Origin of the sequence: Streptomyces griseoaurantiacus, from assembly GCF_036189845.1 — a bacterium.
Taxonomy (GTDB): Bacteria; Actinomycetota; Actinomycetes; order Streptomycetales; family Streptomycetaceae; genus Streptomyces; species Streptomyces griseoaurantiacus.
In genome coordinates, this window is the sequence record NZ_CP108326.1 from 6,385,072 (window position 1) to 6,442,742 (window position 57,671).

Annotated in this window: 44 protein-coding genes and 3 tRNA genes (2 of these 47 only partly in view); 36 read left to right on the forward strand and 11 right to left on the reverse strand. The window is 73.2% G+C overall.

Features of this window, described 5'->3' with window-relative positions; all coding sequences use genetic code 11:
- The 13 genes from OHB09_RS28220 to OHB09_RS28280 form a co-directional block, all read left to right on the forward strand.
- On the forward strand, window positions 1-1,220 hold the 3' portion of the coding sequence (locus tag OHB09_RS28220) for a sensor histidine kinase (protein WP_328922741.1). The gene continues 1,210 nt to the left of window position 1, outside the view; the window shows 1,220 of its 2,430 coding nt (coding positions 1,211-2,430); its start codon lies beyond the left edge, outside the window; it ends in the stop codon at window positions 1,218-1,220.
- 68 nt (window positions 1,221-1,288) lie between these two features.
- Entirely contained in the window at window positions 1,289-1,723 is a 435-nt protein-coding gene (locus OHB09_RS28225) for a roadblock/LC7 domain-containing protein (protein ID WP_006141014.1), read from the forward strand.
- Entirely contained in the window at window positions 1,720-2,097 is a 378-nt protein-coding gene (locus tag OHB09_RS28230; RefSeq protein ID WP_167794206.1) for a DUF742 domain-containing protein, read from the forward strand. The genes OHB09_RS28225 and OHB09_RS28230 overlap by 4 nt, the downstream gene beginning before the upstream one ends.
- The gene (locus tag OHB09_RS28235; RefSeq protein WP_006141016.1) at window positions 2,075-2,677 is read left to right on the forward strand and encodes a GTP-binding protein; all 603 of its coding nucleotides are present in this window, start codon (window positions 2,075-2,077) and stop codon (window positions 2,675-2,677) included. Before OHB09_RS28230 ends, OHB09_RS28235 begins: the two co-directional genes overlap by 23 nt.
- Window positions 2,674-3,267, forward strand: coding sequence for a GAF domain-containing protein (locus tag OHB09_RS28240; RefSeq protein WP_006141018.1), 594 nt, complete (start codon window positions 2,674-2,676; stop codon window positions 3,265-3,267). The genes OHB09_RS28235 and OHB09_RS28240 overlap by 4 nt, the downstream gene beginning before the upstream one ends.
- A 305-nt stretch (window positions 3,268-3,572) precedes the next feature.
- Entirely contained in the window at window positions 3,573-4,601 is a 1,029-nt protein-coding gene (gene tdh / locus OHB09_RS28245) for an L-threonine 3-dehydrogenase (RefSeq protein WP_006141019.1), read from the forward strand.
- 46 nt (window positions 4,602-4,647) lie between these two features.
- On the forward strand, window positions 4,648-5,844 hold the full coding sequence (locus tag OHB09_RS28250) for a glycine C-acetyltransferase (RefSeq protein WP_006141020.1): 1,197 nt from the start codon (window positions 4,648-4,650) through the stop codon (window positions 5,842-5,844).
- A 52-nt stretch (window positions 5,845-5,896) separates the two neighbouring features.
- A complete protein-coding gene (locus tag OHB09_RS28255; RefSeq protein WP_040895705.1) occupies window positions 5,897-6,802 on the forward strand; it encodes a LysR family transcriptional regulator in 906 nt (301 codons plus the stop codon).
- Window positions 6,803-6,871: 69 nt separating this feature from the next.
- Window positions 6,872-7,231, forward strand: coding sequence for an MmcQ/YjbR family DNA-binding protein (locus OHB09_RS28260; protein ID WP_006141022.1), 360 nt, complete (start codon window positions 6,872-6,874; stop codon window positions 7,229-7,231).
- Between the two features lie 117 nt (window positions 7,232-7,348).
- Window positions 7,349-7,422 (forward strand) — tRNA-Pro (locus tag OHB09_RS28265).
- Window positions 7,423-7,831: 409 nt separating this feature from the next.
- Window positions 7,832-9,721, forward strand: coding sequence for an ABC transporter ATP-binding protein (locus OHB09_RS28270; protein WP_328922742.1), 1,890 nt, complete (start codon window positions 7,832-7,834; stop codon window positions 9,719-9,721).
- A 59-nt stretch (window positions 9,722-9,780) separates the two neighbouring features.
- Window positions 9,781-11,310, forward strand: a complete 1,530-nt coding sequence (locus tag OHB09_RS28275) for an FAD-dependent oxidoreductase (protein WP_328922743.1) — start codon at window positions 9,781-9,783, stop codon at window positions 11,308-11,310.
- Between the two features lie 186 nt (window positions 11,311-11,496).
- Window positions 11,497-11,679 carry a hypothetical protein gene (locus tag OHB09_RS28280; RefSeq protein ID WP_006141025.1) on the forward strand — a complete coding sequence of 61 codons (183 nt, stop codon included), beginning with the start codon at window positions 11,497-11,499 and terminating at the stop codon, window positions 11,677-11,679.
- Window positions 11,680-11,980: 301 nt separating this feature from the next.
- Here OHB09_RS28280 and OHB09_RS28285 read toward each other — a convergent pair whose 3' ends face one another.
- Together OHB09_RS28285 and OHB09_RS28290 are read right to left on the reverse strand one after the other, a co-directional pair.
- Window positions 11,981-14,254: a catalase gene (locus OHB09_RS28285; protein ID WP_319119297.1), complete on the reverse strand. Its 2,274-nt coding sequence runs from the start codon at window positions 14,252-14,254 to the stop codon at window positions 11,981-11,983.
- A 274-nt stretch (window positions 14,255-14,528) separates the two neighbouring features.
- Window positions 14,529-15,023 (reverse strand): Dps family protein, encoded by a 495-nt coding sequence (locus OHB09_RS28290; protein WP_006141027.1) that lies wholly within the window; start codon window positions 15,021-15,023, stop codon window positions 14,529-14,531.
- A gap of 219 nt (window positions 15,024-15,242) precedes the next feature.
- On the opposite strand from OHB09_RS28290, the gene OHB09_RS28295 reads away from it, so the two are divergent.
- Both OHB09_RS28295 and OHB09_RS28300 read left to right on the forward strand, forming a co-directional pair.
- Window positions 15,243-16,016 (forward strand): sulfite exporter TauE/SafE family protein, encoded by a 774-nt coding sequence (locus OHB09_RS28295; RefSeq protein WP_006141029.1) that lies wholly within the window; start codon window positions 15,243-15,245, stop codon window positions 16,014-16,016.
- Window positions 16,017-16,044: 28 nt separating this feature from the next.
- Window positions 16,045-16,803 carry a cobalt-precorrin-6A reductase gene (locus OHB09_RS28300; protein ID WP_328922744.1) on the forward strand — a complete coding sequence of 253 codons (759 nt, stop codon included), beginning with the start codon at window positions 16,045-16,047 and terminating at the stop codon, window positions 16,801-16,803.
- A gap of 19 nt (window positions 16,804-16,822) precedes the next feature.
- On the opposite strand, the gene cobF is transcribed toward OHB09_RS28300, so the two are convergent.
- Both cobF and OHB09_RS28310 read right to left on the reverse strand, forming a co-directional pair.
- Window positions 16,823-17,593, reverse strand: a complete 771-nt coding sequence (gene cobF / locus OHB09_RS28305) for a precorrin-6A synthase (deacetylating) (protein WP_006141031.1) — start codon at window positions 17,591-17,593, stop codon at window positions 16,823-16,825.
- 76 nt (window positions 17,594-17,669) lie between these two features.
- Window positions 17,670-18,218, reverse strand: coding sequence for a DUF309 domain-containing protein (locus OHB09_RS28310; protein WP_319119299.1), 549 nt, complete (start codon window positions 18,216-18,218; stop codon window positions 17,670-17,672).
- A gap of 107 nt (window positions 18,219-18,325) precedes the next feature.
- On the opposite strand from OHB09_RS28310, the gene OHB09_RS28315 reads away from it, so the two are divergent.
- Window positions 18,326-18,399, forward strand: a tRNA-Pro gene (locus tag OHB09_RS28315).
- Window positions 18,400-18,812: 413 nt separating this feature from the next.
- Complete coding sequence (locus OHB09_RS28320; protein ID WP_167794693.1) at window positions 18,813-20,036, forward strand: hypothetical protein; 1,224 nt, start codon at window positions 18,813-18,815, stop codon at window positions 20,034-20,036.
- On the opposite strand, the gene OHB09_RS28325 is transcribed toward OHB09_RS28320, so the two are convergent.
- The 3 genes from OHB09_RS28325 to OHB09_RS28335 all read right to left on the reverse strand — a co-directional run bounded on the left by OHB09_RS28325 (window position 20,005) and on the right by OHB09_RS28335 (window position 23,068).
- A complete protein-coding gene (locus tag OHB09_RS28325) occupies window positions 20,005-21,012 on the reverse strand; it encodes a Gfo/Idh/MocA family protein (protein WP_093599676.1) in 1,008 nt (335 codons plus the stop codon). The genes OHB09_RS28320 and OHB09_RS28325 overlap by 32 nt on opposite strands.
- A gap of 61 nt (window positions 21,013-21,073) precedes the next feature.
- A complete protein-coding gene (locus OHB09_RS28330; protein WP_167795265.1) occupies window positions 21,074-21,853 on the reverse strand; it encodes an SDR family oxidoreductase in 780 nt (259 codons plus the stop codon).
- Between the two features lie 42 nt (window positions 21,854-21,895).
- Window positions 21,896-23,068, reverse strand: coding sequence for a phytanoyl-CoA dioxygenase family protein (locus tag OHB09_RS28335; RefSeq protein ID WP_328922745.1), 1,173 nt, complete (start codon window positions 23,066-23,068; stop codon window positions 21,896-21,898).
- Window positions 23,069-23,233: 165 nt separating this feature from the next.
- On the opposite strand from OHB09_RS28335, the gene OHB09_RS28340 reads away from it, so the two are divergent.
- Window positions 23,234-24,295, forward strand: coding sequence for a LacI family DNA-binding transcriptional regulator (locus OHB09_RS28340; protein WP_191851760.1), 1,062 nt, complete (start codon window positions 23,234-23,236; stop codon window positions 24,293-24,295).
- A 93-nt stretch (window positions 24,296-24,388) separates the two neighbouring features.
- Window positions 24,389-24,462, forward strand: a tRNA-Pro gene (locus OHB09_RS28345).
- A 95-nt stretch (window positions 24,463-24,557) separates the two neighbouring features.
- On the opposite strand, the gene OHB09_RS28350 is transcribed toward OHB09_RS28345, so the two are convergent.
- Both OHB09_RS28350 and OHB09_RS28355 read right to left on the reverse strand, forming a co-directional pair.
- Window positions 24,558-25,094, reverse strand: a complete 537-nt coding sequence (locus OHB09_RS28350) for an NUDIX hydrolase family protein (protein ID WP_006141042.1) — start codon at window positions 25,092-25,094, stop codon at window positions 24,558-24,560.
- A gap of 147 nt (window positions 25,095-25,241) precedes the next feature.
- Window positions 25,242-27,461 carry an NADP-dependent isocitrate dehydrogenase gene (locus OHB09_RS28355; protein WP_191891502.1) on the reverse strand — a complete coding sequence of 740 codons (2,220 nt, stop codon included), beginning with the start codon at window positions 27,459-27,461 and terminating at the stop codon, window positions 25,242-25,244.
- Between the two features lie 356 nt (window positions 27,462-27,817).
- On the opposite strand from OHB09_RS28355, the gene OHB09_RS28360 reads away from it, so the two are divergent.
- Entirely contained in the window at window positions 27,818-28,927 is a 1,110-nt protein-coding gene (locus tag OHB09_RS28360; RefSeq protein ID WP_328922746.1) for a mechanosensitive ion channel family protein, read from the forward strand.
- 347 nt (window positions 28,928-29,274) lie between these two features.
- Here the strand turns inward: OHB09_RS28360 and OHB09_RS28365 are convergent, their stop codons facing one another.
- A complete protein-coding gene (locus OHB09_RS28365) occupies window positions 29,275-30,147 on the reverse strand; it encodes a helix-turn-helix transcriptional regulator (protein ID WP_191851759.1) in 873 nt (290 codons plus the stop codon).
- A 77-nt stretch (window positions 30,148-30,224) separates the two neighbouring features.
- On the opposite strand from OHB09_RS28365, the gene OHB09_RS28370 reads away from it, so the two are divergent.
- Genes OHB09_RS28370 through OHB09_RS28380 form a run of 3 tightly spaced genes read left to right on the forward strand, consistent with a single transcriptional unit; the run spans window position 30,225 to window position 32,152 of the window.
- Window positions 30,225-30,983, forward strand: a complete 759-nt coding sequence (locus OHB09_RS28370) for an SDR family oxidoreductase (protein WP_006141048.1) — start codon at window positions 30,225-30,227, stop codon at window positions 30,981-30,983.
- The gene (locus OHB09_RS28375) at window positions 30,980-31,885 is read left to right on the forward strand and encodes an SDR family NAD(P)-dependent oxidoreductase (protein WP_319119303.1); all 906 of its coding nucleotides are present in this window, start codon (window positions 30,980-30,982) and stop codon (window positions 31,883-31,885) included. Before OHB09_RS28370 ends, OHB09_RS28375 begins: the two co-directional genes overlap by 4 nt.
- Before the next feature lie 57 nt (window positions 31,886-31,942).
- On the forward strand, window positions 31,943-32,152 hold the full coding sequence (locus OHB09_RS28380; protein WP_006141051.1) for a 4-oxalocrotonate tautomerase family protein: 210 nt from the start codon (window positions 31,943-31,945) through the stop codon (window positions 32,150-32,152).
- On the opposite strand, the gene OHB09_RS28385 is transcribed toward OHB09_RS28380, so the two are convergent.
- On the reverse strand, window positions 32,136-33,161 hold the full coding sequence (locus OHB09_RS28385) for an amino acid ABC transporter permease (RefSeq protein ID WP_234527346.1): 1,026 nt from the start codon (window positions 33,159-33,161) through the stop codon (window positions 32,136-32,138). The two genes, OHB09_RS28380 and OHB09_RS28385, sit on opposite strands and share 17 nt — an antisense overlap.
- Before the next feature lie 655 nt (window positions 33,162-33,816).
- On the opposite strand from OHB09_RS28385, the gene OHB09_RS28390 reads away from it, so the two are divergent.
- The 13 genes from OHB09_RS28390 to OHB09_RS28450 form a co-directional block, all read left to right on the forward strand.
- Window positions 33,817-34,950 carry an LLM class flavin-dependent oxidoreductase gene (locus OHB09_RS28390; protein WP_328728012.1) on the forward strand — a complete coding sequence of 378 codons (1,134 nt, stop codon included), beginning with the start codon at window positions 33,817-33,819 and terminating at the stop codon, window positions 34,948-34,950.
- Window positions 34,947-35,897 carry an ABC transporter substrate-binding protein gene (locus OHB09_RS28395; protein ID WP_006141054.1) on the forward strand — a complete coding sequence of 317 codons (951 nt, stop codon included), beginning with the start codon at window positions 34,947-34,949 and terminating at the stop codon, window positions 35,895-35,897. Before OHB09_RS28390 ends, OHB09_RS28395 begins: the two co-directional genes overlap by 4 nt.
- The gene (locus OHB09_RS28400) at window positions 35,894-36,658 is read left to right on the forward strand and encodes an amino acid ABC transporter ATP-binding protein (protein ID WP_319119305.1); all 765 of its coding nucleotides are present in this window, start codon (window positions 35,894-35,896) and stop codon (window positions 36,656-36,658) included. Before OHB09_RS28395 ends, OHB09_RS28400 begins: the two co-directional genes overlap by 4 nt.
- A gap of 141 nt (window positions 36,659-36,799) precedes the next feature.
- A complete protein-coding gene (locus tag OHB09_RS28405; RefSeq protein ID WP_328922747.1) occupies window positions 36,800-38,032 on the forward strand; it encodes an LLM class flavin-dependent oxidoreductase in 1,233 nt (410 codons plus the stop codon).
- A gap of 18 nt (window positions 38,033-38,050) precedes the next feature.
- The gene (locus OHB09_RS28410; protein ID WP_328922748.1) at window positions 38,051-39,436 is read left to right on the forward strand and encodes an NtaA/DmoA family FMN-dependent monooxygenase; all 1,386 of its coding nucleotides are present in this window, start codon (window positions 38,051-38,053) and stop codon (window positions 39,434-39,436) included.
- Window positions 39,433-40,524 carry an LLM class flavin-dependent oxidoreductase gene (locus OHB09_RS28415; protein ID WP_328922749.1) on the forward strand — a complete coding sequence of 364 codons (1,092 nt, stop codon included), beginning with the start codon at window positions 39,433-39,435 and terminating at the stop codon, window positions 40,522-40,524. Before OHB09_RS28410 ends, OHB09_RS28415 begins: the two co-directional genes overlap by 4 nt.
- The gene (locus tag OHB09_RS28420; RefSeq protein ID WP_328922750.1) at window positions 40,517-41,662 is read left to right on the forward strand and encodes an LLM class flavin-dependent oxidoreductase; all 1,146 of its coding nucleotides are present in this window, start codon (window positions 40,517-40,519) and stop codon (window positions 41,660-41,662) included. Before OHB09_RS28415 ends, OHB09_RS28420 begins: the two co-directional genes overlap by 8 nt.
- A 97-nt stretch (window positions 41,663-41,759) precedes the next feature.
- Complete coding sequence (gene ssuE / locus OHB09_RS28425) at window positions 41,760-42,317, forward strand: NADPH-dependent FMN reductase (RefSeq protein WP_191851749.1); 558 nt, start codon at window positions 41,760-41,762, stop codon at window positions 42,315-42,317.
- 65 nt (window positions 42,318-42,382) lie between these two features.
- Window positions 42,383-43,483: an LLM class flavin-dependent oxidoreductase gene (locus tag OHB09_RS28430; protein WP_328922751.1), complete on the forward strand. Its 1,101-nt coding sequence runs from the start codon at window positions 42,383-42,385 to the stop codon at window positions 43,481-43,483.
- Window positions 43,484-43,730: 247 nt separating this feature from the next.
- Window positions 43,731-44,609, forward strand: coding sequence for a glutathione S-transferase C-terminal domain-containing protein (locus tag OHB09_RS28435; protein WP_319119311.1), 879 nt, complete (start codon window positions 43,731-43,733; stop codon window positions 44,607-44,609).
- A 112-nt stretch (window positions 44,610-44,721) separates the two neighbouring features.
- The gene (locus tag OHB09_RS28440; RefSeq protein WP_167796188.1) at window positions 44,722-45,300 is read left to right on the forward strand and encodes an NADPH-dependent FMN reductase; all 579 of its coding nucleotides are present in this window, start codon (window positions 44,722-44,724) and stop codon (window positions 45,298-45,300) included.
- The gene (locus tag OHB09_RS28445; RefSeq protein WP_191891489.1) at window positions 45,297-45,671 is read left to right on the forward strand and encodes a winged helix-turn-helix transcriptional regulator; all 375 of its coding nucleotides are present in this window, start codon (window positions 45,297-45,299) and stop codon (window positions 45,669-45,671) included. Before OHB09_RS28440 ends, OHB09_RS28445 begins: the two co-directional genes overlap by 4 nt.
- A gap of 406 nt (window positions 45,672-46,077) precedes the next feature.
- Window positions 46,078-57,671 carry the 5' portion of a non-ribosomal peptide synthetase gene (locus OHB09_RS28450; protein WP_328922752.1) on the forward strand. The gene runs 5,356 nt beyond the window's last position, so the window shows 11,594 of its 16,950 coding nt (coding positions 1-11,594); its start codon is at window positions 46,078-46,080; its stop codon lies off the right edge, out of view.

Consider the following 57,671-nt stretch of genomic DNA (forward strand, 5'->3'; position numbering starts at 1 on the left):
CACCCCCGCCGGAGCTCTCGGCGACACCGGCCCCGGGCGGGGCGCGTCCGGCGGACGCGGCACCCGGCCGGGGCGGGACACCCGCGCCCGGCGGCACCGCCGGGGCCGGGGGCGCGCCCCCGCCCGGCGGGTCCGGCGGATGGACGGCCGCGGCCGCGCCGGCCCGTGCGGAGGGCGCCGGGCGGCCCGGCCCCGAAGCGTGGGCGAACCCCTCGGAGCACACGGGCCGCACGGAGCACGCGAGCGGCCCGGAGCACCCGGGCCCGGCGAAGCCCGCGCCCACGGCGGTGCCGACGGGAGACGGGTCGGCCGCCGGCGGACCGTCCCCCGGGGCGGGCGCGCGCGGGCCGGAGGGCCCGGTTCCCGGAGCCGCCGGCACCGGGGCGCCCGCCGGTACTGGAGTGCCCACCGGCGCGGGGACGTCTGCCCGCACGTCCCCCGTGGACGGACCCGGCACGCCCGCGGCCGGCCCGGGTGTGGACTGGGTCGAGGTCCCCGGGAACGGCACGCATGCCCCCGGCGCTCCCGGCGCTCCCGGGGGCGCCGGCACCCCCGGCGGTCCGCCCGGAGCGGCGCCCCCGCTCCCGGTGCGCGGGCAGCGCGGCGAACGGCCCAACCCGGCCGAGGCGCAGCCCGGCATCGCGGCCGGGCACCGCTCGGTGCTCGCCGAGCACGCCGGGCTGCCGCCCACCCCCCGGATCGGCCCGGTCCGCGGCACGATGGGCAAGCCGCAACTGCCCCGCCGCCGTGCCCAGGAGCACCTCGCGCCCCAACTCCGCGGCGGCCCCGCGCCCGGGCCCCGCGAGGACACCGGGGCGTACGTCGAGCACGACCCCGGCCTGATGGCGGCGTTCCAGCGCGGCATCGGCCTCGCCGAGGCCGCCCAGCAACGCGAGCCGGCCACCACCGAGGCACCGCAGCCGGCCCCGCCCTCGTCCGCCGAGGCACCGCACCCGTCCCGCGCCGACGACCCGGCCGGCGGCCTCAGGCAGCCGCAGCCGCAGCCGCAGCCGTACCCGTACCCGCTTCCGGGCGGGACGGACGGGGCGGCCGAGGCGGCCGGAACCGGTGAGCCGGACAGGACCGGCGGGATCCCGTACCCCGCCCCCGTCGGCCCCGCCCCGTCCGCACCCGCCGGGTCCGAGGCGCCCGCCGTCCGCCCGTCCGTGTCCGCCCCCGAGGGCGCCGCCCGGCGCGGGGGGAGCGCGTCCGCCGGATGAGCGGGAGGACACGCAGGACGACCCGCACCACCCCCACCGCCCCCCGTACACCAAGGAGTCGATCCACCATGGCGAGCGAAGCGCCGACCGGCCACGCATCCGACCTCGACTGGCTGATGAGCGGCCTCGTGCAGCGCGTGCCGCACACCCGGAGCGCGGTACTGCTCTCCTGCGACGGGCTGGTCAAATCCGTGCACGGCCTCGATCAGGACAGCGCCGACCACATGGCCGCGCTCGCCTCCGGCCTGTACTCCCTCGGCCGCAGCGCGGGCATCCGGTTCGGGGGCGGCGGAGACGTCCGCCAGGTCGTCGTCGAACTCGACTCCTCGCTGCTGTTCGTGTCCACCGCGGGATCCGGCACCTGTCTCGCCGTCCTCGCCGACCGGGAGGCCGACGCCGCCGTCCTCGGCTACGAGATGGCGATGCTGGTCAAGAGCGTCCGCCCGTACCTGGTGACCGCGCCCCGGCAGCCCGTCGGCCGGCCCCCGGCGCTGAGGCCTTGAGCGCGGCCACCACGGGCGACGGGCCCTGGCTCGACGACGCGGCCGGCCGGCTGGTCCGCCCGTACCAGGCAAGCAACGGGCGGACCCGGCCGACCGCCGCGCTCGACCTGTTGTCCCAGGTGAGGGCCACCGGGGCGATCCCCCTCGGCTACCTCGGCCCCGAACACACCCAGGTGCTCGACCTCTGCGGAGGACCCGTCTCCGTCGCCGAGGTCGCCGGACAGCTCAAGCTGCCGGTCGCGGTCGCCAAGGTGCTGCTGTCCGACCTCGTCGACAGCGGGGCGCTCACCACCAGGCCCCCGGCCTTCCACCACAACCCCACGGACCGGTCCCTTCTGGAGGCAGTGCTCGATGGACTACGACGACAGCTCTGACCCCTTCCCCACCGCGCTGAAGATCCTCGTGGCGGGCGGGTTCGGAGTAGGCAAGACCACCTTCGTGGGCGCGGTCAGCGAGATCGCGCCGCTCAGCACGGAGGAACTCCTCACCACGGTCAGTGCCGCGACCGACAACCTCGACGGCATCGAGAACAAGGTCGAGACGACCGTGGCGATGGACTTCGGCCGGATCACCCTCGACCCGCGGCACGTGCTCTACCTGTTCGGCACCCCCGGCCAGGAGAGGTTCTGGTTCATGTGGGACGAACTGTCCGAGGGCGCACTCGGCGCGGTGATCCTCGCCGACACCCGCCGGCTGCAGGAGTGCTTCGCCGCCATCGACTTCTTCGAGGAGCGCGGCCTCGGCTTCATCGTCGCGATCAACGAGTTCGACGGTGCCCACCGCTACGACCCCGAGGAGGTGCGCGCCGCCCTCGACCTCGACCGCGGCGTCCCGGTCGTCCGCTGCGACGCCCGCATCTCCAGCTCCGGCGTGCAGACCCTGCTCGCCCTGGTCAAGCACCTCCTCGCCCACATCCCGGCCGCCCAGGCGCCCCACCACGGAGCCCGCACATGAGCCCCCGCCGTCTCCTGCTGACCCCGCAGGACGAGGACGCCCCGGAACGCGTACGAAGGCTGCGCGCCCTCGGCCTCGGGGAGCACCAGCACCCCGACCCCGCCCTCGACGCCTTCGCCGACCGGCTGGCGAACGTGCTGGCGGCCCCCTACGCGATGGTCAACTTCGTCGGTGAGCAACGGCAGTTCCTCGCCGGGCTGCACACCCCGGGGGGCCTCCCGCTGCCCGCCGCCACCGGGGCGGACGGCACCGGACGGGCGCGGCTGCTCACCCGTGACCACGGCTTCTGCCCGCACGTCGTGGTCCGCCGCCGGGCGCTCGCCCTGGAGGACGTGCGGGACTACCCGCGGTTCGCCGGCAATCCGATCGTCGACGAGACCGGCGTCCGGGCCTACCTCGGGGCCCCGCTGCCCGACCCTGACGGCCTCGCGCTCGGCACGGTCTGCGTCGCCGACGTCGTGCCGCGCCGCTGGGGCCGCGAGGGTCTGGACACCATCAAGGGGCTCGCCGCGGAACTCACCGCACGGCTCGTGGAGCGGGGGAGCGAGGGCGTGCCGCAGCCGCGCGGCACGGACGGCACGGTGGTGTGAAGGAAAGCTGCGGGCGCGTTTAAGAAACTCTCGATGGACCGCGGCCCGGCGGTACGGCACATTCCAGGGGGATCTCCCCACCGGGGGACCCAGGGCCTGTCGTTCGGATCAGCTCGCAGACGCGGGGTCTGGCACGCGCATCTGCGGCGTTGTCGTCACTCGCCGACGCTCCGCGTCGACTCCCTCCTCCGCCTTGCAACTGCACGCACCAGACCCCACTCACCGGCGCTGGATCGGCGTCGTCCGCCCCCTGCGACCTGATCCGAACGACAGACCCTAGCCGTCGAAACACAGGAGCCGTACGCGTGAAAGCGCTGGTCAAGCACAAGGCGGAGCCCGGTCTGTGGCTCCGGGACGTACCCGAACCGACCATCGGCCCCGGTGACGTACTGATCAAGGTGCTGCGCACCGGGATCTGCGGCACCGATCTGCACATCCACTCCTGGGACGGCTGGGCCCGAGGGGCCATCACCACCCCGCTGGTGCTCGGGCACGAGTTCGTGGGCGAGGTCGTCGACACCGGCCGGGACGTCACCGGCGTCAAGAGGGGCGACCGGGTCAGCGGCGAGGGCCACCTGGTCTGCGGCACCTGCCGCAACTGCCTGGCCGGCCGCCGCCACCTGTGCCGCGCCACCGTCGGCCTCGGCGTCGGGCGCGACGGCGCGTTCGCCGAGTACGTGGCCCTGCCCGCCTCCAACGTGTGGGTGCACCGGGTCCCCGTCGACCTCGACGTGGCCGCCATCTTCGACCCCTTCGGCAACGCCGTGCACACCGCGCTGTCCTTCCCGCTGGTCGGCGAGGACGTGCTGATCACCGGGGCCGGGCCCATCGGCCTGATGGCCGCCGCCGTGGCCCGGCACGCCGGCGCACGCCACGTCGTCGTCACCGACGTGAGCGAGGAGCGCCTGGAGCTGGCCCGCAAGATCGGCGTGAGCCTCGCCCTGAACGTCTCCGGCGCCACGATCGCCGACGGACAGCGCGAACTGGGACTGCGCGAGGGCTTCGACATCGGCCTGGAGATGTCCGGCCGCCCCGAGGCGCTGCGCGACATGATCGCCAACATGACGCACGGCGGCCGGATCGCCATGCTCGGCCTGCCCGCCGAGGAGTTCCCCGTCGACTTCGCCCGGATCGTCACGTCGATGATCACCCTCAAGGGCATCTACGGCCGCGAGATGTTCGAGACCTGGTACGCGATGTCCGTCCTGCTCGAGGGCGGCCTCGACCTGGCCCCCGTCATCACCGGCCGGTACGGCCACGAGGAGTTCGAGGCCGCCTTCGCCGACGCCGCGAGCGGCCGGGGCGGCAAGGTCATCCTCGACTGGACCGCGTAACCGCCGCCACCCGCACGCCCCTTCAGGCATCCTCAGGAGCCCTCCCATGTTCGACTCCGTACGCGACGACCTCCGCGCCACCCTCGACGAGATCCGCGCCGCCGGGCTGCACAAGCCCGAGCGCGTCCTCGGCACCCCGCAGTCCGCGACCGTCGCGGTCACCGCCGGCGGCCGCCCCGGCGAGGTCCTCAACTTCTGCGCCAACAACTACCTCGGCCTCGCCGACCACCCCGAGGTGATCGCCGCCGCCCACCAGGCCCTGGACCGCTGGGGCTACGGCATGGCCTCCGTGCGCTTCATCTGCGGCACGCAGGAGGTCCACAAGGAACTGGAGGCCCGCCTGTCGGCCTTCCTCGGCCAGGAGGACACGATCCTGTACTCCTCCTGCTTCGACGCCAACGGCGGCGTCTTCGAGACGCTGCTCGGCGCCGAGGACGCGGTGATCTCCGACGCCCTCAACCACGCCTCCATCATCGACGGCATCCGGCTCTCCAAGGCCCGCCGCTTCCGCTACGCCAACCGCGACATGGCCGACCTGGAGACGCAGCTCAAGGCCGCCGGGGACGCCCGGCGCCGGCTGATCGTCACCGACGGCGTCTTCTCGATGGACGGCTACGTCGCCCCGCTGCGCGAGATCTGCGACCTCGCCGACCGGTACGACGCGATGGTCATGGTCGACGACTCCCACGCCGTCGGCTTCGTCGGCCCCGGTGGCCGCGGCACACCCGAGCTGCACGGGGTCATGGACCGGGTCGACATCCTCACCGGCACGCTCGGCAAGGCCCTCGGCGGCGCCTCCGGCGGGTACGTGGCCGCCCGCGCCGAGATCGTCGCGCTGCTGCGCCAGCGCTCGCGGCCGTACCTGTTCTCCAACACGCTGGCCCCGGTGATCGCGGCGGCCTCGCTGAAGGTGCTCGACCTGCTGGAGTCGGCGGGGGAGCTGCGGGAGAAGCTGGCCGCGAACACCGGGCTGTTCCGGCGGCGGATGACGGAGGAGGGCTTCGACCTCCTCCCCGGCGACCACGCCATCGCGCCCGTCATGATCGGCGACGCCGCGAAGGCGGGGCGGATGGCCGAACTGCTGCTGGAGCGCGGGGTGTACGTGATCGGCTTCTCCTACCCGGTGGTGCCGCAGGACGCGGCCCGCATCCGGGTGCAGCTCTCGGCGGCGCACTCCACCGAGGACGTCGAGCGGGCCGTGGAGGCCTTCGTCGCCGCGCGGGCCGAGCTGGAAGCCGCCTGACGGTCCGGGCGGGGAACGTACGAGGTCACGCGGGTTTGCGATAATCGACCGCATGATCGAGGCGCGGCGGTTGCACATTCTCCGGGCGGTGGCGGACCACCGTACGGTGACCGCGGCCGCCGCCGCGCTGTACCTCACCCCCTCCGCCGTCTCGCAGCAGCTCGCCGCCCTGGAACAGGAGACCGGGCACCGGCTGGTGGAGCGCGGGGCCAAGGGGGTGCGGCTGACGCCGGCCGGGGAGATCCTCCTCGGCCACACCCACGCCGTCCTCGCCCAGCTCGAACGTGCGGAGGCCGAGCTGGCGGCGTACGACGCGGGCTCGGCCGGCACGGTGACGCTCGCCGCCTTCGCCACCGGCATCGGCCTGGTCGTCGCCCCCGCACTGGCCACCCTCGCCCGCACCGCCCCCGGCATCCGGGTCCGCGTCCAGGACGCCGAGGGCGACGCGAGCCTGCCGATGGTGCTCGACCGGCAGGTGGACGTGGCGGTCGCCGTCGAGTACCGGGGCGCCCCCGGCGCCGACGACCCCCGGCTCACCCACATCCCGCTGTACGCCGAGCCGTTCGAGGCGGTCGTCCCGGTCGGCCACCGGCTGGCGGGGGCGGAGGTGGTGCCCCTCGCGGAGCTGGCCAAGGACCCCTGGATCGGCCCCTACCCCGGCAACCCCTGCCACGACGTGGTCGTCCTGGCCTGCGAGCACGCCGGCTTCCAGCCCCGCCTCGAACACCATTCCGACGATTTCAGCGCCGTGCTCTCCCTGGCCTCCGCCGGCGCGGGAGTGGCCCTCGTGCCGCGCTCCGCGCTGCGCGGCCTGGACCTCACCGACGTCGTGGTCCGGCCCGTCGACGGGGTGGCGCCCACCCGCCGGGTGTTCGCCGCGGTCCGCCGGGGCGCCGAGGAGCACCCCCTGATCCGCCCGGTCCTGGACGCGCTGAGCGAGGCCGCGAGGGCCCACTGACGGGGCACCGGCGACCGCCCCGCCGAGGGCCGCGCCCCCGCTGTCGGTGCCGTTGGTTACCGTGCGGGCATGCCGGATGCCGAAGACGTACGCCGTATCGCCCTCTCCCTGCCGGACACGGTGGAGAAGACCGCCTGGAGCATGCCCACGTTCCGGGTCGCGGGCAAGATGTTCGCCACCCTCCCCGAGGACGAGACGTCCCTCGCCGTGCGCTGCCCGAAGACGGAGCGCGACGAACTCGTGCTCGCCGAGCCGGACAAGTTCTGGATCGCGGGCCACGAGGCCTCCTTCGCCTGGGTGCGCGCCCGGCTGGCCGCCCTGGAGGACGAGGCGGAACTGCGGGACATCCTCGCCGACTCCTGGCGTCAGGCGGCCCCGCCCCGTCTGATCGAGGCGCACCCCACGCTGGGCCTGCCCGCCTCCGGCTGAGCGCGCACCCGGGCCGGCACCGCCGCGCGGGCGAAAGCCGTGCGCGGCCGGCGCCCGGAGTGCGGTATGGTTTCCGTGCGCGTTCGCCCCGGGGGAAACCCCAGGTCAGGCGGACGACGGGACGTGGCGCAGCTTGGTAGCGCACTTGACTGGGGGTCAAGGGGTCGCAGGTTCAAATCCTGTCGTCCCGACTCGTGAGAGTCGCGGTTCAGGGCCGGTTTCGGAGACATCCGAACCGGCCCTCGGCATGTCCGCCGCCCTGCGGCCCCCGGCGGGGGGCGTTTCCGCCGAAATCGGCACCCGCAGGGCACCCTCGGCCACCGTCCCGCGGCAGCCGCTCCGGTCCGTCCTTCCCGCCGTACGTGACACCGCCCCACCACCCACCGTGACCCTCCCCGCCGCCCGCACCCTCCGGTGCGCGGGCGGCGCGAGTGACGCACGGCGCGCGGAGACCGGTGGCCGAAGCTGTTCGCACACCGTACGGACCGGCGAAAACCCTTGGACCGCACCGGCGTCCTCGCGGGACACTGCCACCTTCCACCGGCCCTCCCGCACACGACCGCCGTGCGGTGCGCCCCGACGCGACTACGGAGAGTCCCCATGCCCTCACCGCACGTACCCGACGCCCCGCCGGGCAGGTCCAAACGCACCGGCCCGGTCCTCCTCGCCCTGCGCCTCTACGGAAGGGAACTGGCCCGGCACAAGTGGCTCACCGCCGGGGCCATGCTGCTGCCCGCCGTCGGCAACACCGGCATCAACTACGTCGCCCCCCTCGTCGTCGCCAAGCTCGTCGGCCGCATCGCGGACGACAACGGCCTCGGCCTGCACAGCGCGCTGCCGTACGTGCTCGGCTTCGCCGGGGCCCTGCTGCTCGCGGAATTCATGTGGCGCCTCGGCCTGCACTGCCTCAACCGCCTCGCGGCCCGCGGCATCGAGCGCCTGTACATCACCGGGATGGACGAACTCTTCGCGAAGGACGCCGCGTTCTTCCACGACAACTTCGCCGGGGCGCTGACCAAGCGGGTCCTCAGCTTCGCCTCCCGCTTCGAGGACTGCGTCGACACGATGACGTTCCAGGTCATCGGCCGGATCGTGCCGCTGCTCTTCGGGGCGGTGGTGCTCTGGCGCTACGAACCGCTGCTGGTCGTGGGCCTGATGGTGATGATCGGCACGACGACGGTCTGCGTGGCGCCCCTCATCCGGCGCCGGCAGGCGCTCGTGCGCCGCCGTGAGGAGGCCATCGCCCGGGTCGCCGGGCACGTGGCCGACAGCCTGATGAACATGGAGACCGTCCGCGCCTTCGCCGCCGAGGAACGCGAGGCCGCCGAGCACCGCTCCCGCGTCGCCCAGTCCCGGCGGCTGACCCTGCGCTCCTGGGACTACGGCAATCTGCGCATCGACACCTTCGTGGCCCCGATGTCGGTGCTGACCAACGCGCTGGGCCTGCTCCTCGCCGTCGTCCTCGGCGGGGGCGCGCACGGCGTGGAGGCGATCGTGGTGGCCTTCACCTACTACGGCAACGCCACCCGCATCATGTTCGAGTTCAACCAGATCTACCGGAGGCTGGAGAGCTCCATGACGGAGGCCGCGCAGTTCACCGAACTGCTGCTCCAGCCGCCGACCGTGCTCGACCCGCCGTCCCCCGAGCCGCTGCGGTCCGGGCCCGCCGACATCCGCTTCGAGAAGGTCACCTTCGCCCACCGCGGCGGCAGGCCGCTCTTCCGGGGCCTGGACCTGACCGTGCCCGACGGGGCGAAGATCGGCCTGGTCGGCCGATCCGGCGGCGGCAAGACCACCCTCACCCGGCTGCTGCTGCGCATGACGGACATCGACGGCGGCCGCATCCTGATCGGCGGCCAGGACATCAGCCGGCTGCGCCAGGCCGACCTGCGCGGCCTGATGGCGTACGTGCCGCAGGACCCGGCGATGTTCCACCGCACCCTGCGGGAGAACATCGCGTTCGCCCGGCCGGGCGCCACCGAGGCCGAGATCCGCCACGCGGCCGAGGCCGCGCACGTCACGGAGTTCGCCGACGGACTGCCGGACGGCTTCGACACCATGGTCGGCGAACGCGGGGTCAAGCTCTCCGGCGGGCAGCGGCAGCGGGTCGCGCTCGCCCGCGCCATCCTGCGGGACGCGCCGATCCTGCTGCTCGACGAGGCGACCAGCGCCCTGGACTCCGAGAGCGAGGTGCTCGTCCAGGAGGCGCTGTGGCGGCTCATGGAGGGGCGTACGGCGCTCGTCGTCGCCCACCGGCTGAGCACGGTGGCCGGCATGGACCGGCTCGTCGTCCTCGACCGCGGCCGCGTCGTCGAACAGGGCACCCACCAGGAACTGCTCGCCTGCGAGGGGGCCTACGCCAAGCTGTGGCAGCACCAGTCGGGCGGCTTCCTCGAGCCCCTCGACGAGGACGAGGCGGAGGTCCCCGACGCCGACGACACCGGCGACCGCGACCCGGGCCGCCCCGTACTGGGCGCCGACCTGGTCTGAGGACGCGGCGCCGAAGGGCGCGCGGTGTGGCCCCGGGAGCGCGGGGAACCTGGGGTCACATGGACGAGCAGGCAGCACTTCACCGGTCGTACTGGCTCGAGACGGCCCCCGCGGGCGAACCCGGACCGCCGCCGGAGGACGGCCTCACGGTGGACGTCGCTGTGGTGGGCGGCGGCATCGCCGGGCTCAGCACCGCCTGGGAACTCGCCCGCGAGGGTCACCGCGTCGCGGTCCTCGAGGCCGGCCGGCTCGCCGGCGGGGTCAGCGGGCACACCACGGCGAAGCTGACCGCCCAGCACGGGCTGGTCTACGAGAAGCTGCGCCGCACCCGCGGCCCCGAGGCCGCCGGGCTGTACGCCCGCTCCCAGTACGAGGCCGTCCGGCACGCCGGGGAGATCGCCTCCGAGCTGGGCGTCGAGTGCGAATGGGAGGAGGCGACCGCCTTCACCTTCACCCAGGAGGAGGGCCGCGTCGAGGAACTGCGGGCGGAGGCCGAGGCCGCCCGCGAGGCCGGGCTGCCCGCCGCGTTCACCACCGAGACCGACCTGCCCTTCCCCGTCGCCGGCGCCGTCCGGGTCACCGGTCAGGCGCAGTTCCACCCGGTGAAGTACCTGAGGGCGCTCGCGGAGGACATCCGCCGCCGGGGTGGCACTCTCCACGAGAACACCCGGGTCACCGGCCTCACCGAGGGCGAGCCCTGCGTCCTGACCACCGAGGCGGGTACCGAGGTCAGGGCCCGTGAGGTGGTCGTCGCCACGCACTACCCGGTCTTCGACCGCGCGCTGCTGTTCACCCGGCTCACCCCGCGCCGCGAACTCGTGATCACCGCGCCCATCGAGGCCGAGGCCGCCCCGCGCGGCATGTACCTCACGCCCGACGGGAACACCCGCTCGGTGCGGACCGCCCCGTACACGGACGGCGAGCGCCTCCTCGTGATCACCGGCGAGCACTTCACCCCGGGCTCCGGGGTGGACGTCGAGGAGCGCTTCGCCCGGCTGACGGAATGGGCCGGACGCACCTTCGGCGACCTCCGTGTCACCCACCGCTGGGCCACCCAGGACAACGACTCCACGGACACCGTGCCGCTCGTCGGCCCCCTGCACCAGGGCAGCCGGCACGCCTACGTGGCCACCGGGTTCGGCGGCTGGGGGCTGAGCGGGGGTGTCATGGCGGGCAGACTGCTCGCCGATCTGATCGACGGACGCACCCCGGCGTGGAGCGGGCTGTACGACCCCCGGCGCCTCGCCTCCGTGGCCCGCGAGGGCGGGGAGTTCCTCAAGAACCAGGCCAAGGTGGCCCGCCACTTCGTCGGCGACCGCCTCACCTCGATGACCGGTCCCGGCGTCGAGGAGATCGCCCCGGGCGACGGGGCGATCGTCCAGGTCGGCGGGAAGCGCACCGCCGTGTACCGGGACGAGACCGGCGTCCTGCACGCCCTCTCCGCGCGCTGCACGCATCTGGGCTGCCTGGTCGCCTTCAACCGCGCCGAACGCGCCTGGGAGTGCCCCTGCCACGGCTCCCGCTTCGGCACCGACGGCGAAGTCGTGCAGGGGCCGGCCGTGCGGCCGCTGGAACGCAGGGAGTTGTGAGAGGGGCACCGGGTGCCCTCGCCGGAGTGTCGGAGTGTTGTCGTCGGGGTTACGTCGCCGGGGTTCCCTCGCCGGGGTTTCGGCCCGCGGGCGAAGGGCACCCGACCTCACAAGCACCGGCGAAAAGGTGCTTACCGTACTTTCCAGCTCTCCGCTCTCCAGGACGAAGAAGGAAGATGACTCGCTGTGACCGCGCACACCAGTGACACCTGCGTCGCCGATCGACTCGAAACCGGCTGGGCCAAGGCCAGGCAGGTGCGGGGCAAGGGCGTACGCACCTGTGTGCCGGCGGTCGAGGAGCGCGGCGAGCGCCACGGGCCGGAATCGGTCCGGGAGACCGAGGGGAACATCATCCGGGGCGAGGACTGAGGGCCGAGGAACAGGGGCCCACGTAGACCATCACGGAAACAGGGGTAGGTAGAGGGGCCGGAGCGGCGGTTGGCGGACCGTCGCTCCGGCCCCTCGGTCTGTGCGGCCTCGTCCGTAGTCCCTCGGCGTGTGCGGCCTCGTCCGTGGTCCCTCGGCGTGTGCGCGGCCTCGTCCGTGGTCCCTCGGCGTGTGCGGCCTCGTCCGTGGTCCCTCGGTGTGTGCGCGGCCTCGTCCGTGCGTGACGAAGGCGGCCCCCCGTCCCCTCGTGAACAGGGGACGGGGGGCTGCCGTGCAGGCGTGCTCAGCCCGCGGCCGTGAAACGCTCCCACACCCGGTGGGTGGCCAGCAGCCGCGTGACCTCGGCCAGCGCCTCCGGGCCGCTGTCGGCGCTCACCACACCGGGGGCGCCCGAGGGGACGCCCGCCGCCTCGAGCACCGTGCCGCCCCCGCCCCAGACACCGATCGCCTTGCCGTGCCGGAACGCCTCGTCCAGCAACAGCAGCACCCGGGGGTCCGTGGCCGTTCCGGAGGCCGGTTCCCCTGCCTTCGCGTCCCTGGCGCCGAGGGCGTCGGCGCCCCTGCCGGGCACCCCCGCGAGCAGCACCGCGTCGAACTCGATCGACCGGGCGGTGGTGAACGTGCGCTGCACGGTGACCGGGTCGGCCCCCTCGGCGTCCAGCTTGCCGCCCGCCGGGGCCACGACCAGCGGCACCATGCCGCCGTCGAGGACGGCCTGCCGTACCGCGCGCACGCCGTCCAGGTCGCCCTGCCCGTCGGTGACGATGGCGATCAGGCGGCCGTCGGCCGGCCAGTCCCCACCCACCTGGGAGAGGGCCGGGCTGGGCTCGACCTCCTCCAGCGCCACCGTCGGCTCCGGCGCGGGCAGCCCGAGCCCCGCGGCGACCGGCGCGCACAGCTCGGGGTCGATATTGGCCAGCACCTGCAGTCCGCGCTCCTTGATGGACTGCTCGTAGCACTTGCCGAGCTCGAAGGTGTACGCGGCCACGATGTGCTCCCGCTCCACCGGGCTCATGCTCCGCCAGAACCTGCGCGGCTGGCTGAAGTGCTCCGAGAACGTCTCCGGGGCCTCACGGACCTTCTTCCCCTGCGGCACGGTCACCGGCGTCTCGACGAACGCCCCCTCGTCGGCGCCCGCCGTGAACGGGCAACCACCGTCGAGGGAGTTGGGCCGGTACGGGGCCACGCCCGTGTGCACGGCCTGCTGGTGGAAGCCGTCCCGCAGCATGTCGTTGACCTCGGCGTGCGGGCGGTTGATCGGGATCTGCCCGAAGTTGGGCCCGGCGAGCCGGGTGATCTGCGTGTCCAGGTAGGAGAACAGGCGCCCGGCCAGCAGCGGGTCGTCGGTGACGTCGATGCCCGGCACCAGATGACCCGGGTGGAAGGCGACCTGCTCGGTCTCCGCGAAGAAGTTCGTCGGGTTCCGGTTCAGCGTCAGCAGCCCGATCGGCTGCACCGGCGCCAGCTCCTCGGGGACGATGTTCGTCGGATCCAGCAGGTCGATGCCCTCGAAGGTCTGCTCGGGGTTGTCGGGGAAGGTCTGGATGCCCAGCTCCCACTGCGGGTACGCGCCCGCCTCGATCGCGTCGTAGAGGTCCCTGCGGTGGAAGTCGGGGTCCACCCCGCCCGCGATCTGCGCCTCCTCCCACACCAGGGAGTGCACGCCCAGCTTCGGCTTCCAGTGGAACTTCACCAGCGTCGTGGCACCCTTCGCGTCGACCAGCCGGAAGGTGTGGACGCCGAAGCCCTCCATCATGCGGTACGAGCGGGGGATGCCCCGGTCGGACATGTTCCACAGGGTGTGGTGGGTCGCCTCGGTGTGCAGGGTGACGAAGTCCCAGAAGGTGTCGTGCGCGCTCTGCGCCTGGGGGATCTCCCGGTCCGGGTGCGGCTTCCCGGCGTGGATGACGTCCGGGAACTTGATCGCGTCCTGGATGAAGAAGACCGGGATGTTGTTGCCGACCAGGTCGAAGGTGCCCTCGGTGGTGTAGAACTTCGTCGCGAAGCCCCGGGTGTCGCGCACGGTGTCCGCCGAACCGCGCGAGCCGAGCACGGTGGAGAACCGTGTGAACACCGGCGTCTCGACGTCCTTGCCGAGGAAGGCCGCCTTCGTGACGCTCGCGGCGGTGCCGTACCCCTTGAAGACGCCGTGCGCGGCGGCACCCCGCGCGTGCACGACCCGCTCCGGGATGCGCTCGTGGTCGAAGTGGGTGATCTTCTCCCGCAGATGGTGGTCCTGCAGCAGGACGGGGCCGCGCGGGCCGGCCTTGAGGGAGTGGTCGGTGTCGTACAGCCGGGCGCCCTGAGCCGTGGTCAGGTGGGCGCCGTGCTGCGCGCGCGTCCTCGGATCGGCGCCGGTGGCCCGCCCGGTGGGGCTGACCGTCTCCGGCGCGCCCTGGTCCGGCTTGGGCGGCAGCGGCTCCCTGGGCTCGGTGGGCTCCGCGAGGGACGGGGTCTCGGGGGCCGGCCGGCCCGGCACCCCCTCGGGAGGCCCGTCGCCGCGGAGCACGTCGGCCGCCTTCTCCGCGAAAGCCCGCACGGGGTTCTTCTCAGTCATCGCACTCCCACGGTGGTTCTGTACGCGCCGTGCCTCACTGCGCGGCGGAGCCGCCTGAGTACCCGGGGGAGCAGGTGTCGAACGCGTGCGTTCGTGTGATTGTCGGCCCCTTGCCGAGGCTTGCCGACCCGGCTGTCCGGGCTTGCCGATCCGGCTGCCGGGCCCGCCGATGCGGCCCCTCGCATCACGACGCGCGGTCCGCCACGGGAGAGCCGTGGCGGACCGCGCGTCGTGACGGTCCCTCGGACCGACACGTCCCGCCCGGCGAGGGGAGTCAGCCCTCGTCGCCCTCCTCGTGCGGGTAGTTCTCCGCGTCGAACATCCACCGCTGCTTCTCCAGATCGGCGGTGATGGCGATCAGCAGGTCCTGGGTGACCGGGTCGGCCTTCTCGGTGGTCTCGATCCGCTCCCGCAGCCGCCGGATCGCCGACTCCAGCGCGTCCACGATCACCTGGACGACTTCGGAGTCGCGCACCCAGCCGACCTTCGGACCGCCCAGGCTGAACGAGGCGGCGATGGTCTCCGGCCGGCCGTCCGGTGCCACGCCGATCGCCGCGGCGCGCTCGGCCACGGTGTCGGAGAAGGCGCGGGCGCTGTCCACGACCTCGTCGAGCTGGAGGTGGATGGAACGGAACCGGGGCCCGACGATGCTCCAGTGGGCCTGCTTGCCCACGAGCGAGAGGCCGAGCAGATCCACCAGCGTCTGCTGGAGGGCGTCCCCTGCCACCCGACGGGCGTCGTCGGGGAGCGTGCTCTTCACTACGGTCATGCCGCGGTTCTCCTTGTCTAGTGTCCTCGGGTCCTTTGTCCTCGGGCCGGCGTCCCCGCGGGCCCTGGCGTCTCGGACGTCCCGCGTGTCCGCCCCACGCTCACGCGGGTGCCCACCACCCCCCGCCGGAAACCCGTCAGGGCCCGCCGGGGAGATAAGGACCGAAAGGCGAGATACTCCTTACGCGCCAGGTGGGAGCGGCATAGCATCGGTTGCCGCATGGACACGATCTCGCTTTCACACCTGAGCCCCTGGGGCTTCGCCGCGCTCGCCGCCGCCGTCGCGCTCGTCGGCTTCTCCAAGACCGCGGTGAGCGGCGCCAACACCGTCAGCCTGGCGGTCTTCGCGGTCGTACTGCCGGCCCGCGCCTCGACCGGCGTACTGCTGCCCCTCCTCATCGCCGGCGACGTCCTCGCCGTCCTCACCTACCGGCGGCACGCCCACTGGCCCACCCTGTGGCGGCTGTTCCCCGCGGTGGCGGTCGGCGTCGTCCTCGGCACCGGGTTCCTGGTGTGGGCCGGCGACGGGATGGTGAGGGTGTCGATCGGCGCGATCCTGCTGCTCATGTCGGCGGTCACGGTGTGGCGCCGGCGCACCGCCGAGCGCGGGAGGGACCCGGAGGAGGTGGTCACCCGGGGCGGCCGCGTCAAGGCGCGCTCGTACGGCGCCCTCGGCGGCTTCACCACCATGGTCGCCAACGCGGGCGGCCCGGTGATGTCGCTGTACCTGCTCTCCGCGGGCTTCCGCAAGCTCGGCTTCCTCGGCACCTCGGCGTTCTTCTACCTGATCGTGAACATCGCCAAGGTGCCCTTCAGCGTCGGCCTCGGCCTGATCGACGGCCCCTCGCTGCTGCTCGACGCGGCACTCGTGGTGTTCGTCGTCCCCGGCGCCCTCCTCGGCAAGTGGGCCGCCCGCCGCATCGACCAGCGCCTCTTCGAACGCCTCGTGATCGCCGCGACCGTGGTGGGCGGTGTGCAACTGCTGGTGCGGTGAGCCCGGGCGGGCACGTACGCTCCCCGGCATGCCCCCGCACGTCCTGATCCTCGGCGGCACCACCGAGGCCCGGCAACTCGCCGCCGCCGTGCTCGCCGCCCGTCCCGGCCTGCGGGTGACCACCTCCCTCGCGGGGCGGGTCGCCCGCCCCGGCGCCCTCCCCGGGCGGGTGCGCCTCGGCGGCTTCGGCGGGGCCGAGGGGCTCGCCGCCTGGCTGCGCGAGCACGCCGTGGACGCACTCGTCGACGCCACCCACCCCTTCGCCGAACGGATCACCGCCCATGCGGCACGGGCCGCCGCGGACACCGGCGTGCCCGCCGTGTTCCTGCGGCGCCCCGGCTTCCCGCCCCCCGCCCCGGAGGACCGCCACCTCCCGGTGCCCTCCCTCGCGGCCGCGGCCCGGACGCTGGCCGGACTCGCCCCGCGCCGGGTCCTGCTGACCACCGGACGCCTCGGTCTCGCCGCCTTCGCGGACCTCGACCACCACCACTTCCTCGTACGGTCGGTGGAGCCGCCCGGGCCTCCGCTGCCCGTCCGCACGGAGGTGCTCCTGGCCCGGGGTCCCTTCACCCACGAGGACGAGCTGACGCTGCTGCGGCGCCACGAGGTCCAGCTCCTGGTCACCAAGGACAGCGGAGGCTCGGCCACGGCCCCCAAACTCACCGCCGCCCGGCGGCTCGGCCTCCCGGTCGTCCTCGTCCGGCGCCCGGCACTCCCGGCGGGCGTGACGGCCGTCGAGGACGTGGCGGGCGCCGTGGCGAGGCTGGGCCTGCTCGGCGTCCTGTAGACGGCGGGGCGGGGGCGCCCTACGCGCCGGGCCGCCTGCGCAGCAGATACGTGTCCATGATCCAGCCCTTGCGCTCCCGCGCCTCCGCCCGCAGCCGGACGATCTCGTCGGCCTTCTCCGCCAGGGGGCCGGAGACCAGGATCTCGTCCGGGGTGCCGATGTACGCGCCCCAGTAGATGTCGATGTCGTCCTGCGCGTGGCGCAGGAACGCCTGGTGCGCGTCGAGCATCACCACCACGTCGTCGACCCCCTCGGGGAAGCCCTCCGCGAGACGCCGGCCCGTGGTGATCTGCACCGGGCGCGCCACCCGGTTCAGCCCCGTGCGGTGGCGGGCCACCAGCGCGGAGACACTGCTGATGCCGGGGACGACGTCGTAGCCGAACGCCACGTTCCCCCGCTCCCGCACCTCCTCCAGGATGCCCAGCGTGCTGTCGTACAGGGCCGGATCGCCCCAGACCAGGAACGCCCCGCGCTCCCGCTCGCCGAGTTCCTCGCGCAGCAGCCGCTCGTAGATGTCGGCACGGGCGCTGCGCCAGTCGCCGACGGCGGGGGAGTAGCCGGCGCCGCCGGCCGACCGGTCGCGCTCCGGGTCCCGGACCTCGACCAGCCGGTACGAGCCCTCGGGCAGATGCGCGTCGAGGATCTCGCGGCGCAGCCCCACGAGATCCGCCTTCACCTCGCCCTTGTCCAGGAGGAAGAACACGTCGGTGCTCCTCAGCGCCTTGACCGCCTGCAGGGTGAGCTGCTCGGGGTCGCCCGCTCCGATGCCGATGACATGAATCTCTCGCACGCCCCGAGTCTGCCGCACGCCGCCGTCCCCGCGTGCGGCGGCTCCGCGCGGGCTCAGGTCCCGGCTCCGTGCGGGCTCAGGTCCCGGCCCCGCCCCGCAGCCGGGGGGCCCGCGCCGCCGCGTCGACCGGCTCGCCGCCGCGCTCCACCCCGGCTGCCAACTCCCGCGCCCAGACGACCAGTCCGGGCAGGTCGAGACCGTGCGGTGCGGCCGGGCCCCCGTCGTGGGTCCGCCATTCCTCCACCGCCCCCGCGCCGCGCCGCAGCAGCCGGGCGCCGCCCCTCGCGTTGCCGCGGGCGGCATGGGTGAGGCCGACCGCGAGCTGCGCGAGCCCTCGCCACAGCCCGCGCTCCTCCTCCGGACCGCTCTTCCACGCGTCCTCGAAGACCTCGTGCGCGTGGAAGGGCCGGCCCGCGTCCAGCAGCGCCTGCGCCTCCGCGACCGACCGCTCCGGTTCCCGTACGATCCCCTCCGGCTGCCGGGGCACGCCCTCGGCGCCGTACGGCAGCGGCCGCCCCAGCCCGTCCCGCGGCCGTGCGTTCCGCGCCCGCCCCTCGGCGTCCCGGTCCCGGGCCTCGTCCCGCTCCCGGCCGTCGTCCGTGCGTCCTCCGGATGTCCCGCTCATGCCCCGATTGTCCCGCACGCCCCACCGCCCACCCCACGCGGGACGGCGTCCGGCGTACGGTAGAGTGCTCCACGCGCGAACGCGCGGTCTCCCCGCACGACGCGCAACGGGACGTGGCGCAGCTTGGTAGCGCACTTGACTGGGGGTCAAGGGGTCGCAGGTTCAAATCCTGTCGTCCCGACTTGTGAGAGTCGCAGAGCGAGGGGCGGTCCCGGAGCGATCCGGGACCGCCCCTCGACGCGTGACCGGCACCTGTCGCCGGGCCACCGCCGCGCGTTCAGCTCCCGTAGTGCACGGCCCGGGAGCGTTTGCCCCCGGTCCCCGGCACGGGGCCGCCGCGAGGGGAGATAGCAAGCAGGGCCCAAGGGCCGTCCCGTGATCCCTGGCGGGCGTGCGACGACAGCTACGGCACCTCGCCGCGTTGTCGGAACGTCCGCATACGTCCAGTATGCGGACGCCCTCCGCCTTGCGATGCACCGCATCTGACGCCGCACGCTGATCCACCAGGGATTACGGGACAGCCCTTAGGCTGCTGGTTCGGATCCTTCGAAGACGAGCGTGCCTGGAGTGTCGTCAGTGCCTGGAGAGTCGACCGTGACAGCAGTGACCGAGGACTCCCTCCTTGGCGGTGGTGTGTGGGTGGAGCCCGCCGCAAAGACGCCCGAGGCGGAGGGGCCGGAGGCGGGGGGTCCCGAGGCGGAGGGACTGGCAGTCGGCGCGGCGGCCGGCGACGACCTCGCGGACGGCGAACCCGGCGAGGTGCCCGCGTCCGTACTGCGGGACGCGCGGGACTTCGGGGAGTACGCCCGTACCGGTGGCTGGGCCTTCGCGCTCAAGGTCGCCCGCAGCGTGCGGCCCGGCGGGCAGGCGGCCGGGGAGAGCGCGAAGGTGTCCGCGAAGCGGTTCGCGGAGCTGGCCGGATGCTCGCCGGAGCGGGTCATGCGCCACTACAGGGCGTGGGACACGGCCGCCGACGACGGGCTCGTGCCGCAGTTCGAGGCGCTCGCCCCCGGCCAGGAGATCGACCTGCCCGAGGCCGACGTCTGGACGTCCTACTACAGCTCCCGCAACAGCGCCGGCTCCGTGCGCGGCACCGCGATCACCGCCGCCGCCGAGGCGGAGGGCATCCGGCCCACCAAGGCCCTGGAGGTCGCGGAGAACCCCACCGCGCTGCGGGCCGCGATCCTCGCCGACCCGGCCACCGCGCACACCGCCCGCGCCGCGCTGCTCGACCGGCTGCGCGAGGACCCGGCCCTGCAGACCGGACTCGCCCGTGACATCGCCCGCACCGACGAGCTGAAGAAGGCCGTCGCCGCCGAGAACCAGGTCGCCGGACGTCTCGGCTACGTCCGCCGGATCGCCGAGGAGGGCCAGGTCAGGACCCCTGCCGGGCAGACCATCGAGGCACCGGTCGAGCTGCGCCAGGAGGCAGAGCGGCACCTGTCGCTGCTCGACGAGCTGGACGAGGACGAGGACGCCGGGCAGTGGACCTCGGAGGCCTACGACACCGTCCGCGAACTCGTCGTGCGGACCGTGGAGGCCGACCCCGAACTGCACCTGACCGAACGCCGCACCAAGTTCTACAGCAGCCTCCAGAAGGCGACGAAGGTCTTCGAGGAACTCACCTTCGACGACGCCGAGGAGCTGAGCACGCTCTATGAGGACGACATGCTGACCCGCCTGGAGGAGCTCCAGCAGGCGATCGGGAGCTGCATCACCGCCCTGCGCGGCGCGGCGGCGGCCGCCCCGGGAACCGCCCCCGAGGACGCCGCCGACGGAGCCTCCGCTACGCCTCCCGCCGCACCTCCGCGAGCGTGACCGGCCGGTGCTCGGCCAGCGACAGTGTGCACGCCTCCGCGATCCAGCCGGCCTCCAGCGCGTCCCGCACCGTGCACGGTGAGGTCCGCCGGCCGGCCACCACCTCGGTGAACGCGGCCAGTTCGCGGCGGTAGGCCTCGGCGAAGCGGTCCATGAAGAAGTCGTACGGCAGCCCCGCCGGGAACGACACCCCCGGCTCCACGGACCGCAGCGGCAGCCGGTCCTCCAGGCCGACCGCGATGCTGTCCTCGAAGCCGTGCAACTCCATGCGGACGTCGTAACCCCGGGCGTTGTGGCGGCTGTTGGACACCACCGCGAGGGTGCCGTCGTCCAGCGTGAGCAGCGCGCCGGTGGTGTCCGCGTCCCCCGCCTCCCTGATGTACGCGGCGCCCCGGTTGCCGCCGGTGGCGTACACCTCGGTGACCTCGCGGCCGGTCACCCAGCGGATGATGTCGAAGTCGTGCACGGCGCAGTCGCGGAAGATGCCGCCGGAGGCGGCGATGTACGCGGCAGGGGGCGGCGCCGGGTCCAGCGTCGTGGACCGCACGGTGTGCAGCGGCCCCAGCTCCCCGCGCAGGACCGCCTCCCGGGCGGCGCCGAAACCGGCGTCGAAGCGGCGGTTGTAGCCGATCTGGATCTCCACCCCGGCCTCCCGCACCGCCGCGAGCACCTCCGTGCCCTCCCGCATGGTGCGCGCGACCGGCTTCTCGCAGAACACGGGCACCCCGGCGCGCACCGCCGCGAGCAGCAGCTCCGGGTGGGCGTCCGTGGCCGCGGCGATCACCACGCCGTCCACGCCGGCCGCCAGGACCGCCTCCGGGGTGTCCGCCACCTCGGCGCCGAAGCGTTCGGCGGCCCGCTTGGCGGCCGCCGCGTACGGGTCGGTGACCACGAGGGAGTCGACCACCGGGAGGGCGGAGAGGGTCTCGGCGTGGAACGCGCCGATCCGTCCGAGCCCCATGATGCCGATGCGCATGTGCTGCCTCTCGTCTCGTTCCCGGCCGCGCCGCGCCCGCGGCCGGCCGTGGTTGCGTGTCTCAGTCCTGTCCGCCGGGGACCTGTTGGTCCCAGTCGAGGACCGACCCGGTGACCACGCCGGAGCGGTCGGACAGCAGCAGGACGACGAACTCGGCGATCTCGGCGGGGTCACCGAGTCTGCCCATGGGCAGCCGCCGGCCGGCCTCCTCGCGCCAGTTCTCGCCCGCCCCGTGGAAGGTCCGCTGGGTGGCGTCCTCGCCCTCCGTCGCCGTCCAGCCGATGTTGAGCGTATTGATCCGGATGCGGTCCCAGCGGTGGGCGTGGGCCGCGTTGCGGGTCAGCCCCGCGAGCCCCGCCTTGGCGGCGGAGTAGGCGGCCAGGTGCGGCGGCCCGCCGTGCGCGCAGTTCGACCCGATGTTGACGATCGTGCCGGGCGCCCCGCGCGCCACCATGTCGGCCACGGCGGCCCGCATCGCGAAGAACGGCCCCCGGAGGTTGACCGCGAGGTGCGCGTCGAACAGCTCGGGCGTGGTGTCGAGGAGCGTGCCGCGCGAGGTGAGCCCGGCGGCGTTGACCAGGCAGTCGACGCGGCCGTGCGCCGCCACCACCCGGGTCACGCTCGCGCCGGCCTGCTCCGCGTCGGCGAGGTCGGCCCGGGCGTACGCGGCCCTCGCCCCGGCGGCGGTCAGCTCGGCGACCAGGGCCTCGCCCGGCTCCGCCCGGCGGCCGGTGACCGTGACGATCGCGCCCTCTCGTGCGGCGGCCCGGGCGACGGCGGCGCCGACGCCCTGGGTGCCGCCGTTGACCAGGACGACCTTGCCGTCCAGCAGCCCGCCCATGCGTCCCTCCTCTCTCCCGGTCCCTTGTCGCTGCGCAAGGAGTCAGCTCCGGCGGCGCCCCGCGGCGGCCGTCAGCGCCTCGCGCAGCGCCTGCGGCGTCCACTCCTCGCGTATCGCGCGCCGGACCAGGTCCGCCTGCGAGGGCGGGGCGAGCCCGTCGACCGGCGGGTCGAGATCCAGGTTGGTGGGGAAGGGGTAGCCCTCGGCCGAGGCGGCGACGACCCGGTCCAGCCAGGCTTCGTCCGCGCCCGCCGCCTTCCGCTCCCGCAGCACCGGATACACCGCGTTCACCACGGCCTCGCGGTCCACGCTCTCCATGGCCCGGCCGAAGGCCGAGGAGATCTGCAGCAGGTTCGCCATGCGCCGGACGTCCGCCGAGCGGTTGGTGCCGGCCGCGTGGAACAGCGCCGGGTTGAAGAAAACGGCATCCCCCTTCGCGAGCGGGAGCTGCACGTGGTGGGCGTCGAAATAGGCGCGGAACTCCGGCAGCCGCCAGGCCAGGTAGCCCGGCTCGTAGCGCTGCGAGTACGGCAGGTAGAGCGTGGGCCCCGACTCCAGGGGCATGTCGCGGTGCGCCACCGCGCCCTGCAGGGTGAGTACGGGGGAGAGGCGATGCACGTGCGCGGGGTACGCGCCGGCGGCCCCGGCCGACAGGAAGCCCAGGTGGTAGTCGCGGTGCGGGGACTGGGCGGCGCCGCCGGGGTTGACCTGGTTGATCTGCGAGGTGATCTGGTAGCCGGGGCCCAGCCACGCCTCGCACACCAGCGCGAGGACCTCGTTGGCGTAGTAGTCCGCGAACGCCTCGGGGTCCTGCCGGGCCAGCTTCTCCAGCGCGTTCCACACCCGGTCGTTGGCGCCCGGCGCGGCGAAATGGTCGCCCGCGACGGTGCCGGCCGCGCGCTGCGCCTCGATCAGCGCCTCGAAGGCCGCGGTGGCCCTGTCCACGACCGGGGCGTCCGGGAAGGCGCCGCGGAAGACGGCGACCCCCGGCCCGTCGGTCAGGGCCCGGACCACCTCCTCCGCCACCGCCCGCCGCTCGGCCTCCCCGGCGGCGCGCAGCCGTTCGCCCTCGTAGAAGGGGACGTCGTCCACCACCTCGGCGGCGTGGGGGTGGTCGGCCGGGTCGGTGGCACGCTCCACCAGGGCACGGAAGGCGTCGAGGTCGCAGTCCTGCTCGGACAGCCACGAGCCGCGCAGGGGAGTGGCGTGGGACATCGGCGTCCTTTCCTTCCTGGCCGAGGGGCGACGGGACGCCCGATCACTGTCATTCTGAGGAGCCCCGACCCCTCGGGCAACCAGCAGAGACCCCTCAAAAACCCCTCAACCGTCCCTGAGCCGACCCCTACCGGATCCCTGGCGAACCCCTGGGAGGACCCCGACATGGCCCACCCTTACCCGCTGCGCGAGATAGCCCGCCAGGCCGGGCTCAGCGAGGCCACCGTCGATCGCGTCCTCAACGAGCGCGGGGGAGTGCGTCCGGGAACCGCCCGCGCGGTGCACCGGGCCGTCACCGAGCTCGACCGGCAGCGGACACAGGTCGGACTGGTCGGCCGCAGCTTCATGATCGACATCGTGATGCAGGCACCGGAACGGTTCTCCTCCGCCGTGCGCGAGGCACTGGAGGCCGAACTGCCGCTGCTGCAGCCCGCCGTGCTGCGCTGCCGCTTCCATCTGCGCGAGACGGGGCCGGTCCGGGAGCTCGTCGCCACCCTGGACCGGATCGCCCGACGCGGTTCCCAGGGTGTGCTGCTGAAGGCACCCGACGTGCCCGAGGTCACCGCCGCCGTCGCGCGGCTCGTGGCGGCCGGCGTCCCGGTCGTCACCCTCGCGACCGACCTGCCCGCCACCGGCAGGCTCGCCTACGTCGGCATCGACAACCGGGCGGCCGGCGCGACGGCCGCCTATCTGACCGCGCAGTGGCTCGGCGATCGCCCCGGCAGCGTGCTGATCAGCCTGAGCAGCGGCTTCATGCGCAACGAGGAGGAGCGCGAGATGGGTTTCCGCGGCATCATGCGCGGGCTGCGGCCCCGGCGGGCGCTGGTGGAGATCGACGAGGGGCAGGGGCTGGACGCTGCCCAGTACCGTCTCGTCCGGGACGCGCTCGCCCGCGATCCGGAGATCCGCGCGGTCTACTCGATCGGCGGCGGCAACGTGGCCACGCTGGAGGCGTTCGAGGCGGCGGGCCGCGAGTGCGCGGTGTTCCTCGCGCACGACCTCGACCAGGACAACACCCGCCTGCTGGCCGCGCACCGGATCTCCGCCGTCCTCCACCACGATCTGCGCCAGGACATGCGCCAGGCCTGCCGGATCGTCCTGCGCGCCCACGGGGCGCTGCCGCCGGCCGGGCCCGTGCGGCCCTCGGCGATCCAGGTGGTGACCCCGTACAACATGCCGCCGGAGACCGGGGACACCGCCGGCGCCCCGGCGGGCGGCCCCGGCTGAGCCGGCGCCCACGGCCGGGAATTGGGGCGTGGCGCACCCGTACGGTAGGGTTGACCTGCGTGATCACGCGGGGTGACCCGCGTCGCACGTGACCGGGACGTGGCGCAGCTTGGTAGCGCACTTGACTGGGGGTCAAGGGGTCGCAGGTTCAAATCCTGTCGTCCCGACGGTCAGGACGAGAACGAGGCCGGGGCGGCTCAGCGGAGCCGCCCCGGCCTCGTCGTATGCCGTGTCGTGCCGTGTCCTGTGTGCCGTGCGGGTCCTAGACCGCGCAGCCCACGTGGGCCAGCGCCTGCTTGAGCAGGATGCCCTGGCCGCCGGGCATCTCGTTCTGCACCACCGCGGAGGCGGCCTCCTGGGGGCTGAACCAGACCAGGTCGAGCGCGTCCTGCCGGGGCCGGCAGTCGCCCGTCACCGGGACGATGTAGGCGAGGGCCACGGCGTGCTGGCGCGGGTCGTGGAACGGGGTGATGCCCTGCGTCGGGAAGTACTCGGCGACGGTGAAGGGCTGCAGCGAGGCGGGGACCCGGGGCAGGGCCACCGGGCCGAGGTCCTTCTCCAGGTGCCGCAGCAGCGCGTCCCGCACGCGCTCGTGGTGCAGGACGCGCCCGGAGACGAGGGTGCGGCTGACCGTTCCGTCGGGGCCGATGCGCAGCAGCAGTCCGATGCTGGTGACTTCACCGCTGTCGTCGACGCGGACCGGTACCGCCTCGACGTAGAGGATCGGCATCTGGGCGCGCGCCTGCTCGAGGTCGTCGGAGGACAGCCAGCCGGGCGTGGTTTCGGTCGTGTCGGACATTGGCCGATCATACTCAGCCGCAGCTCCGAGGGGGAGCGGACCGCCCACCCGGCCGCCCCGGCCCACCACCCCGCGAGAGCGGGTGGCGCGGGGGCGGCGCGGAAAAGCCCCGCACCCCCGACCGGGGGCGCGGGGCTTCCCACACCGTTACACCAGCGAGGCCAGCGCCTCGTTCCACGTGGCCGAGGGGCGCATGACCGCCGCCGCCTTCTTCACGTCCGGCTGGTAGTAGCCGCCGATGTCGACCGGCTTGCCCTGGACCGCGGCCAGCTCCTCCACGATCGTGGACTCGTTCGCGGCGAGCGTCTCGGCCAGCGGGGCGAAGGCCTTCGCGAGGCCGGCGTCCTCGCTCTGCGCGGCCAGCTCCTGCGCCCAGTACAGCGACAGGTAGAAGTGGCTGCCGCGGTTGTCGATCCCGCCGACGCGGCGGCTCGGGGACTTGTCCTCGTTGAGGAAGGTCGCCGTGGCGCGGTCGAGGGCGTCGGCGAGGATCTTGGCCCGCGCGTTGCCCGTGACCTCGGCGTACTTCTCCAGCGAGGGCACCAGGGCGAAGAACTCGCCCAGGCTGTCCCAGCGCAGGTAGTTCTCCTTGACGAGCTGCTGGACGTGCTTGGGGGCGGAGCCGCCCGCGCCCGTCTCGAACAGGCCGCCGCCCGCCATCAGCGGGACGACCGACAGCATCTTGGCGCTGGTGCCCAGCTCCAGGATCGGGAACAGGTCGGTCAGGTAGTCGCGCAGCACGTTGCCGGTGACGGAGATGGTGTCCTCGCCGCGGCGGATGCGCTCCACCGACAGCTTCGTCGCCTCGACGGGGGTGAGGATGCGGATGTCCAGACCCTCGGTGTCGTGCTCCGGCAGGTACTGCTTCACCTTGGCGATGAGCTGCGCGTCGTGGGCGCGGTCCTCGTCCAGCCAGAACACGGCCGGGTCGCCGGTGGCGCGGGCGCGGGTGACGGCGAGCTTGACCCAGTCGCGGATCGGGGCGTCCTTGGTCTGGCAGGCGCGGAAGATGTCACCGGCCGAGACGGCCAGCTCGATCACGGCCTCGCCGGACTGGTCGACCAGGCGGACGGTGCCGGTCGCCGGGATCTCGAAGGTCTTGTCGTGGGAGCCGTACTCCTCGGCCTTCTGCGCCATGAGGCCGACGTTCGGGACGGAGCCCATCGTCGAGGGGTCGTAGGCGCCGTTGGCCCGGCAGTCCTCGATGGCGGCCTGGTAGACGCCCGCGTAGGAGGAGTCGGGGATGACGGCGAGCGTGTCCGCCTCCTGGCCGTCCGGGCCCCACATGTGGCCGGAGGTGCGGATCATGGCCGGCATCGAGGCGTCGATGATCACGTCGGAGGGGACGTGCAGGTTGGTGATGCCCTTGTCGGAGTCGACCATGGCCAGCGCCGGGCCCTCGGTGAGCTCGGCGTCGAAGGAGGCCTTGATCTCGGCGCCCTCGGGCAGGTTCTCGATGCCCTTGAGGATGCCGCCCAGACCGTCGTTCGGGGTGAGACCGGCGCCGGCGAGGGTCTCGCCGTACTTCGCGAACGTCTTGGGGAAGAAGGCGCGCACCACGTGACCGAAGATGATCGGGTCGGAGACCTTCATCATCGTGGCCTTCAGGTGCACGGAGAAGAGGACGCCCTCGGCCTTGGCGCGGGCGATCTGCGCGGTGAGGAACTCGCGCAGCGCGGCGACCCGCAGCACGGAGGCGTCGACGACCTCGCCGGCCAGGACCGGCACGGACTCGCGGAGCACCGTCGTCGAGCCGTCGTCGCCCTTGAGCTCGATGCGCAGGCTGCCGTCCTCGGCGATGACGGTGGACTTCTCGGTCGAGCGGAAGTCGTCGGCGCCCATCGTGACGACGTTGGTCTTCGAGTCCGAGGACCAGGCGCCCATGCGGTGCGGGTGGGTCTTGGCGTAGTTCTTCACCGAGGCGGGGGCGCGGCGGTCGGAGTTGCCCTCGCGCAGCACCGGGTTCACGGCGGAGCCCTTGACCTTGTCGTAGCGGGTGCGGATCTCCCGCTCCTCGTCGCTCTTCGGGTCGTCCGGGTAGTCCGGCAGCGCGTAGCCCTGGGCCTGCAGCTCGGCGATCGCGGCCTTGAGCTGCGGGATGGACGCCGAGATGTTCGGCAGCTTGATGATGTTGGCGGCCGGGGTCCTGGCCAGCTCGCCCAGCTCCGTCAGCGCGTCGGGGATGCGCTGGTCCTCGTTCAGGTACTCCGGGAAGACGGCGATGATGCGCCCGGCCAGCGAGATGTCGCGGGTCTCCACGGCGACACCCGCCTGCGAGGCGTACGCCCGGATCACCGGCAGGAACGAATGCGTTGCCAGGGCAGGGGCCTCGTCAGTGTGTGTGTAGATGATGGTCGAGTCAGTCACCGGGTTTGCTCCGCTCCACGTCCACGTCTTCGTCTGCGACATTGCTTGACATCAAGATATCTCGTGACGGGGCGGGACGGCACGGGGGGCCGGGGGCCGGGGAGGCCGTCCCCCGCCCCGGGAGGAGTGTGAGCGGCGTCTCATTCTCCTCCGTGGCCGGTCAACGCCCCACGCGTCACTCCCGGCTGACGGACCGGCAGCCGGATGCGGCAGGATGAGCGCTCGCGCCCGGCGTGCCTCCCGCCCGCCGGTGGCGTATCGCGCATCCGAGATCCGAGCAGGTGGCACGTGACGCAATCCCTCATCCGGCCGTCGGCGGAACCCGCCGCCGCACCCCTCACCCCCGGAGGCGAGCGGTGACCCGGGCGCTCACTCTGGACGATCTCGTCGTCGCCGGGATCGCCCTGGCCGCGGGGCTGCTCGCGGGCTTCCTGCTGCGGCTGCTGCTGCGCTGGCTGGGCAAGCACGCCGGACGCACCCGCTGGCGCGGCGACGACGTGGTCGTGGACGCCCTGCGCACCATCGTGCCGTGGACCGCGGTCGCCGGCGGGGTGGCGGCCGCCGCCGCGGTGCTGCCGCTCACCAGCCGTGTGGGCCACCACGTGGACCAGGCGCTGACCGTGCTGCTCATCGCCGTCGCCACGGCCACGGCGGCGCGGGTGATCAGCGGTCTGGTGCAGGCGGTCACCCAGTCCCGGTCCGGTGTGGCCGGCTCGGCCACGATCTTCGTCAACATCACCCGGGTGGTGGTGCTGGCGATCGGCTTCCTGGTGATGCTCCAGACACTGGGCGTCTCGATAGCGCCCCTGCTGACCGCGCTGGGCGTCGGCGGCCTGGCCGTCGCGCTCGCCCTCCAGGACACCCTCGCCAACCTGTTCGCGGGCATCCACATCCTCGCCTCCAAGACCGTCCAGCCCGGCGACTACATCAAGCTGAGCAGCGGCGAGGAGGGGTATGTCGTCGACATCAACTGGCGGCAGACGACCGTCCGCCAGCTCTCCAACAACCTGGTCGTGATCCCCAACGGGCAGCTCGCCAAGGCGAACATGACCAACTTCACCCGGCCCGAGCTGGACCTCACCGTCCTGGTGCAGGTCGGTGTCGGGTACGAGAGCGACCTGGAGCACGTGGAGCGGGTCACCCTGGAGGTGGTCGCCGAGGTGATGACCGGCATCACGGGCGCGCTGCCCGAGCACGAACCCGCGGTGCGGTTCCACACCTTCGGGGACTCGCGGATCGGGTTCACGGTGATCCTCGGGGTGGCCGAGTTCAGTGACCAGTACCGGATCAAGCACGAGTTCATCAAGCGGCTGCACGCGCGCTACCAGCGGGAGGGCATCCGGATCCCGGCGCCGACCCGGACGGTGGCGCTGCAGGGCCCGGCGCCCGAGCCGGGTCTGGTCGGGCTCCCGCAGCAGCGGGCGGGGCGGCCGGCGGCGGAGGGGACGACGGGCAGGGGCCACTGAACGGGAGTGGCCGACGGCTGGAAGTGGCCGACGGCTGGAAGTGGCCGACGGCCGGTGGGGGCCGTTGACCGGACGGGGGCGATGGCCGGGGAGGGGCCGAGCGTCCCCTTCGGCGTCCGGCGTCCGGCGTCCGGCGTCCGGCGTCCGGCGTCCGGCGTCCGACGTCCGACGTCCGACGTCCGACGTCCGGCGTCCGGCGTCCGACGTCCGACGTCCGACGTCCGGCGTCCGGCGTCCGACGTCCGGTGCGTCCGGCGTCCGATGTCGGCGTCCCGCCACCCGGTGCCCGGGCCCCGCGTCGGCGGCACCCGGCGCCCGGGCCCGCGTCGGCGCCCCGCCCGCTCTCCTCAGCCCGCCCCGCCCCCGGTCAGCTCCTGCGTCCCCACCACTCCCAGCAGCTCCAGCAGGTTCGCGCTCTCCGTGCCGACCGCCGGGGTGAACCACAGCAGGCGCTGCCGCCCGTCCTCGCTGAACAGGTTGAGGCAGTTGACCTCCAGCAGGCCGAGCACCGGGTGGACCAGGCGCTTGCGGTCCTTGCGCCGGAAGGCCACGTCGTGCTCCTCCCACAGCCGGGCGAACTCGGGGGAGAGGTCGAGGAGCGCGCGGATCATGTCCCGGGCCTCACCGTCCCTCGCGTCCCGCCGGGCGGCGGCCGCCCGCAGGTCGGCCACGAAGGACCGGGACTGGACCGCGTGGTCCTCCTCGGGGTACATCCCCCGCGCCCCGGGTTCGGTGAACCACCGGTGCACGAAGCTCGCCCGGGCGCCCCGGAAGCCGCTCTGGTCCCCGAGCAGGGCCACCGCGAGCGGGTTCTGGACGAGGGTGACGTGCAGGTCGGTGATGACCTGCGCCGGGGTCGAGGGCATCCGCTGGATCAGGTCCAGCATGCCGGGATGCACGTGCGAGACGGCACCCGCGTCCGGCGGCACCGGCCGGTCGGCCAGGTGGTACAGGTGGTCGCGCTCGTCGGCGCTCAGCCGCAGCGCCCTGGCCAGGGCCGCGATCATCTGCTCGGAGGGCTGCGAGCCCGCCCCCCGCTCCAGCTCGTTGTAGTAGTCCACGGACGCCCCGGCGAGCTGGGCGACCTCGTCCCGCCGCAGGCCGGGCACCCGACGCCGCGGCCCCGCCGGGAGGCCCACGTCGCCGGGTTTGATGCGCGCCCGCCGCGACCGGAGGAACGCTCCCAGCTCGGTGTACTTCACAGAACCCATGTCGTCCATTGTGGGCGCGGAGGGGGCCGGGACACAGGGGATGGCATCCCCTGGTTCCGCCGGCCGGGGGCGCGCACGCTGGAGGCATGGACACGAACACCACACCCCAGCAGCAGACCACCAGGGTCGCGGTCGTCACCGGCGGCTCCCGCGGCATCGGCCGTGCGGTCGCCCGGGAACTCGCCCGGAACGGACTGGCCGTGGTGGTGAACTACGCCGGTGACGAGGGCGCGGCCAAGGAGGCGGTGACCGGGATCACCGCCGAGGGCGGACGGGCGATCGCGGTGCGGGCCGACGTCGCGGACGAGCACGAGGTCGCCGCGCTGTTCGACCGGGCCGAGCGCGAGTACGGCGGGGTCGACGTCGTCGTCAACTGCGCCGGCCGGATGGCCCTGGCCCCCGTCGCCGAACTCGACCTGGCCGTCCTGGACGCCCTGCACCGCACCAACATCCGCGGCACCTTCGTCGTCGCCCAGCAGGCCGCGCGCCGGCTGCGGGCGGGCGGTGCCTTCGTCGGCTTCTCCACCTCCGTGGTGGGGACGCAGTTCCCCTCCTACGGCGCGTACGCGGCCAGCAAGGGGGCCGTCGAGGCGATGACCCTCATCCTCGCCCGCGAGCTGCGCGGCCGGGACATCACCGTGAACACGGTCGCCCCCGGCCCCACGGCCACGGACCTCTTCCTGGAGGGCAAGACGGAGGAGGACGTCGAGCGGCTCGCCAAGGTCCCGCCGCTTGAGCGGCTCGGCACCCCGGAGGACATCGCCGGGGTGGTCGCCTTCCTGGCCGGACCCCAGGGCCGCTGGGTGAACGGGCAGATCCTGCGCGCCAACGGAGGAATGGTATGAGCGGCCCCGCCCAGGTCGTGGTCGTCACCGGCGCGTCCAGCGGCTTCGGCAACCTCACGGCACGGGCCCTGGCCGAGGCGGGGCACCACGTCTACGCCGGCATGCGCGCCACCACCGGGCGCAACGCCCCCGCCGTCGCCGACCTCGACGCCTTCTCCGCGGAGCGCGGGCTGCACGTCACGGCGGTCGAGATGGACGTACAGGACCAGGAGTCCGTCGATGCCGCCGTGGCCCGGATCGAGGCCGAACGGGGACGCCTCGACACCGTGGTCCACAACGCCGGCCACATGGTCCTCGGGCCGGTCGAGGCGTTCACCCCCGAGCAGCTCGCCGACGTCTACGACATCAACGTCCTCTCCACCCAGCGGGTCAACCGCACGGTGCTCCCGATGATGCGCCGGCAGGGCCGCGGACTGCTCCTGTGGGTGGGCTCCTCCTCCACCCGCGGCGGCCACCCGCCCTTCCTAGCCCCCTACTTCGCCGCCAAGGCCGCGATGGACGCGCTCGCCGAGAGCTACGCCGCCGAGGTGATCAAGTACGGCATCGAGACCACCCTCGTCATCCCCGGGGCCTACCCGAGCGGCACCAATCACTTCGCGCACGCGGGCACCCCCGCGGACACGGCACGGGCGGCGGAGTACGAGGAGGCCTACGGCCGGCTCCGCGAGGCCATGCCCGGCGCACTGAGCGGCATCTTCCCGCCCGGGCGCGAGGCGGACGAGGTCGCCGGGGAGATCGTCCGCGTCCTCGGCCTGCCGCACGGCACGCGCCCCCTGCGCACCCACGTGGACCCCAGCCGGGACGGCAGCGAGGTGGTCTCCGCCGTCTACGACCGCGTCCGCGCCGAGTTCTTCCACCGCATCGGCATCGAGGAACTCCTCACGCCGGGCGCGAGCCTCTGACCAGCACACACACCAGCACACACCAGCAACACACCACCTGTACCAAGGAGCACAGCCATGCCTTTCGCCAACTTCAAGGTTCCCGCCGGCACCCTCAGCCAGGAGGACAAGAAGAAGATCGTCGACCGCACCACCGACCTCTACGCCGAGATCTACGGCGAGCGCGCCCGCCAGGGCACCCTCGTCCTGGTGGAGGAGGTCACCGACGGCGGCTGGGGCATCGGCGGCACCGTCCTGACCGCCGCGATGCTCAACGGCGAGTCCTGACCCACCGCCCGAGGGGCCCGGCACCGGCGTGCCGGGCCCCCGGCATGTCCGCCGGGAGGGCCCGCAGCCGTTGCAGCGGGGTGGGCGGCAGCGCCCGGGCGTCGCCGCGCGCGTAGTACCGCTCGACGTAGAACTGTCCGGCACCGAGCACCGTCGTGACCGCGATGTACCAGAGGGTGGCGACCATCAGCAGCGGGATGACCTGGTAGGTCTGGTTGTAGACGAGCTGGACCGAGTACAGCAGGTCGTGCACGGCCAGCACGCTGACGATGCTCGTGCCCTTGAGCGTGCCGATCAGCATGTTCCCGGCGGTCGGCACGATGGACCGCATGGCCTGCGGCACGACGATCCGGCGCAGCGTGCGGCGCCGGCTCAGACCGAGCGCCTGCGCGGCCTCGGTCTGCCCGGGGTCCACGGACAGGATGCCGCCGCGCACCACCTCGGCGGCGTAGGCGGTCTCGTGCAGGGTCAGGCCGATCACGGCGGTCAGGGTGGGGCCGAGGAGGTTCACCGTCTTGACGGTGACGAACTGCGGGCCGAACGGCACGCCCAGGCCGAGCGTCGGGTACAGCGCGCCGATGTTGAACCAGAACAGCAGCTGCACCAGCAGCGGAGTGGACCGGAAGATCCACACGTAGCCCCAGCTCAGCGTGCGCAGCACCGGGTTGGCGGACAGCCGCATCACCGCGAGGACCGTGCCGAGCAGGAAGCCGAGCACCATCACCGCCCCCGTCAGCCACAGCGTCAGCAGCAGCCCGTCGAGCACGGCGGTGGTGGTGAAGTAGCGCCCCACGACGTCCCATTGGAACGCCTTGTTGCGGACGACGGAGTTGACCAGCATCACGCACGCGAGCAGTGCGAGGACGGCGGCGAGCAGGCGGCCGGGATGCCGGCGCGGCACGATCCGCGGGGAACCGGAGCCGTCGGCCCCGGACCGGGGCGGTCGTCGTGCGGTGTCCGGGCCGGGAGAGCCGGCGGCGGGAACGGAGACGTCGGAAGGCGTGAGCATCGGAAGGCCTCTCCGGGGAGGGATCGCTGGCGTGGACGACCACCCGGGGCACGCGCGGAGAAGCACGGCGGGCGCCGCGCGGTCCGGTGCGTCCGGGGTCCGACGTCGTCACGGTCGCCGCGTCCCTCAACGCGGCCGGCGAGGCCCGCACACGGCGGAGCCCATCCGCCGTCGATCGTAAGTGCCCCGGGCACGCGGGTGTCAACAGGGCGTCCGCCGTGGCCGGGTGGCCGGTCCGCCATCCGAACGGCGCTTGACGTACGGCGAAACGCACTGCTCAATTAATCGCATGGATGCCCAGCAGCGTTTGGTCTCGCGCGACCACATCGACTTCGGTCGAGTGTGGTCGGCCGCGTGTTGCGCCTGACTCGGCAGCGGGCCCTCTGAGCGGCCCTTCCCTCCCTCGGTGAGATCCCGGACCCCGTCCGCCGGCTCTCCCGACGCGGGCCGTCTCCCTCCCCTCAGCGTGCGCTGCCGCCGCACCCCTCGCCACCCCGACGCCCGTCGTCGTCACACCCGCACCGAACCGCCCGCGCCCACGCGCCGGCGGTGAACGGCTCACCCTCCCACCTCGTCCGACGCACCGTCACCTGACACGTGTGCGCGGCTCCCTCCGTCGTGTCCCGCACACGGTCACCCGTGAAAGGCCACCGTCATGCCCGTGCAGTTCCTCGGCATCGCCGCCACCAACGACGGCTCCGAGACCACCCCGCGCTCCGGCCCCGCCTTCGACAAGGAGTACACGCTCCGCCTCGCCGCCGCCCACGAGGAGCACGGCTGGGACCGGGTGCTGTTCGCCTACGGTTCCGGCTCCCCCGACCCCGCGCCCGCCGCCGCGTACATCGCGAGCCGGCTCGACCGCCTCGGCATCCTGCTCGCCCACCGGCCCAACGTGTCGTACCCCACCTTCGCCGCGAAGACCTTCGCCACGCTGGACCGGATCAGCGAGGGCCGGCTCACCGTGCACTTCATCACCGGCGGCAACGACCACGAGCAGCGCCGCGAGGGCGACACCCTCACCAAGGACCAGCGCTACGCCCGCACCCATGAGTACATCGAGATCGTCAAGAAGATCTGGACCACCCGCAAGCCCTTCGACCACGAGGGCGAGCACTACCGCTTCCACGACTTCGTCAGCGACGTCTTCCCCGTCCAACAGCCCCGCCCCGACGTCTCGTTCGGCGGCTCCTCACCCGCCGCCTACGCCGCCGGGGGCGCCGAGGCCGACATCTACTGCCTGTGGGGGGAGCCGCTCGCCAGGACCGCCCAGCAGATCGAGGCGGTGAAGACCGCGGCGAAGGTCGCCGGACGCCTGCACCCCCCGCGCATCCAGGTGGCGTTCCGGCCGATCATCGCCCCCACGGAGCAGGCGGCCTGGGAGAAGGCCCACCGCACCGTCGGCGCGATCAAGGAACGCCGGGCGAAGGGCGAACCGCTCGGCCGCCGCCGGTACACGGCCGAGCCCGAGAACGCCGGCTCGCAGCGGCTGCTCGCCATCGCCGAGGCGGGCGAGCGCTACGACCGCGCCCTGTGGACCCCGACCGCCGCCGCCACCGGGGGCGCCGGCAACTCCAACGCCCTGGTCGGCACCCCCGAGACGGTCGCCCAGGCCCTCCTCGACTACTACGACCTCGGCGTCGACATCCTCTCCGCCCGCGGCTACGACCTGCTGCAGGACGCCGTCGACTTCGGCCGGTACGTGATCCCGCTCGTCCGCGAGAAGGTCGCCGAACGCGACGCCGCACGGACCCCCCGCGGTACCCACAACCTCGCGGTGGTGGGCGGATGAACGCGCCCCGCACCCGGGTGCGCGCCCTCGCGGTCCTGGCCGCGCTGCCGCTCCTTGCCCTGACCGCCTGCGGTTCCGGTGACACCGTCGGCACGGCCGCCGTCGGCGCGGGCGCCTCCGCCGCCCCGACCGACGACCCGGTCGCCGCCGTGCGCAAGGTGGACTCCGTCGCCGCCCTTCTCCCCGCCGCCGTACGGAAGGCGGGCACGCTCAAGGTCGGCAGCGCCATCGGGGCGCCACCCGGCGCCTACTACCCCAACGGGCCGGACAAGGCGCCTGCCGGGCAGGACATCGACCTCGCCGACGCCGTGGCCAAGGTGCTCGGCGTGCGGCTGCAGCGCCAGGACGCCTCCTTCGAGACGATCCTGCCCGCCCTGGGCAGCGGCAAGTACGACTTCGGCACCGGCAACTTCGGCGTCACCACCGCCCGCCTGAAGACCATCGACTTCGTCACCTACATCGACGACGGCCAGGGCTTCGCGGTGAAGAAGGGCAGCACCACGCTCAAGAAGAAGGTCACCGACCTCACCCAGCTCTGTGGCCTGACCATCGGAACCGGCGCCGGCACCACCTTCGAGACCACCCTCGCCGCAGAGAAGGACGTGTGTGCGAAGGCGGGCAGGAAGCCCTACGACGTGAAGGTGTACTCCGAGAACGCCGCCACGCTCACCGCGCTCCAGCAGGGACGCATCGACGTGATCATGTCGACCATCAACGGGCTGCGCCACCAGGCGGCCCAGCCCGCCTCCGGCACCGCCTTCCTCGGGGAGTACCACCGGCTCGACGTGGGCTTCACGTTCAAGAAGCACTCCCCGCTCACCAAGGCCTTCCGGGCCGCCGTCAACACGCTCATCAAGAACGGCGCCTACGCCCGGATCCTCGACAAATGGGGCACCACCGGCTCAGCGATCGACGCCTCCCGCATCAACCCGCCCGAGCACACATGAGCGGGGTGATGGTGGACGTCCACGGGGTCCACAAGAGCTTCGGCCCGCTGCACGTGCTGCGGGGCGTCGACCTGACGGTCCACGCCGGCCAGGTCACCGTGATCCTCGGCCCCAGCGGCTCGGGCAAGTCCACGCTGCTGCGCACCATCAACCACCTGGAGAAGGTCGACGGCGGCTGGATCGGCATCGACGGTGAGCTCATCGGCTACCGCCGCTCCGGGGACAAGCTGTACGAACTCAAGGAGAAGGACGTACTGCGGCAGCGCACGCACATCGGCTTCGTCTTCCAGAACTTCCACCTCTTCCCGCACCTGACCGTGCTGGAGAACCTGGTCGAGGCCCCCGTCGCCGCGCTGCGCCGCCCGCGCGAGGAGGCGCGGGAGACCGCCCACCGCCTGCTGGAGCGGGTCGGGCTGGCCGAGAAGGCGGACGCCTATCCGCGCCAGTTGTCCGGGGGGCAGCAGCAGCGCGTCGCCATCGCCCGCGCGCTCGCCCTGGAACCCAAGGTGCTGCTCTTCGACGAGCCCACCTCGGCGCTCGACCCGGAGCTGGTCGGCGAGGTCCTCGACGTCATCAAGGACCTGGCCCGCAGCGGCACCACCATGATCGTCGTGACCCACGAGATCGGGTTCGCCCGCGAGGTGGCCGACACCGTGGTGTTCATGGACGGCGGGGTCGTCGTCGAACAGGGGCCGCCCGCGGCCGTCCTGGACGCACCCCGCCACGAACGCACCCGCGCCTTCCTCTCCAAGGTCCTCTGACCCCTGGCCTCGACGGGGCCGGGCCGTCCGCTGTGCCTCACACCCGCTGCCCCGGCCGTTCTCCGCCGCCCTGGCCGCTCTCCGCCACCCCGCAGTCTCCGCCCTTCTCCCGTCCCGGACTCCCGGAAGGCCTGCCCCCCCGTGTCCTCACCCTCCGCCTCCTCGTCGTCCTCGTTCCCTTCCTCGCCCTCCCTCCTCCACCTCGCCGTCGCCCTGGACGGCACCGGCTGGCATCCCGCCTCCTGGCGCGAGCCGGTGGCCCGCCCGCGGGAGCTGTTCACCGCCGGGTACTGGGCCGGCCTGGTCGCCGAGGCCGAGCGGGGGCTGCTCGACTTCGTCACCTTCGAGGACGGCCTCGCCCCCCAGTCCTCCCTGCCCCTCGCCCCCGACGAGCGCACCGACCAGGTGCGCGGGCGACTCGACGCCGTCCTGACGGCCGCCCGGATCGCCCCGCTGACCCGTCACATCGGGCTGGTGCCGACCGCCGTGGTCACGCACACCGAGCCGTTCCACCTCTCCAAGGCGATCGCCACCCTCGACCACGTCAGCGGCGGCCGGGCCGGGCTCAGGGTGCGGATCAGCGTCCGGCCGGACGAGGCGGACCACTTCGGCCGCCGCAGTGCCCCCCGCGTCGACCTCCACCGGGACCTCGCCGCCCAGCCCGCGGTGACCGAACTGTTCGACGAGGCCGCCGACTACGTCGAGGTGGTGCGGCGGCTGTGGGACAGCTGGGAGGACGACGCCGAGATCCGGGACGTGGCCACCGGCCGCTTCGTCGACCGGGACAAGCTGCACTACGTCGACTTCGAGGGCCGCTTCTTCCGCGTCAAGGGCCCCTCCATCACCCCGCGCCCGCCCCAGGGCCAGCCGCTCGTCACCGCCCTCGCCCACCGGACGGTCCCCTTCCGGCTCCTCGGCCGCCAGGCCGACCTCGGGTACGTCACCCCGCACGACGCCGATCAGGCCCGTGCGATCATCGCCGAGATCCGCGCGGAGCAGGAGGCCGCCGGACGGGCCGGTGTACCTCTGCACGTCTTCGGTGACCTGGTGGTCTTCCTGGACGAGACCCGGGCCGCCGCCGAGGACCGGCGTGCCCGCCTGGACGACCTCGACGGTGCCCCGTACACCTCCGACGCCCGCGTCTTCACCGGCACACCCGTCGAACTCGCCGATCTCCTCCAGGAGTTGCAGTCGGCGGGACTCACCGGCTTCCGGTTGCGGCCCGCCGTCGCCGGGCACGACCTCCCGGCCGTCAGCCGCCTCCTGGTCCCCGAACTCCAGCGGCGCGGTGCCTTCCGCAGTGCCTACGAGGCGGACACCCTGCGGGGCCTGCTCGGCCTCGCCCGCCCCGCCAACCGCTACGCGACCGCCTGAGCCGGAGGAGAAGCCGACATGACCGAGCCGCTGAAGCAAGTCCACCTGGCCGCACACTTCCCCGGCGTCAACAACACCACCGTCTGGAGCGATCCGGAGGCGGGAAGCCACATCGACTTCTCGTCCTTCGTCCACTTCGCGCGCACCGCCGAACGCGCCAGGTTCGACTTCCTCTTCCTCGCCGAGGGCCTCCGGCTGCGGGAACACGCGGGCAGGATCTACGACCTGGACGTCGTGGGCCGCCCGGACACCTTCACCGCCCTGGCCGCGCTCGCCGCCGTCACCGACCGCCTCGGGCTCACCGGCACCATCAACTCCACCTTCAACGAGCCCTATGAGGTGGCCCGCCAGTTCGCCAGTCTCGACCACCTCTCGGCCGGTCGCGCCGCGTGGAACGTCGTCACCTCCTGGGACGCCTTCACCGGTGAGAACTTCCGGCGCGGCGGCTTCCTGCCGCAGGAGGAGCGCTACTCGCGCGCCAAGGAGTTCCTCGCCACCGCGCACGAGCTCTTCGACTCCTGGCACGGCGACGAGATCGTCGCCGACCCGGCCACCGGAACGTTCCTGCGGGACGCGAAGGCCGGTGCCTTCGTCCACACCGGGCGGCACTTCGACATCCACGGCCGGTTCGACGTGCCGCGCTCCCCGCAGGGCCGCCCGGTGATCCTCCAGGCCGGCGACTCCGAGGAGGGCCGCGAGTTCGCGGCCGCCGAGGCCGACGCGATCTTCAGCCGGCACTCCCGGCTCGACACCGGCCGGGCCTTCTACGCCGACGTGAAAGCGCGCCTGGCCCGGTACGGCCGCCGTCCCGAGCACCTGCTCATCCTGCCCGCCGCCACCTTCGTGCTCGCCGACACCGACGCCGAGGCCGAGGAACGCGCCCGGGAGGTGCGCCGCCTCCAGGTCAGCGGGGCCACCGCGCTGCGCCACCTGGAGTTCGTGTGGAACCGGGACCTGTCCGCCTACGACCCCGAGGGGCCGCTGCCCGACATCGACCCGGACACCGGTGAGGAGCACCTCGCACGGGGCCGCGCCCAGACCCGCGAGTACCGCGACCGCCTGGCGACCGCCCGCGAATGGCGCGAACTCGCCGCCGCGCACGGCTGGTCCATCCGCGACCTGGTCATCCACACCGGCAACCGGCAGAGCTTCGTCGGCTCGCCCGCCACCGTCGCCGCGGCCATCGACGAGTTCGTGCAGACCGACGCGAGCGACGGGTTCATCCTCGTGCCGCACGTGACCCCCGGCGGTCTCGACGAGTTCGCCGACACCGTCGTCCCCCTGCTCCAGGAACGCGGGGTGTACCGCACCGAGTACGAGGGCACCACCCTGCGCGAGCACCTCGGCCTCGACCACCCGGATCACCCGGACCACGTCCGCCGGACGCGGCGGGTGGCCTCGTGAGGTTCCTCGCCATCACCCTCGTCGTCCACCGCCCCGACCCGGCCACCGGCGTCCTCACCCCCACCCACGAGCGGCTGCGCGAGGTCCTCGACACCGCGCTGCTCGCCGAGGAACTCGGCTTCGACGGCTTCGGCGTGGGGGAGCGGCACGAGCGGCCCTTCCTGTCCTCCTCGCCGCCCGTGCTTCTCAGCCACATCGCCGCACTGACCCGGCGCATCCGCCTCTTCACCGCCGTCACCACCCTCAGCCTCCTCGACCCCGTCCGCGCCCTCGAGGACTACGCCACCCTCGACCACCTCTCCGGGGGCCGCCTCGACCTGATCATCGGCAAGGGCAACGGCTCCGCGCAGCGCGAGCTGTTCCACGTCACACCCGAGGACCAGTGGGAGCGCAACGCCGAGAGCTACGAGGTGTTCCGTCGGCTGTGGCGCGAGGACAAGGTCACCGCCGCGACCCGCTTCCGCCCCCCGCTCAGCGAGGCGGAGGTGTGGCCCCGCCCGTACCAGCGGCCCGTCCGCGTCTGGCACGGCAGCGCCACCAGCGAGGAGTCCGTCGAGCTGGCGGCCCGGTACGGCGAGCCGCTGTTCTCGGCCAACGTCACCCATCCCGTCGAGCCCTACGCCGCACTGGTCCGCCACTACCGGGAACGCTGGCGGCACCACGGGCACGACCCGGCGCTCCTCACGGTCGGCGCGGGCACGGCAGGCATCCTCGTCGCCCCGACCTCCCAAGAGGCACTCGCCGCCTACCGGCCGGTCTTCGAGGACAACCTGGCCTTCGCCCGGAAGGCCGGACTCCCCGTCGTCTTCGAGACGCTGGAGGACTTCGCCGCCCGCAGCTCGGCGCTGATCGGCAGCCCGCAGCAGGTCGTGGAGAAGGTGCACCGCTACCACGAGCGGCTCGGGCACACCGTCCTGCACGTGCACGCCGAGGCGGGCGGGCTGTCCCCGCGCCGGCACCGCGCCTCACTCGAACTGTTCCAGTCCGCCGTCGCCCCCGTGCTGCGCCGCGAGATCCCCGACCCGCCCTTCGCCTGGGCCCCCGTGCTCCCGGCCGCCCCCGACCCCCAGGAGTCCGCCCGTGTCTGACCTCACCCTCGGGGTCCTCGACCTCGTCCCCGTCCCCTCCGGCGCGACGGCCGCCGACGCCCTGCGCAACTCCGTCGACCTCGCGCGCGAGGCCGAACGCCTCGGCTACGGGCGCTACTGGTTCGCCGAGCACCACCTCAACCCCGGGGTCGCCGGCACCTCGCCCGCCGTCGTCCTGGCCCTGACCGCCGCCGCCACCTCCACCATCCGGCTCGGCTCCGGCGCCGTGCAGCTCGGCCACCGCACGGCGCTGTCCACCGTGGAGGAGTTCGGCCTCCTCGACGCCGTGCACCCGGGCCGCTTCGACCTCGGTCTCGGCCGCTCGGGCGGACGCCCGCCGGGGGAGCACTCCGCACCGCCGCCGACGACCCCGGTCGTCGACGGGCGCACCCCCAACGGCCTGCTGATCCCGCCCCGGTTCTCCTTCGCGCACCTCCTCGGCTCGCCCCGCGTCGCCCTGCAGCGCAGGCTGCTCATGCTCCCGGGCGCCGACTCGCAGGACTACGCCGAGCAGATCGACGACCTGCTCGCCCTCCTGGAGGGCACCTACCGTTCCCCGGAGGGCGTCGAGGCGCACGTCGTGCCGGGAGAGGGCGCCGACCTCCAGGTGTGGATCCTCGGCAGCAGCGGCGGCCAGAGCGCCGCGGTCGCCGGCCGCCGGGGGCTGCGGTTCGCGGCGAACTACCACGTCAGCCCGGCCACGGTCCTGGAGGCGGTGGAGGGCTACCGGGCCTTCTTCCAGCCGTCCGAGCACCTCGACAAGCCCTACGTCACCGTCTCGGCGGACGTCGTCGTCGCCGAGGACGACGCCACCGCCAGCGAACTCGCCACCGGGTACGGCCCGTGGGTGCGCAGCATCCGCACCGCCGAGGGCGCCATCCCCTTCCCGACGCCCGAGGAGGCCCGCGCCCACCCGTGGACGGAGGAGGACCGAGCCCTCGTGCGGGACCGCCTCGACACCCGGTTCACCGGTTCGCCCGCCCGGGTCGCCGACGAGCTGGAGCGGCTGCGGGAGGCCACGGACGCCGACGAGCTCCTCATCACGACGATCACCCACGACCACGCCGACCGGGTCCGGTCCTACGCGCTCCTCGCCGAGGAATGGCGCCGCAGGGGGCACACCCTCGGACCGCGCTGACCCCTTCCCGGTCCTCCCCGGCGGATTCCGTACCAGGGCTCCCCGGGCTCCCGTCCGCCGGTTCCGTACCCGCAACGACGCATCGAGAGGTCCTCGCATGGCCACCGTCCTGTCCGTCTCCGGAAGCCCCTCCGCCACCTCCCGCACCGCCCGCCTGCTGCGCCATCTGGACCGGCGGCTCACCGCCCAGGGACACCGGGTGACCCCGCTGGACGTCCGCACCCTCCCCGCCGAGGCGCTGCTCCTGGCCGACTTCGGGCACCCGGCGATCGTCCGGGCCACCGCCCTGTTCGCGCAGGCGGACGGCATCGTGATCGGCACACCCGTCTACAAGGCCGCCTACTCCGGGCTGCTGAAGTCGCTGCTCGACCTGCTGCCGCAGTACGCCCTGGTCGGCAAGACCGTCCTCCCGCTGGCCACCGGGGGCACCACCGCCCACGTCCTGGCCATCGACTACGCCCTGCGCCCGGTCCTCGCGTCCATGGGCCCCGCGCACATCACGCCGGGCTGGTTCACGCTCGACAAGGACATCACGGTCGGCGAGGACGGCACCGCGAGCCTCGCCCCCGGTGCGGCGGAGGGGCTGGCCCGCGTCACGGACCAGTTCTCGGCGGCGCTCGGCGGGCGCACGACGGCGCTGGCGGCCACGGGCTGAGACCCGGGCCGCCGGGTCCGCCCCCCCCGCGGAACCCGAACACCTTCCACCGATCGGAGCCCCGCGTGTCCTCCCTCGTCTTCCACTGGTTCCTGCCCACCAACGGCGACAGCCGGCACGTCGTCGGCGGCAGCCACGGCACCCCCGTCACGCGCTCCGCGGGGGACCGGCCGCCCACCGTCGCCTATCTCGCCCAGATCGCCCGCGCCGCCGAGGACCTGGGCTTCGCCGGGGCGCTCACCCCGACGGGGGCCTGGTGCGAGGACGCCTGGCTGACCACCGCGATGGTCAGCCGGCACACCGAACGGCTGAAGTTCCTCGTCGCCTTCCGCCCGGGTTTCGTCTCGCCCACGCTCGCCGCGCAGATGGCCTCCACTTTTCAGCGACACTCCGGCGGGCGGCTGCTGCTCAACGTCGTCACCGGCGGGGAGAGTCACGAGCAGCGCGCCTACGGCGACTTCCTCGACAAGGACGCCCGCTATCACCGCACCGGCGAATTCCTCGGCATCGTGCGGGAGCTGTGGGAGGGCCGGACCGTGACGGCACGCGGCCGGCACCTCCACGTCGAGGAGGCACGGCTGACCCGGGTGCCCGATCCGCTCCCCGAGGTGTACTTCGGCGGCTCCTCGCCGATCGCGGGGGAGATCGCCGCCCAGCACGCCGACGTGTACCTGACCTGGGGCGAGCCGCCCGAGGCCGTCGCGGAGAAGATCGCCTGGATCCGGGGACTGGCCGCGCGGCAGGGCCGGGAGATCCGCTTCGGCATCCGGCTGCACGTCATCACGCGCGACACCGCCGAGCAGGCCTGGGCCGAGGCGGACCGGCTCCTCGACGGCTTCGACGCCGACACGGTCGCGGCCGTCCAGGCGGGGCTGGCCCGCAGCGAGTCGGAGGGCCAGCGGCGGATGCGCGCGCTGCACGGCGGCAGCCGCGACCGGCTGGAGATCCACCCCAACCTGTGGGCGGGCATCGGCCTGGTGCGCGGCGGCGCGGGCACGGCCCTGGTCGGCAGCCACACCGAGGTGGCCGCCCGGATCGAGGAGTACGCGGCCCTGGGCATCGAGGAGTTCGTGCTCTCCGGCTATCCGCACCTGGAGGAGGCCTACTGGTTCGGCGAGGGTGTCCTGTCGAGGCTGGAGGAGCGGGGGGTGTGGCGGCGACCGTGACGACGGTCATCGGAACGACATGTGCCGCGCCCCTTCTCACCTGGTGAGACGTTCGAGCGGGGGTGAGGCATGCGCACTTGACGAGGCCCCGCCGGAGGCAGAAACTCCAGTACGGTAACCCTACTGAACCAGTAGGGAATGAGCTCGCGTCCCACCATCCCCCGTGCCGTCACCGTTGCCGCGCCGCCCCCGTCGTCGTCGTTCCCGTTGCCCCGCCGTTCCCGCAGCCAGCACCCCAGGGAGACGCATGTCCGCCATATCCCCGACCGTCGTGCCGTCCTTCCGCGGCCGGATCGGCCGTGACGCGCGCAGCGGCTACTACGCCGCGCCCCGGCGCTACCGCCTCCACCTGTCGCCCTCCTGTCCGCACTGTCTGCGGATAGCTGTCACGCACAGCCTGCTCGGCCTCGACGACGTCCTCCCCGTCACGCCGCTGCCCGCCCTGCCCGACGCTCCGGACGGCGGCCACCGGGCGCTGCGCCCGCTGTACGAGGCCAGTTCGCACCAGCACCCCGGCCCGGCGGTGGCGCCGGTGCTGAGCGACGACTGGACCGGCACCATCGTCAGCACCCACACCCCCGGCATCCTCCGCGACCTGGTCCGGCGCTTCGGCAACCACGGCCCCGACCTGCGTCCCCGGGGCCGCGAGGAGGCCGTCGACGCCGTGGAGCGGCTCTGCGCCCAGGGCATCAACGAGGCCGCCCAGCGCGCCGGAGACTCCGAGGGCGACCCGGCGGAGCGCGAGGCCGCACTCGCCCTCCTGCTGCGCACCCTGGACTCCCTCGACACCCGCCTCGCCTCCCACGCGTACGTCGTGGGCGAGGAACTCACCCTCGCCGACGTCGAATTGTGGGCGGCGCTCGTCCAACTGGACGCCGTGCACCGCCATCACCTCGACGCCGCCGCCGTCCACCGCGTCACCGGGCACCCCCACGTCTGGGCCTACGCCCGACGCCTGACGGCCCGCCCGGCCTTCGGCCGGCACCTCGACCTCGACGCCCTCACGCGCAGGCACCACGCCCACTGCCGCGGTGTAGAGGCCGCGGGTGCCGCCGTCGCGATCGTGGACTGGCGGGCCTGCTTCCAGGAGGCCGGGCCCGAGATCCTGGAAGAGTCCGCCTCCTGAGGTCGGACAGCCCCGATGTGAGGGGATTCGGAAGACTCAGGTTTCCTTATCCACTCATGAATTGAGTAGCATCGGGCGTCCCTCGGTCCCCCCAAGGAAGGCAGACGTCCGCATGAGCAAGCTGGAGATCATCGTGGCGAGCACGCGCCCCGGGCGCGTCGGCCCGAGCGTCGCGCACTGGATCGAGTCGGAGGCCGCGGCGCACGGCGGCTTCGACGAGGTGGAGGTGGTGGACCTCGCCGAGGTGAACCTCCCCTTCATGAACGAACCCCACCACCCGCGGCTCGGCCGCTACACCCACCAGCACACCCGCGACTGGAGCGCCAAGGTCGCCGAGGCCGACGCCTTCGTGTTCGTCATGCCGGAGTACAACTACGGCTACAACGCCGAGCTGAAGAACGCGATCGACTACCTGCACAGCGAGTGGCAGTACAAGCCGGTGGGCATGGTCAGCTACGGCGGCGTCTCGGCGGGCACCCGCGCGGCACAGATGATCAAGCAGGTGGTGACCACCCTGAAGATGACGCCCGTCTTCGAGGCCGTCTCCATCCCCTTCGTGAACCAACTCCTCGACGAGGACAGGCGCCTGGTGCCCAACGACGTCATGACCGGCTCCGCGAAGGCGATGCTCGACGAACTCGTGCGCGTCACCGAGGCCCTGCGCCCGCTGCGCGCACCCGCCGCGCCATGACCACCGACCCGGCACCCGGCACGCTGGACGTCCACCCGGTCTGCGCGCGCTTCCACACGGCGATCGAACTGATCGGCGCGCGCTGGACCGGCGCGATCCTGCGGGCGCTGTTCACCGGTCAGTGCCGGTACGCGCAGATCAGGGACGCCGTGCCCGGACTCAGCGACACCATGCTGGCGCAACGCCTGCGCGAACTGCAGCGCGAGGGACTGATCGAGCGTCATGTCGTGCCGGAGACGCCGGTTCGGGTGCGGTACGACCTCACCGCCAAGGGCCGGGACCTGGAACCGGTCATCGAGGCGGTCATCACGTGGTCGCACACCTGGATCCCGCTGCCCGCCGCACCGGCCGGGGCGCCGGAAGGCGAGTGAGAGGGCCACCGGGCTCAGTCCGTCCCGGACACCGTGCGGCCCACCTCCGCATGCTCCGAGAATGCCGGGATCGCAAGGAGTGGAGTCGCGAAGAGTCGTCATGTATATGCCAGCAGAAATCGTATACACCGCGGCCCCGGCACGCCATTAATAGGTGACACGAGAAATTCCCGCCGGTGTGGAGATTCCGTGTGTCTTCACCTCGGCGGGAACCGGCGCCGAGGGGTGTGAAGTGGGGTGAAGCGCCCGGCGTGAAAGTGCATCAATCGGCCACTAACCACCCAATGTCCTCGGATGGTTGACAGTTTCCACTACCGCTTGAGAAGGTGAAGTGGATCAACATAACCGTTGAATTGCTTTTCGTAATTGCTCCTGTTCGGAGCGCGAGCGTTGACCGGGGTGTGGGATGTCTGGATCGCGTGGTGGTCGTCGTGACCTGATGGCCGGCCAGCTCGGCGTATGGCATGCGCAGCAACTGGACCCGGACAACCCGATCTACAACATGGCCGAGTACATAGAGATCCGGGGAACGGTCGACGCGCGCTTATTCGAGAAGGCCGTACGCACGGCCGTCTCCGAGATCGACTGTTTCGCCCTGCGCTTCGAGGAAGCCCCGGACGGCACGCCCCGCCAGTACGCCGCCCCGTCCACCGACTGGCCGTTCCACACCGTCGACCTCAGCGAGACCGAGGATCCGCGCGCCCGCGCCGCGGAATGGATGCGGGCGGATCTGCGTCGGCCCGTGGACCTGCGAGGCGGTGAGCTGTTCACCGAGGCCCTCCTCAAGATCGAGGACGGCCTCTTCTTCTGGTACCAGCGCATCCACCACATCATCGCCGACGGGCTCGCGGGCTCCCGCATCGCCTCCCATGTCGCCGCCGTCTACACGGCGTTGCGGGACGGCACCCTCCTCCCCGGCGAAGCCCTCCCCTCGGCCTCCGTCCTCATGGACGCCGACGCCGAGTACCGGGCCTCCGCGGACTTCGCACAGGACCGTCAATACTGGACGGAACGGCTGGCCGGCCTCCCCCGGGCGATCGGACTCAGCGGCCGCGAACCGTCCGGCACCCCCCGCGAACTGACCCGCCACACGCTCCACGTCCCGGCCGGTGCAGCCGCGGAACTCCGCTCCTCCGCGCGCCGCCTGGGGACGAGCGTTTCGGGCCTGGCACTGGCCGCGAACGCCGTATACATGCACCGCGCCACCGGCCAGGACGACCTCGTCCTCGGCGTTCCCGTCCTGGGCCGTAAAACCGCGCTGCGCGACATACCGGGAATGACCGCGAACATCATTCCCCTGCGCCTCGCGGTACGGCCGAAGGACACCGTCGGGGAACTCGTCAAGCAGGTGTCCCGCGGAGTGCGGGACGCCCTGAGGCATCAGCGATACCGCTACGAGGACATCCTCAGGGACCTGAAACTCGTGGGCGGCGGCGGACTCTATCCGCTCCTCGTCAATATCGTCTCCTTCGACTACGACCTGACATTCGGTGGCGCCCCCAGTCGCGCGCACTCACTCGGCGGCATCAATTTCAACGACCTGTCGATATCGGTGTACGACAGGTCGTCCGACGGCAGCATGTCCGTGGTCGCCGAGGGCAATCCCGAGCTGTACGACCCCGGGGCCGTGCGCGCGCACGCCGCGCAATTCCTCGACGTGCTGAACCGGCTGGCGCGGGCCGGGGCGGACGAACGCGTCCACCGGATCCCGCTGATGAGCGACTCCGAGCAGCGCCTCGTCCTGGAGCAGTGGAACGACACCGCCCGCGAGATACCGGCGGCGACCCTCCCGGAGCTGCTGCGGCCCTGGGCCGCCCGCACCCCGGACGCCCTCGCGGTGGTCCACGAGGGCACCGAGGTGACGTACGCGGACCTGCACGCGCGCGCCAACCGCCTCGCCCGGCTGCTGATCGACCGGGGCGCCGGCCCCGAGACACCGGTCGCAGTGATGCTGCACCGTTCCGTCGACCTGGTCGTCGCCCTCCTCGCGGTGCTCAAGGCGGGCGGCGCCTACGTGCCCGTGGACCCGGACCACCCCGCCGAACGCGTCACCTACGTCCTCGAGGACGCCCGGCCCCTGCTGGTGCTCACCAGCACGGACCTGGCCCCCCGCCTGGGCGAATCGCACCCGCCCCACCTCGCGGTCGACGCCCCCGAGACGCTCGCCGTACTCCGGGACCTCGAGGACACCGACCCCACCGACGCCGAGCGCCGGGCTCCGCTGCGGCCGGCCCATCCCGCCTACGTCATCTACACCTCCGGCTCCACCGGACGGCCCAAGGGCGTGGCCGTACCCCACGCGGGAGTCGTCAACTGGCTGACCTGGATGCAGGGCGCCTATCAACTCAGCTCCGAAGACCGGGTGCTGCAGAAGACACCCTTCGGCTTCGACGTGTCGGTACGTGAGTTCTTCTGGCCGCTCCTGCACGGCGCCAGGATCGTGGTCGCCAAGCCCTCGGGCCACCGCGACCCCGCATACCTCGCCGAACTGATCCGACGCGAGGGCGTCACGATCGCTCACTTCGTCCCCTCCCTGCTGCAGGTCTTCCTCCGCGAACCCACCGCGGCCGCCTGCACCACGCTGCGCGCCGTGTTCTGCAGCGGCGAGGCGCTCACCGGCGAGGTCGTCGGACAGTTCCGGGACGTGTTCGCCGGCCTGCCGCTGCACAACCTCTACGGGCCCACCGAGGCCTCGGTCGAGGTCACCGCCTGGACCTGCGAGGGCGACACCGGAGGCAGCGGTGTCCCCATCGGAGCACCGATCTGGAACACCCGTGTCCATGTGCTGGACGCCGCGCTGCGGCCGGTTCCGGTGGGTGTGGCGGGGGAGTTGTATCTCGCGGGGGCGGGGCTTGCCCGGGGGTATCTGGGCCGTCCGGGGATGACGGCGGAGCGGTTCGTGGCGAACCCGTACGGCGGTCCGGGGGAGCGGATGTACCGCACGGGTGATCTGGCCCGCTGGAACGTGGACGGTCAGGTCGAATACCTCGGCCGTACCGACGACCAGGTGAAGATCCGTGGTTTCCGGATCGAGCTGGGCGAGGTCGAGTCGGCGCTTGCCGCGCACTCCGGCGTCGCGCAGTCGGCGGTGGTGGTGCGCGAGGACCGCCCCGGCGACCGGCGTCTCGTCGGCTACCTGGTCGCGGTGGGTGGTCCGGAGAGCGTGGAGGTCGCCGCGGTACGCCGCCACGTGCAGGCCGTGCTTCCCGAGTACATGGTGCCCTCGGCGTTCGTGGTCCTCGACGCGCTGCCGTTGACCGTGAACGGCAAGCTCGACCGCAAGGCCCTGCCCGCTCCCGCGCATCAGGCGGCCGGGGGCGGCCGGGGACCGGCAACGGTCCAGGAGGAACTCCTCTGCACCGTGTTCGCCGACGTCCTGGGGCTGCCCGCCGTCGGCGTGGACGACCACTTCTTCGAGCTGGGCGGTCACTCGCTGCTGGCGACCCGGCTGGTGAGCCGCATCCGCTCGGTCCTCGGGACCGAGGTGCCCCTCCGGGCGGTCTTCGAGGCGCCCACCCCGGCCGCCCTCGCGGACCGGCTCACCTCCTCCGGCGAGCGGCGGCGGGCGCTGGTGCGGGCCGGGCGGACGGAGCGGACACCGCTCTCCTTCGCGCAGCAGCGGCTGTGGTTCCTGGGGGAGTTGGAGGGACCCTCGGCGACCTACAACATCCCCCTCGCCCTGCGCCTGACCGGATCGCTGGACGTCGACGCCCTGGAGAACGCCCTGCGTGACCTGGTCGAGCGGCACGAGGTGCTGCGGACCGTGTTCGCCACGGTGGCCGGGGAGCCGTACCAGCGCGTCCTCACCCTGGACGAGGCCGCGGTGTCCCTCCCCGTCCGGCGCGTGACCGATCTCGACGCCGCCCTCGCCGAGGCCGCGGACCACCGCTTCGACCTCGCGAGCCAGATCCCGCTGCGGGCCCGGCTCCTGGAGACGGGGCCCGAGGAGCACGTCCTGGTGCTCGTCGTGCACCACATCGCGGGCGACGGATGGTCCCTGGCCCCGCTCACACGCGACCTGTCGGCCGCCTACACGGCCCGCAAGGCCGGTCGCGCCCCCGCATGGGCAACGTTGTCGGTGCAGTACGCCGACTACAGCCAGTGGCAGCGGCAGCTGCTCGGCGAGGAGGGCGACGCGGACAGCGTGCTGGCCCGGCAGCTCGACCACTGGCGCGCGGCACTGGCCGACCTGCCGCAGGAACTGGCTTTGCCGTTCGACCGGCCGCGCCCCGCGCTCTCCTCCCACCGGGGCGGCACCGTCGGACTGACCGTCGACGCCCGCCTCCACGCCGCCGTGACGGAGCTGGCCAGGGCGGAGGGCGTGACGGTGTTCATGGTGCTGCAGGCGGCGCTGGCCGTCCTGCTGCACCGGCTCGGGGCCGGCGAGGACATCCCCCTCGGCACCCCGATCGCCGGCCGCACCGACGAGGCACTGGACGATCTGGTCGGCTTCTTCGTCAACACCCTCGTCCTGCGCTCGGACCTGTCCGGCGCCCCGACCTTCGCGCAACTGCTGGCCAGGACCCGCGAGACGGACCTCGCCGCCTACACCCACCAGGACGTGCCCTTCGAGCGGCTGGTGGAGGACCTCGCCCCCGCCCGGTCGATGGCCCGCCACCCGCTGTTCCAGGTCATGCTCACCCTCCAGAACACCGCAGCGGCCCGGCTCGACCTGCCCGGACTGCACGTCGAGACGCTGCCCGCGGGCCCCCTGCCCGCCAAGTTCGACCTGGACCTCCAGATCGCCGAGCGGACCGCCGAGGACGGCACGGCGGCCGGTCTGGCCGGATCGCTCACCTACGCCACGGACCTGTTCGACCACGCGAGCGCCGAGGCCGTCGTGCGGCGCTTCGTCCTCGTCCTTCGGGCGGTGGTCGCCGACCCGTCGGTGCCCGTCACCCGGGTCGACGTCCTGCAGCCCGGCGAGCGGGAGCGGCTCCTGCCGAGGCCGAGCGAGGACACCACGCCCGCGCCGGCGCCCACCACGCTGGTCGACCTCATCGAGGCGCAGGTAGCACGCACCCCGGACGCGACCGCGCTCGTCCACGACGACAGCGGGCTGACCTACGCCGAGATGAACGCGCGCGCCAACCGGCTCGCCCGCGCCCTCGTGGACAGGGGAGCCCGGCCGGAGGCACGCGTGGCGGTGCTCATGGACCGCTCCGCCGACCTCGTCGTCGCACTCCTCGCGGTGATCAAGACCGGGGCCGCCTACGTGCCCGTCGACCCGGCCCACCCCGCCGACCGCGTCGGATACATGCTGCGCGACGCCGGGGTCGAGCTGCTGGTCACCCACCGGGCCCTCTCCGACACGGTAGACGAGGGCGTGGCACGCCTCGTGACCGACGCGACCGAGACCGTGCACGTCCTGGCCGCCCAGGGCGCGGGCGACCTCACGCAGGAGGAGCGGGGAGCGGCCCTCCTGCCCGACCACCCCGCCTACGTCATCTACACCTCCGGCTCCACCGGACGTCCCAAGGGCGTCGTGGTGAGCCACGCGGCGGTCACCCACTACCTGGACTGGGCCCTCCGCGCCTACCCCGGCCTGGGCGGGCGGACGGTGCTGCACTCCTCGGCCGCCTTCGACCTGACCGTCACCCCCCTGTACGGCACCCTGCTCGCGGGCGGCACACTGCGCATCGCGGACCTCCGGGAAGGACTTCCCGCCGGGCCGGCGCCCACCTTCCTCAAGGTGACCCCGAGTCACCTCGGCCTGCTGGCCGAGGAGCCCACCGGGGCGTTCGAACGGGGAGACCTCGTCGTCGGCGGGGAGCACCTCACGGGCGAGCAGCTCACCCGGTGGCGGTCCGCGCACCCGGACGTCCTCGTGACCAACGAGTACGGCCCCACCGAGGCGGCCGTCGGGTGCGTCACCTTCACCCTCGGCCCCGGGGAGCCGGACACGACGGGCGGCATCCCCATCGGCCGGCCCGCACCGCACACGGGAGTCCTCGTCCTGGACGCGGGGCTGCGGCCGGTACCGCCGGGGGTTGCCGGTGAGTTGTACCTCGCCGGTGCCCAGCTCGCGCGCGGCTACCTGGACCGGCCGGGACTGACGGCGGAACGGTTCGTCGCGAACCCGTACGGCGGTCCGGGTGAGCGGATGTACCGCACCGGCGACCTGGCCCGCTGGAACGGGGACGGGGAGCTGGAGTACCTCGGGCGGACCGACGACCAGGTGAAGATCCGTGGTTTCCGGATCGAGCTGGGCGAGGTCGAGGCGGCGCTTGCCGCGCACCCCGGCGTCGCACGGTCGGCGGTGGTGGTGCGCGAGGACCGCCCCGGTGACCGTCGACTGGTCGCCTACATCGTGCCCGCCACCGGCAACCCCGGCGGCGTCGACACCGTGGCCCTGCGCGCCCACCTCGGCTCCGTGCTGCCGGAGTACATGGTGCCCTCGGCCCTGGTGGCTCTCGACGCGCTGCCGTTGACGGTGAACGGCAAGCTCGACCGTGCGGCCCTGCCCGCCCCGGAGTACCGGGCGTCCGGCGACGGCCGGGGACCGGCGACGGTCCAGGAGGAACTGCTGTGCTCGGTGTTCGCCGAGGTGCTGGGTCTGCCCGCGGTCGGCGTGGACGACAACTTCTTCGAGCTCGGCGGTCATTCGCTGCTGGCGACCCGGCTGGTGAGCCGTATCCGTTCGGTCTTCGGGGCCGAGGTGCCCGTCCGCGCGGTCTTCGAGGCGCCCACCCCTGCCGTTCTGGTGAGCCGGCTGACGACGTCCACGGCACGAAGGCGCCCGCTCGTGCGGGGCGAGCGCGCGGAGCGCATGCCCTTGTCGTTCGCCCAGCAGCGGCTGTGGTTCCTGGGGGAGTTGGAGGGGCCGTCGGCGACCTACAACATTCCGGTGGCTGTGCGGTTGACCGGTGTGCTGGAGGTGGAGGCGTTGCGTTCGGCGTTGGCCGACGTGGTGGGCCGCCACGAGGTGTTGCGGACGGTCTTCACCGCCGATGAGGGTGTTCCCCGGCAGCGGATTCTTCCTGCGCCCGAGTCTTTCGAGTTGCCGGTGACCGTTGTGGAGCGTTCGGGTGTGGAGCGGGCTGTCGCGGGGTTGGCGGTGCGTGCGTTTGATCTGGCGGCGGAGATGCCCCTGCGGGCGTGGTTGTTGAGGGTGGCGCCGGATGAGCACGTCCTGCTGATGGTGGTGCATCACATCGCCGGTGATGGTTGGTCGATGGGGCCGTTGGCGCGGGATGTGTCGGTGGCGTATCGGGCGTGTGTGGCGGGTGGTGTGCCGGGGTGGGCTCCGTTGGTGGTGCAGTACGCGGATTACACGTTGTGGCAGCGGGAGTTGCTGGGTGAGGAGGGTGATCCGGGCAGTGTTCTGAGTGAGCAGTTGGCGTTCTGGCGGAAGGCTTTGGACGGGGTGCCGCAGGAGTTGGCGTTGCCGTTCGACCGTCCGCGTCCGGCGGTGGCCTCGCATCGTGGTGGGCGGGTGGAGATCCGTGTTCCGGCGGAGGTCCACGCCCGGGTCGCGGAGTTGGCGCGTGCCGAGGGTGTGACGGTGTTCATGGTGCTGCAGGCCTCGCTTGCGGTGCTGTTGTCCCGGATGGGTGCGGGCTCCGATATTCCGGTGGGTACGCCGGTGGCGGGGCGTACGGACGAGGCTTTGGACGAGTTGGTCGGGTTCTTCGTGAACACGCTGGTGATGCGCACGGATCTTTCCGGTGACCCGACGTTCGTGGAGCTGTTGGAGCGGGTGCGGGAGAACGGGCTGGGGGCCCTCGCGCACCAGGACGTGCCCTTCGAGCGGCTGGTGGAGGATCTGGCTCCGGCCCGGTCGATGGCCCGCCACCCGCTGTTCCAGGTCATGCTCGCCCTGCAGAACACCGCCCCCGCCGACCTCGACCTCCCCGGCATCCACACCGAGCTTCTGCCCACCGGAGAGCCGGTGGCCAAGTTCGACCTGTCGTTCGCTCTCACCGAAAGCTTCGGCATCGCGACCGAGACCGCGACCGAGACCGCGATCGGCACCGACACCGCGACCGGTGCCGATGCCACGACGGGCACCGAGATCGAGACCCGCACCGAGACCCCGACCGGCACCGAAGCGGAGACCGCGCGTCGCCGCCCGGCCGGTCTGCTCGGCGCCGTCGACTACGCCGCCGACCTGTTCGAGCACGACACGGTACAGGCACTGGCCGACCGGTTCGTCCGCGTCCTGGACGCCCTCACCAGGGAACCGCACCGGCACGTCGGCACCGTCGACATCCTGGACCCGGCGGAGCGGCACCGTCTCCTCGTCGGCTGGAACGACTCCGCCCGCGAGGTCCCGGCGGCCACGCTGCCCGAGCTGTTCCAGGCCCAGGCCGCCCGTACCCCCGAGGCGCCCGCCGTGGTGTTCGCCGGCACCGAGGTGACCTACGCCGAGCTCAACGCCCGCGCGAACCGGCTGGCCCGGCTGCTGATCGAGCGGGGGGTGGGCCCCGAGTCGCCGGTGGCGGTGATGGTGCACCGCTCGGTCGACCTCGTCCTCGGCTTCCTGGCGATCACGAAGGCGGGCGGTGCCTACCTTCCCGTGGACCCGGACTACCCGGCCGAGCGGGTCGCCTATGTCCTCGAGGACGCCCGGCCCGCGCTGGTGCTCACCAGCACGGACCTGGCCCCCCGTCTGGGCGAGACGCCCCCGTCCCACCTCGTGGTCGACGCGCCCGAGACGCTCGCCGTACTCCGGGGCTTCGAGGACACCGACCTCACCGACGCCGAGCGCCGGGCCCCGCTGCGGCCGGCCCATCCCGCCTACGTCATCTACACCTCCGGCTCCACCGGACGGCCCAAGGGTGTGACCGTCACTCACCAGGGGCTGCCGAGTGTGGCCGCCGCGCAGGCCGTGGACCTGGGGATCACCCCCGGCACCCGCATGCTCCAGTTCGCGTCGATGAGCTTCGACGCGTCGGTGTGGGAGACGGTGACGGCCCTGTGCAACGGGGCCTGCCTGGTGTCGGCCCCGTCGCACGACCTCCTCCCCGGACCGGCGCTCGTCCGCCTGGTCGCCGAGCACCAGGTCACGCACGCGATGCTGACCCCCGCCGTGCTGGCGCTGCTGGATCCCGAGGAACTGCCCACGCTCAGGACCCTCGTCACCGGCGGCGAGGCCGTCGGCCAGAGCGTGGTCGAGAGCTGGGCGCCCGGACGCCGGCTCGTCAACGCCTACGGTCCGACGGAGTCCACCGTCTGCGCCACCTCCGCCGGCCCGCTGTCCCCCGGTCCGACGGGCCCATCCATCGGCGGCCCCGTCCCCAACTCCCGTGCCTACGTGCTGGATGCGGCCCTGCGGCCGGTGCCGCCGGGTGTGGGGGGCGAGCTGTACGTCGCCGGGGCGGGCCTGGCCCGCGGCTATCTCGGCCGCTCCAGGCTGACGGCGGAACGGTTCGTCGCGAACCCGTACGGCGTGCCGGGGGAGCGGATGTACCGCACCGGCGACCTGGCCCGCTGGAACGCGGACGGGGAGCTGGAGTACCTCGGGCGGACCGACGACCAGGTGAAGATCCGTGGTTTCCGGATCGAGCTGGGCGAGGTCGAGGCCGCGCTGGCCGCGCACCCCGCCGTCGGCCGGTCGACGGTCCTGGTGCGCGAGGACCGCCCCGGCGACCGGCGTCTGGTCGGCTATCTCGTGCCCGCGGGCGGTCGCACGGACGAGGTCGACACCGCGGCCCTCCGCGCCCACCTCGGCGGCACGCTCCCGGAGTACATGGTGCCCTCGGCCCTCGTCGTCCTCGACGCGCTGCCGCTGACGGTGAACGGCAAGCTCGACCGCAAGGCCCTGCCCGTCCCCGACCATCGGGCCGCCGGCGGCGGCCGCGGACCGGCCACCGTCGAGGAGGAGATCCTCTGCTCGGTCTTCGCCGAGGTGCTGGGACTCCCCGCGGTCGGCGTGGACGAGAACTTCTTCGAACTGGGCGGCCACTCCCTGCTCGCCGTGCGCGTGGTCGAACTGCTCCGCGCCCGGGGGGTGTCCATCGACGTACGGTCGCTGTTCGCGGCGCCGACGGCGGCCGGACTGGCCGCGGCGGGCGGCCGGGCCGAGGTGCCGGTCCCGGAGAACCGGATACCCGCCGAGGCCACGGCTCTCTCGCCCGACATGCTCCCCCTGGTGGACCTGACCCGCGCGGAGCTCGACCGGATCGTGGCCCGCGTCCCGGGCGGAGCCCCGAACGTGGCGGACGTGTACCCGCTGGCCCCGCTGCAGGAGGGCATCCTCTTCCACCACCTCATGGGGGAGTCCGGCGACGCGGCCGACGTGTACGTGCTGCCGGTGCTGCTGGGCTTCGACTCCCCGCAGCGCCTCGACGGATTCGTGGCCGCCCTGCAGCGGGTCGTCGACCGGCACGACATCCTGCGCACCGCCGTCCTGTGGGAAGGACTGCGCGAACCGGTCCAGGTGGTGGCGCGCCGCGCCACGATCCCCGTGACCGGCGTCGACCTCCCCGAAGGGCCCGACGAGGAGGCGGCCGGCCGCATGCTCGCCGCATGCCCCGGGACGATGGACATCGGCCGGGCACCGCTGATCCGCGTGTACCGGGCGAACACCCCGGTGAACGGCCAGTGGCTCGCTCTCGTGCAGGCCCACCACCTGATCGCGGACCACACCACCCTCGACGTGCTGCTGAGGGAGGTGCGGGCCTTCCTCACGGGCCGTGAGGACACCCTGCCCGTCCCCCTGCCGTTCCGGAACTTCGTCGCCCAGTCCCGGCTGCGGGTGACGGAGGAGGAACACAAGCGGCACTTCTCCGCCCTGCTCGGCGACGTCACCGAGCCCACCGCACCGTTCGGCCTGCTCGACGTGCGCGGCGACGGCACCGGCGTGACGGAGACCCGCCGCGTGATGGACACCGGTCTGTCGCGGCGGCTGCGGGAGCAGTCACGCCGGCTGGGCGTGAGCCCGGCCACGATCCTGCACGTCGTCTGGGCGCGGGTACTGGCCGCCACCTCCGGCCGCGAGGACGTCGTCTTCGGCACGGTCCTCTTCGGCCGCATGGCCGCGGGGAGCGGCGCCGACCGCGTCCTCGGCCTGTTCATCAACTCCCTGCCGGTCCGCGTCCGGACCCACGAGGCCCGGGTGGAGGACACCGTCCGGTCGGTGCAGAACCAGCTCGCCGACCTGCTCGTCCACGAACACGCCCCGCTCAAACTCGCCCGGCAGGCAGGCGGCATCAAGGCGGACACCCCCCTGTTCACCTCCCTGTTCAACTACCGGCACTCCCCGAGCACCGAGCCGGGAACGGAACACGGCCTCGACGGCGTCGAGTTGCTCTACGACCAGGAGCGGACGAACTACCCGATCGGCCTGAGCGTCGACGACACCGGCGAGGACTTCGCCCTCGCCCTCCAGGCCGCCGAGCCCGTCTCGGGCACCGCCCTGTGCGCCATGGTCCACACCGCCGCCGAAGGCGTCGTCACCGCCCTGGAGGAGGCCCCGGACCGGTTGATCGGCACCGTGGACGTCCTCGGCCCCGGGGAGCGGCACCGCGTACTGACCGACTGGAACGACTCCGCCCGCGAGGTCCCGGCGGCCACGCTGCCCGAGCTGTTCCAGGCCCAGGCCGCCCGCACCCCCGAGGCGCCCGCCCTCGCCTTCGGGGACGTGGAACTGACCTACGCCGAGCTCAACGCCCGCGCCAACCGGCTCGCCCGGCTGCTGATCGAGCGAGGAGTGGGCCCCGAGTCGCCGGTGGCGGTGATGGTGCACCGCTCGGTCGACCTCGTCCTCGGCTTCCTCGCGGTGACGAAGGCGGGCGGCGCCTATCTGCCCCTCGACCCGGACTACCCGGCCGAACGCCTCGCCTACGTCCTCGACGACGCCCGGCCCTCCCTGATGCTCACGAGCAGCGACCTCGCGGGCCGGCCCGCCGCGGGGAAGGTCTCCCTGCTGGTCGTGGACGCCCCCGAAACCGTCGCCGCACTGCGGGAGTTCGCGGACACCGATCCCGTCGACGCCGAGCGCCGGGCCCCGCTGCGGCCGGCGCATCCCGCCTACGTCATCCACACCTCCGGCTCCAC

What these genes read in the sequence shown, in the direction of transcription:
- OHB09_RS28365 (WP_191851759.1), bottom strand. Translation starts at nt 30,147, where the DNA reads ATGGACGACATGGGTTCTGTGAAGTACACCGAGCTGGGAGCGTTCCTC.
- OHB09_RS28380 (WP_006141051.1), top strand. Translation starts at nt 31,943, where the DNA reads ATGCCTTTCGCCAACTTCAAGGTTCCCGCCGGCACCCTCAGCCAGGAG.
- OHB09_RS28375 (WP_319119303.1), top strand. Translation starts at nt 30,980, where the DNA reads ATGAGCGGCCCCGCCCAGGTCGTGGTCGTCACCGGCGCGTCCAGCGGC.
- OHB09_RS28395 (WP_006141054.1), top strand. Translation starts at nt 34,947, where the DNA reads ATGAACGCGCCCCGCACCCGGGTGCGCGCCCTCGCGGTCCTGGCCGCG.
- OHB09_RS28445 (WP_191891489.1), top strand. Translation starts at nt 45,297, where the DNA reads ATGACCACCGACCCGGCACCCGGCACGCTGGACGTCCACCCGGTCTGC.
- OHB09_RS28250 (WP_006141020.1), top strand. Translation starts at nt 4,648, where the DNA reads ATGTTCGACTCCGTACGCGACGACCTCCGCGCCACCCTCGACGAGATC.
- OHB09_RS28235 (WP_006141016.1), top strand. Translation starts at nt 2,075, where the DNA reads ATGGACTACGACGACAGCTCTGACCCCTTCCCCACCGCGCTGAAGATC.
- OHB09_RS28300 (WP_328922744.1), top strand. Translation starts at nt 16,045, where the DNA reads ATGCCCCCGCACGTCCTGATCCTCGGCGGCACCACCGAGGCCCGGCAA.
- OHB09_RS28270 (WP_328922742.1), top strand. Translation starts at nt 7,832, where the DNA reads ATGCCCTCACCGCACGTACCCGACGCCCCGCCGGGCAGGTCCAAACGC.
- OHB09_RS28435 (WP_319119311.1), top strand. Translation starts at nt 43,731, where the DNA reads ATGTCCGCCATATCCCCGACCGTCGTGCCGTCCTTCCGCGGCCGGATC.
- OHB09_RS28440 (WP_167796188.1), top strand. Translation starts at nt 44,722, where the DNA reads ATGAGCAAGCTGGAGATCATCGTGGCGAGCACGCGCCCCGGGCGCGTC.
- OHB09_RS28260 (WP_006141022.1), top strand. Translation starts at nt 6,872, where the DNA reads ATGCCGGATGCCGAAGACGTACGCCGTATCGCCCTCTCCCTGCCGGAC.
- OHB09_RS28335 (WP_328922745.1), bottom strand. Translation starts at nt 23,068, where the DNA reads ATGTCCCACGCCACTCCCCTGCGCGGCTCGTGGCTGTCCGAGCAGGAC.
- OHB09_RS28350 (WP_006141042.1), bottom strand. Translation starts at nt 25,094, where the DNA reads ATGTCCGACACGACCGAAACCACGCCCGGCTGGCTGTCCTCCGACGAC.
- OHB09_RS28285 (WP_319119297.1), bottom strand. Translation starts at nt 14,254, where the DNA reads ATGACTGAGAAGAACCCCGTGCGGGCTTTCGCGGAGAAGGCGGCCGAC.
- OHB09_RS28290 (WP_006141027.1), bottom strand. Translation starts at nt 15,023, where the DNA reads ATGACCGTAGTGAAGAGCACGCTCCCCGACGACGCCCGTCGGGTGGCA.
- OHB09_RS28340 (WP_191851760.1), top strand. Translation starts at nt 23,234, where the DNA reads ATGGCCCACCCTTACCCGCTGCGCGAGATAGCCCGCCAGGCCGGGCTC.
- OHB09_RS28225 (WP_006141014.1), top strand. Translation starts at nt 1,289, where the DNA reads ATGGCGAGCGAAGCGCCGACCGGCCACGCATCCGACCTCGACTGGCTG.
- OHB09_RS28330 (WP_167795265.1), bottom strand. Translation starts at nt 21,853, where the DNA reads ATGGGCGGGCTGCTGGACGGCAAGGTCGTCCTGGTCAACGGCGGCACC.
- OHB09_RS28370 (WP_006141048.1), top strand. Translation starts at nt 30,225, where the DNA reads ATGGACACGAACACCACACCCCAGCAGCAGACCACCAGGGTCGCGGTC.
- OHB09_RS28400 (WP_319119305.1), top strand. Translation starts at nt 35,894, where the DNA reads ATGAGCGGGGTGATGGTGGACGTCCACGGGGTCCACAAGAGCTTCGGC.
- OHB09_RS28275 (WP_328922743.1), top strand. Translation starts at nt 9,781, where the DNA reads ATGGACGAGCAGGCAGCACTTCACCGGTCGTACTGGCTCGAGACGGCC.
- OHB09_RS28240 (WP_006141018.1), top strand. Translation starts at nt 2,674, where the DNA reads ATGAGCCCCCGCCGTCTCCTGCTGACCCCGCAGGACGAGGACGCCCCG.
- OHB09_RS28255 (WP_040895705.1), top strand. Translation starts at nt 5,897, where the DNA reads ATGATCGAGGCGCGGCGGTTGCACATTCTCCGGGCGGTGGCGGACCAC.
- OHB09_RS28410 (WP_328922748.1), top strand. Translation starts at nt 38,051, where the DNA reads ATGACCGAGCCGCTGAAGCAAGTCCACCTGGCCGCACACTTCCCCGGC.
- OHB09_RS28390 (WP_328728012.1), top strand. Translation starts at nt 33,817, where the DNA reads ATGCCCGTGCAGTTCCTCGGCATCGCCGCCACCAACGACGGCTCCGAG.
- OHB09_RS28310 (WP_319119299.1), bottom strand. Translation starts at nt 18,218, where the DNA reads ATGAGCGGGACATCCGGAGGACGCACGGACGACGGCCGGGAGCGGGAC.
- ssuE (WP_191851749.1), top strand. Translation starts at nt 41,760, where the DNA reads ATGGCCACCGTCCTGTCCGTCTCCGGAAGCCCCTCCGCCACCTCCCGC.
- OHB09_RS28295 (WP_006141029.1), top strand. Translation starts at nt 15,243, where the DNA reads ATGGACACGATCTCGCTTTCACACCTGAGCCCCTGGGGCTTCGCCGCG.
- OHB09_RS28325 (WP_093599676.1), bottom strand. Translation starts at nt 21,012, where the DNA reads ATGCGCATCGGCATCATGGGGCTCGGACGGATCGGCGCGTTCCACGCC.
- OHB09_RS28385 (WP_234527346.1), bottom strand. Translation starts at nt 33,161, where the DNA reads ATGCTCACGCCTTCCGACGTCTCCGTTCCCGCCGCCGGCTCTCCCGGC.